The organism is Pseudomonas sp. (assembly GCF_048269965.1).
Taxonomy (GTDB): Bacteria; Pseudomonadota; Gammaproteobacteria; order Pseudomonadales; family Pseudomonadaceae; genus Aquipseudomonas.
In genome coordinates, this window is sequence record NZ_JBLWTV010000022.1 from 1 (window position 1) to 56856 (window position 56856).

Sequence of the window (56856 nt, forward strand, 5' to 3'; positions counted from 1 at the left end):
ATTCGATGAACTCCGTAAGCCTAAATGCGTTACCTATGTCTCCCGACACCCGTTACCTATGTCCCCCGGCTGAACACACTGCGCTGTACCACCTGCTTGCCGCTCTGCGCACAATCATCGGCACTGCGCGCCGACTCGGCAGCATGGGCAGCGTGACGCGCGACCTCGGCCACGGTGGCACTCATCTCGTTCATCGCGGTGGCGACCTGATCGAGATCCTCGTACTGGCGCCGCACGCCATCGCCCGCCGATTGAGCGGCACCGACCACACTGCCGACATGCTCCCCGGTACGCTCACCGCTGCGCTTGACCTCCGCCAGCAAGCCACGCACCTGCTCCTGCATGCGGTTGTAGCCCGCGAAGATGCGGCCGATCTCGTTGTCACCCTGACGACCTTCAAGGCTACGTGTGAAGTCACCGGAGCCGACTCGGGTCAGCGCCCCCTCCACTGCATTGAGGTTGTGCATCAGCGGACGCAGGCCGAACTGGCGGCCCAGCACCACCAGCGCCAGAATGCCCAGCACGCAACCGAACGCCAGCCACATCTGGCGGCGCTGGCTGCCTTCAGCATGCGCGGCCATCAAACCGACGGCCTGGTTCATCTCGCGCAGCAGCTCGACCGACTGCTGCTCGAGGGCCTTGAGATCGACTGCCACATCGCCCGCAACAACGCGCTGCAACTGAGCACGAAAGCCCTGCCAGAGGCCCCCGACCTTGTTCATCTGCGCCTGGACGCTGGGCTCGGCGATGGCGCTGATATTGCGCGCCGCGTTGCCACTCAACAGGTCGCGATGGGCGGCATCGAACTGCGCCATGGTGGCTTCCAGCGTCGCTGCAGGCAGGACACCTTCGCGCAGCAGCAGCGCCTCCTTGGTCATTTTCTGGCTGAGCATGCGCTGCGCGCCGGCGACATTGATGGTCTCCGGCGACACCGACATGCTCAGGTACAGCGCCACCGAGGCGACCACCGCAAGCAGAAACATCAGCGCATAGGAAAACAGAAACTGCTGATTCAGCGTGCGCAGGCCAATGGCGCAGAGCAGTCGATCGAAAAAGGCGGTGGCGGACATGAGAGGCTCCCTGGCAGGCGGCGGCAATCCCCGCCAAATAACCGGGAGCAAGCAAGAAAGTGGCCAACGGCCAGCCGCTCTGGAGGCTGATTATCCGCATGAAACGCACCAAAATGGCACAATGACTGACAAGTCACGCGCCTTCTCAGCGCCTCCTTCAGAGTCGGCAGCAAAGGCCGACTAGGCGGACACCACGAACAACGCCGCGATCAGCCCCATCCCGGCGAACCACACCAGCGAGCGCACCGGACCCCAGTCAGCCAGGTAGCAGATGAAATACAGCACGCGGCTGACGATGAAGGCCACGGCCAACTGGTCGAGCAGCCCCTGCTCGGCGCCACCAGCCTGATGGGCAATGATCACCGCAGCGGCGAACGCCGGGGTCACCTCGAAGCCATTGAGCTGCGCGTTGTTGGCCCGCTTGCGCCAGCCGTCCAGGGTACTCAGGAACGCGCGCGGATCCTGATTGGCGCGCGGTCCGTAGCCGGGGCCAAGGAACTTGGCAGTGGCAGTACCCAGGTAGGGCAGAAAGATGGCGATCAGCACGCACCAGTAGGCGAGGGTCATGGAGGCTCCGCATTCAGACAGTGGAAGGTGCAGCCTGCGCCAGCCCCAGACTGACGTCCATGGCTCGGCGCGAGTATGTGGGCGGCGATCCGGCCAATCCCTCAGTGGCAGATGCCAGCGACGCAGCGCACGGAGCGACGGAAAGCCTTGGGCTGCACGCCGCACGCAGCTATAATCGGCCAGCTTCAAACGACCGGCACAGCTCCGGTCGCTCCCGCCACCTGTCCGAGGGGCGCTGCAGCAGGGCAACCTGTCAGGCTCGGATGGGGCGTTAACCATACGCATCAACGGCGCCCATTCGCAGACAACGAATGGAGAGCTTTCATGAGCGCTGCTTTTAACGATTTCAAAGTCGCCGACATTTCCCTGGCCGATTGGGGCCGCAAGGAACTGATCATCGCCGAATCCGAGATGCCGGCACTGATGGGCCTGCGTCGCAAGTACGCCGCCAGCCAGCCGCTGAAAGGCGCCAAGATCCTCGGCTGCATCCACATGACCATCCAGACCGGCGTGCTGATCGAGACGCTGACCGCCCTGGGCGCCGAAGTACGCTGGTCGTCGTGCAACATCTTCTCCACCCAGGATCAGGCCGCTGCCGCCATTGCCGCCGCCGGTATCCCGGTGTTCGCCTGGAAGGGCGAAACCGAAGAAGAGTACGAATGGTGCATCGAGCAGACCATCCTCAAGGACGGCCAGCCGTGGGACGCCAACATGGTGCTGGACGACGGTGGTGACCTGACCGAGATCCTGCACAAGAAATACCCGCAGATGCTCGAGCGCATCCACGGCGTCACCGAAGAGACCACCACTGGTGTGCACCGCCTGCTCGACATGCTCAAGGCCGGCACCCTGAAGGTCCCGGCGATCAACGTCAACGACGCCGTGACCAAGAGCAAGAACGACAACAAGTACGGCTGCCGCCACAGCCTCAACGACGCCATCAAGCGCGGCACCGACCACCTGCTGTCGGGCAAGCAGGCGCTGGTCATCGGCTACGGCGACGTGGGCAAGGGCTCGGCGCAGTCGCTGCGTCAGGAAGGCATGATCGTCAAGGTTTCCGAGATCGATCCAATCTGCGCCATGCAGGCCTGCATGGACGGCTTCGAGCTGGTCTCGCCGTACAAGAACGGCCTCAACGACGGCACCGAAGCCAGCGTCGACGCCGCACTGCTGGGCAAGATCGACCTGATCGTCACCACCACCGGTAACGTCAACGTCTGTGATGCCGGCATGCTCAAGGCCCTGAAAAAGCGCGCCGTGGTGTGCAACATCGGTCACTTCGACAATGAAATCGACACCGCCTTCATGCGCAAGAACTGGGCGTGGGAAGAGGTCAAGCCGCAGGTACACAAGATCCACCGCACCGGTGCCGGTACCTTCGATCCGACCAACGACGACTACTTGATCCTGCTGGCCGAAGGCCGTCTGGTGAACCTGGGCAACGCCACGGGTCACCCGAGCCGCATCATGGACGGCTCCTTCGCCAACCAGGTGCTGGCGCAGATCTTCCTGTTCGAGCAGAAGTTCGCCGACCTGTCCGCCGAGAAGAAGGCAGAGCGCCTGACCGTCGAAGTACTGCCGAAGAAGCTCGACGAAGAAGTGGCGCTGGAAATGGTCAAGGGCTTCGGCGGCGTGGTCACCCAACTGACCAAGCAGCAGGCCGAGTACATCGGCGTGGCCGTGGAAGGCCCGTTCAAGCCGGACGCCTACCGCTACTAATGCGTAGGGTGGATAAGCCCTTGGCTTATCCACCGCCGCCCCCCGCAAGGTGGATGGAAAAACGCCATCCACCCTACGTCTCCAAGGCTAGAAACCCTATGAGCCAAGAACGCCGCTACAGCTTCGAGTTCTTCCCCACCAAGACCGAAGCCGGGCATGAAAAACTGATGGACGTGGCGCGCCAACTGGCGACCTACAACCCCGATTTCTTCTCCTGCACATACGGCGCCGGCGGCTCGACCCGCGACCGTACCCTCAACACCGTGCTGCAACTCGACGGCGAGATCAAGGTGCCCACCGCCCCGCACCTGTCCTGCGTAGGTGACAGCAAGGCCGAACTGCGCGAGCTGCTGAATCTGTACAAGAATGCCGGCATCAAGCGCATCGTTGCCCTGCGTGGCGACCTGCCATCCGGCATGGGCATGGCCAGTGGCGAGCTGCGCTACGCCAATGAGCTGGTCGAGTTCATTCGTACCGAAACCGGTGATCACTTCCATATCGAAATCGCCGCCTACCCGGAGATGCATCCGCAGGCACGCAACTTCGAGGACGATATCGCCAACTTCGTGCGCAAGGCCAAGGCCGGTGCCGACAGTGCCATCACCCAGTACTTCTTCAACGCCGACAGCTACTTCTACTTCGTCGAGCGCGTGCAGAAACTGGGCGTGGACATTCCGGTAGTGCCGGGCATCATGCCGATCACCAACTACAGCAAGCTGGCGCGCTTCTCCGACGCCTGCGGCGCTGAAATCCCACGCTGGGTACGCAAGCAGCTGGAAGCCTACGGCGACGACGCCGACAGCATTCGCGTCTTCGGCGAACAGGTCATCAGCGAGATGTGCGAACGCCTGCTACAAGGCGGCGCGCCCGGCCTGCACTTCTACAGCATGAACCTGGCTGGCCCCAGCCTGGCCATCTGGAACAATCTCAAGCTGCCGCGTTAACGGGCCGCTTGCTCACAGGCTGCCCAGCTTGGGTAGCCTGCTCGCTTCACCCTCCCGCCTTGCCGCCGAAGGATCGCCCCTCATGCTCAAACGCACCAAGATCAACGCCTCGGTCAGCCCCAAGGGCAGCCTGGAAACCCTCTCGCAGCGCGAAGTACAGCAACTGCGCGAAACCGGCTCCGGCAGCGTTTATCGCCTGTTCCGCCAGTGCGCACTGGCGATCCTCAATACCGGTTCGCACAGCGACAACGCCAAGACCATCCTCGAAGCCTACCCGGACTTCGAAGTGAAGATTCACCAGCAGGATCGCGGCATCCGCCTGGAGCTGATCAACGCGCCGGCTGACGCCTTCGTCGACGGTGAGATGATTGCCAGCACCCGCGAGATGCTGTTCAGCGCCCTGCGCGATATCGTCTATACGCAGAGCGAACTGGAGAACAAGCGCATCGACCTGGACAGCTCCGAAGGCATCACCGATTACGTCTTCCATCTGTTGCGCAACGCCCAGACCCTGCGCAGCGGTGTCGAACCGAAGATGGTGGTGTGCTGGGGCGGCCACTCGATCAGCACCGAGGAATACAAGTACACCAAGAAGGTCGGTCACGAACTCGGCCTGCGCGGCCTGGACATCTGCACCGGTTGCGGCCCGGGCGTGATGAAGGGGCCGATGAAGGGCGCCACCATCAGCCACGCCAAGCAGCGCAACCTCAAAGGCCGCTATCTGGGCCTGACCGAGCCCGGCATCATCGCTGCCGAAGCGCCGAATCCGATCGTCAACGAACTGGTGATCCTGCCGGACATCGAGAAGCGTCTGGAAGCCTTCGTCCGTGTCGGCCACGGCATCATCATTTTCCCCGGCGGTGCCGGTACTGCCGAAGAGTTCCTCTACCTGCTGGGCATCCTCACCCACCCGGACAACCAGGATCTGCCCTTTCCGGTCATCCTTACCGGCCCGAAGAGCGCCGGCCCGTACCTGCAGCAGCTGCATGATTTCATCGGCGCGACCCTCGGCGAGGCCGCGCAGCAGCGCTACCGCATGATCGTCAACGACCCGACCGAGGTCGCCCGCGAGATGGCCGTCGGCATCAAGGCCGTGCGTCAGTTCCGCCGCGAGCGCAACGACGCCTTCCACTTCAACTGGCTGCTGAAGATCGACGAAAGCTTCCAGCACCCGTTCGAGCCGACCCACGAAGCCATGGCCGGTCTCAACCTGACCCGCGAACAGCCACTGCATCACCTGGCCGCCAACCTGCGTCGTGCGTTCTCCGGCATCGTCGCGGGCAACGTCAAGGAGAACGGCATCCGCCTGATCGAGGAGCACGGCCCCTACGAGATTCGCGGTGAAACCACCATCATGCGCCCGCTGGATCGCCTGCTGCAGGCCTTCGTCGAGCAGCACCGCATGAAGCTGCCAGGTGGCAGTGCCTATGAGCCCTGCTATCGGGTCGTCGACTGAGGCTGCGCAAGACGCACTTTCAAGGCACCGGCAAAATCGCTAATCTGGCGCGATGCCATTATTCCAGCGCCAGATTATCGCCACCCTCTTGCTATGCTGTTGCGCATTCTCCGCCCGCGGTGAAACGCTGCGCCTGGTCACTGATGCCTGGGCGCCCTACGTCTACGAGGAAAACGGCCAGGCCGCCGGCCTCGACTACGAGATCACCCGCGAGGTGCTCCAGCGCCTGGGAGTAAATCTGGACCTGCAATTTCTGCCCTGGAAGCGCTGCCTGCTGGAGCTGGAACTGGGCCATGCAGACGGCATCCTGGATATTTTCCATCTGCCCGAGCGCGAGGCGGGCATGCTCTTCGTCGAAGAGCCGTTGAGTGACGTCGAACTCGTGCTGTTCTACGCACGCAACCGCCCCTACCCCTACGAGAGCCTGGAAGACCTGCGCGACCTGGTGATCGGCATCTCGCCGGGCTACTGGTACAACGACGAAACCTTCCGCAACTCGCCCTTGTTCAGTCGCGAAGAGGCGCCGACTCACGAGGCCAATCTGGGCAAGCTGATCCGCCACCGCGTCGACCTGGTCATCAATGACCGTCGCGCCGGCCTCTATCTGACGACGCAACTGGGCTTGCAACAGCAGGTCGACTACAACCGCAAGGCGGTCGGCCATGACCGCATGTACCTCGCACTGCGCCACGACCCTGCCCTGGCACACCTGGCCAAAGACTTCGCTGACGAGCTGCGCCGCTTCAAGCGCGAGCCTGCCTATGCCCAGTTGCAGCAGCGCTACGCCAGCCCTGAACGGCTCAAGCCGTGAACCAACCGACAGGCTGGTAGCTGCGCAAGGCGTCAGCTCTGTTATACTCGGGACTTCCCGCCAGGCTTGCGCCCGGATGCTAGCTCCCAGAAGCCAGCAGTACCGGACGGGATCACGCCCCCCACGCGTGATTCAAGCCAGGCTCTACACCCCCAGGGCCACGCCCTCACTTAGTACAGGATTGCTCATGTCCTTTGCCTCCCTCGGTCTCTCCGAGGCTCTAGTCCGTGCGGTCGAGTCCGCCGGCTACACCCAACCCACGCCGGTGCAACAGCGGGCCATTCCCGCCGTGTTGCAAGGTCGCGATCTCATGGTGGCGGCCCAGACGGGTACAGGTAAGACGGGCGGTTTCGCCCTGCCGATCCTCGAACGCCTGTTTCCGGGCGGTCATCCGGATCGCGAACAACGTCACGGCCCGAAACAACCGCGCGTGCTGGTGCTGACACCCACCCGCGAGCTGGCCGCCCAGGTGCATGACAGCTTCAAGGTCTATGCCCGCGATTTGAAATTCGTCAGCGCCTGCATTTTCGGCGGCGTTGGCATGAACCCACAGGTCCAGGCCCTGGCCAAGGGCGTCGACGTACTGGTGGCCTGTCCCGGTCGCCTGCTCGACCTGGCCAATCAGAAAGCCATCGACCTGTCTCACGTCGAAATCCTCGTGCTCGATGAAGCCGACCGCATGCTCGACATGGGCTTCATCCACGACGTCAAGAAGGTGCTGGCCAAACTGCCGACACAGCGCCAGAACCTGCTGTTCTCGGCGACCTTCTCCAAGGACATCACTGACCTCGCCGGCAAGCTGCTGCACAACCCCGAGCGCATCGAGGTCACGCCGCCAAACACCACGGTCGAGCGCATCGAACAGCGCGTGTTCCGCCTGGCTTCCAGCCACAAGCGCGCCCTGCTCGCCCACCTGATCACCCAGGGTGCCTGGGAACAGGTGCTGGTGTTCACCCGCACCAAGCACGGCGCCAACCGCCTGGCCGAGTACCTCGACAAGCATGGTCTGCCGGCTGCCGCGATCCATGGCAACAAGAGCCAGAATGCGCGCACCAAGGCCCTGGCCGACTTCAAGGCCAACCAGGTACGCATCCTGGTGGCCACCGATATCGCCGCACGCGGCCTGGATATCGACCAACTGCCGCACGTGGTCAACTTCGAGCTGCCCAACGTCGAGGAAGACTACGTTCACCGCATCGGCCGTACTGGCCGCGCTGGCCGTAGCGGCGAGGCCATCTCGCTGGTCGCGCCGGACGAAGAGAAGCTGCTGAAAAGCATCGAGCGCATGACCAAGCAGAAGATCCCCGACGGCGACCTGCTGGGCTTCGATGCCAGCACCGTCGAGGCCGAGCGCCCGGAAACCCGCGAACCGCGCCAGCCGCGCGGGCAGAAGCCGGCCAAGGCGCAGAACGCCCAGGGCGGCGACAAGCCCAAGGGCGAGCGCAACAACGGTGGTCGCAGAGACAAGGGCAAGGACAGCGGCAAGGAGCAGAAAGCCAAGCCGCAGCAGCAAGGTCAGGGCCAGAACCGCCGTGGTCAGCAGCCTCGCAACCAGAGTCGTGGCGCAGCTCCGGCTGTTCCACCGTTGCCTCCGGATCGCGACCCGGAAGAGTTCCTCGACGACGAAATCGATAATTTCGGCAACCGTGCCGATTACGTACCGGTGCAGAACAAGCCGCAAGGCCGCGGCCGTCGCCCAGGCGGCGGGACTGCTGGTAATGGCGCGGCTCCAGGCCAGGGCCAGAAAGCCAACAGCAACAACAGGCCGCCGCGCAGCAATGCGGGCGCCCCCCCCGGCAAGAATCGCCGTCAAGGTGGTCAGGGTGGTCAAGGCCGTAACGGCGGTGGTCGTGGCCGACCGGCGGACGGTCGTATCACCTCGCTGGATCGCGACGAGCTGCCACGCGCCGAAGCGGCCGTGCGCAACCCGCGCGAAAAGCAGCCAATCATCGTGCACAAGGGCTCGCGCCTGGATCGTTTCCCCAGCGCTGAGCAGCTCGACGAGCTGAGCAACAGCACTCGCCCACGCAGCGAGAAGCCGGCGCTGCTGACGCGTAACCGCGAAGAGTAAGCTGCCGCGCTAACGAAAACGCCGCCCATTGGGCGGCGTTTTTCATGGTGCGCTGGCGTGTCCGTTGCGTAGGGTGCGCCGTGCGCACCGATGACCCGCCTTGCCCCTTTTATTACTGACGAACACCTTCGACCGAAATGATCAGCTCGACGGTTTGCGAAGCCGGGCCGAGATCCATGGAAATGTCGAAGTCCTTCAGCGTCAGGGTGGTGGTGCCTTCGAAGCCTGCGCGGTAGCCGCCCCACGGGTCCTTGCCTTCGCCAATGAACTTGGCAGCGATCACCACCGGCTTGGTCACGCCGTTCAGGGTCAGGTTGCCGGTCACGTCGGCAGTGCCTTCGCCAGTGGACTTGACCGACGTGGATTCGAAGGTGGCAGTCGCATGCTTGCTCGCATTGAGGAAGTCGGCACTGCGGATGTGCTTGTCACGCTCGGCGTGATTGGTGTCGACGCTGGCGGTCTTCAGGGTCACGTTGACCTTGCTCGCCTCGGGGTTGGCGGCATCGAAGCTGAAGGTGCCGTCGAAGTCCTTGAAGGTGCCGTACAGCCAGCTGTAGCCCAGGTGGCTGATCTTGAAGTTGACGAAGGCGTGCTGGCCTTGCTTGTCGATGGCGTAGTCGGCCGCCATGGCCTGGCCGCCGATAAGAGCGGAGCCCAGAACCAGTGCAGCGAGGGCGTTCTTCAACATGGGGTGTTCTCCTTGCGAGGTTGTCGATCTAGATGGGCATTGGCCCGGTTGTGAGTTGCTTCAGCGCCCGAACATCCGCAGCAGGGTGCTGTCGCGGTCGATGAAATGGTGCTTGAGTGCCGCCAGGCCATGCAGACCGGCGAATATCACCAGGCCCCAGGCCAGGTATTCGTGAATGGCTCCGGCAATGTCTTCCTGTTGCGCGATACCCGTCAGGGTCGCCGGCACACTGAACAGACCAAACACCTCGATACCACGGCCATCGGCGGTGGAAATCAGGTAGCCGGAGATCATCACGCCGAACAGACCCAGATAGAGGGCGCCATGCCCCAACCTGGAGGCCAGGCGCGTGAGCCGGCCGTGACTGGCCAGGGCTGCCGGCGCCGGGCTGCACAAACGCCACAGAACCCGCAGCAGCATCACGGCGAACAGCAGGATGCCGATGCTCTTGTGCAGATCAGGCGCACTCTGGCGCCACGGATCGTAGTAGCTGAGCCCCACCATCCAGAAGCCGAGGGCGAACAGGCCGAACACGGCCAAGGCCACCAGCCAGTGCAGCACGACGCTGACCAGACCATAACGAGCAGAGGTATTGCGAAATTGCATAGAAGACTTCCCTAGTCCTGGGTGCGGGCAAGATTAACGACAAATATATCGATTTAAAGCGGAAAATCTCGCTATGAAACATCGAGAAATGCGATATTTGATTCCAGCGTCGCTTAGCCAATCAGTTTAGTTCAACGCGCTCATTGCAGAGTTCACCACCAGCAGCACGGACGGTGCATTGCACCAGACCAGCGGCAACGACCACGTCTCTGTGGTGGCTTCTGGTAGGCTGTGCCGCCGAACACTGGGAGATTTCTCATGAGCCTGAACGACCACTGGATGCAACGCGACCTCGACGTGTTGTGGCACCCCTGCACCCAGATGAAGGATCACGAGCGCCTGCCGCTGGTGGCGATTCGCAAGGCCTCTGGTGTATGGCTGGAGGACTTCGACGGCAAGCGCTACCTGGACGCGGTCAGCTCCTGGTGGGTCAACGTCTTCGGCCACGCCAACCCGCGCATCAACGCGCGCATTCGCGATCAGTTGGACAGTCTCGAGCACGTGATGCTCGCCGGCTTCACCCACCAACCGGTCATCGAGCTGTCCGAGCGCCTGGTGCAGATCACCCCGTCCGGCCTGAACAAGGTGTTTTACGCCGACAACGGTTCATCGGGCATCGAAGTGGCGCTGAAAATGAGCTTCCACTACTGGCTCAACAGCGGCCAGGCGAGCAAGAAGCGCTTCGTCACCCTGAGCAACAGCTACCACGGTGAAACGGTCGCGGCGATGTCGGTGGGCGACGTGGCGCTGTTCACCGACACCTATAAACCCCTGCTGCTCGACACCCTCAAGGTGGCCAGCCCGGACTGCTACCTGCGCCCCGAGGGCGTGAGCTGGGAGGCGCACTCACGCGCCATGTTCGCCCATATGGAACGGACGCTGGCCGAGCACCATCATGAGGTCGCAGCAGTGATAGTCGAGCCGCTGATCCAGGGGGCTGGCGGTATGCGCATGTATCACCCGGTCTACCTCAAGCTGCTGCGCGAGGCCTGCAACCGCTACGGTGTACATCTGATCCACGACGAAATCGCCGTCGGCTTCGGCCGCACCGGCACGATGTTCGCCTGCGAACAGGCTGGCATCACCCCGGATTTCCTGGTGTTGTCCAAGGCACTGACCGGTGGCTACCTGCCGATGGCCGCAGTGCTGACCACCGATGACGTCTACAGCGCGTTCTACGACGACTACGCCACCCTGCGCGCCTTCCTTCACTCGCATACCTACACCGGAAATCCGCTGGCCTGCGCCGCCGCCCTGGCGACCCTGGACATATTCCGTGATGACAATGTGATCGAGCGCAACAAGGCCCTTGCTGCGCGCATGGCCAGCGCCACCGCGCACCTGGCCGAGCACCCGCATGTTGCCGAAGTGCGCCAGACCGGCATGGCCCTGGCCATCGAGATGGTGCAGGACAAGGCCAGCAAGACAGCCTACCCCTGGCAGGAACGGCGTGGCCTGCGCGTCTACCAGCACGCACTGGAGCGGGGTGCGCTGCTGCGCCCATTGGGCAGCGTGGTGTATTTCCTGCCGCCCTACGTCATCACACCCGAGGAGATCGATTTCCTCGCCGAGGTGGCCAGCGAAGGCATCGATATCGCCACACGTTCGTCCGTCAGCGTGGCGGTGGACAATCGTTTTCCCGATCATCGCGATCCGGGTTGAGCGAGCCATTGGCGAAACCCGGTGCGCAGCACCCTAGGGCAAGGGCAGCGCTTTTGCGTAGGGTGCGCCACGCGCACCAGCGCTTTAAACTCGCCGCTTCGAACTTGCCGCCTGCAGCTACCCTTATGCGCCTATCCCGTTTCTTCATCGATGCCCCTCTCTCCCTCGGCCAACACGCGTTGCCAGAGGCCCAGGCCCATTACATCGGCCGTGTGCTGCGCCACGCGGCGGGCGACGCCGTACAGTTGTTCGACGGCAGCGGCCAGGAATACCTCGGCGAGCTGATCGAAGTGGGCAAGAAAAGCGTACGCGTCGAACTGCGCGAAGCCATCGCCGGCCTCGGCGAATCCCCTCTGCGCATTCATCTCGGCCAGGGCCTGTCGCGCGGCGAACGCATGGACTGGGCCATCCAGAAAGCCACCGAACTGGGCGCCAACGAGATCACCCCGATCATCTCGGCGCGCTGCGAGGTACGCCTGAAGGACGAACGCGCCGACAAGCGCATGGCCCATTGGCGCCAGGTGGCGATCAGTGCCTGCGAACAATGCGGCCGCTCGGTGCTGCCGGTGATCAACCCGCCACTGGAGCTTGCCGCCTGGCTGCAACGCATCGAAGCCGACCTGAAGCTGGTCCTGCACCCGCTCGCAACGTCCCTGCAAAGCCACGAAAAACCGAACAGCCTGGCCTTTCTGATCGGTCCGGAAGGCGGTTTGAGCGATACCGAAGTGGATCAGGCCAAAGGCGCAGGCTTCCATGCCGCCCGCCTGGGCCCCCGCGTTCTGCGCACGGAAACGGCTCCCGTGGTGGCGCTGAGCGTCGCCCAACAGCTCTGGGGCGACCTCCAGGCGTAAAATGTCGCCTTGGCGTAACAAAATGTGACCTCAAGAGATTGCAAGACCGACAGTCTTTGTCATGCTCTGCGCGCCGCTCGCGCGACCCGCTCACCAGCCATCCGCGCGCGGCCGAGGCCGGCGCCCCGCAGCGTCGTCCCTCTTCCAATAACAAACAACGGGCTTCGGCCCCGCCCAAAAGGCGGCCGCATGCCCAGGAGCATTGCATGAACGAACTGGTCTCGACCCTAAACGGTCTGGTCTGGAGCCCGGCGCTGATCTATCTATGTCTTGGCGTTGGTCTCTACTTCTCCCTGCGCGGCCGCTTTCTCCAGGTTCGCCACTTCAAAGAAATGATTCGCCTGATGTTCACCGGCAAGACCGATGAGCATGGCATCACCTCCTTCCAGGCCCTGACCATGACCCTCGCCGGTCGCGTCGGTACCGGCAACATCGCTGGTGTGGCTACCGCCATCACCTTCGGTGGTCCGGGTGCCGTGTTCTGGATGTGGATGGTGGCCTTCCTGGGCGCCAGCTCGGCATTCGTCGAGTCCACCCTCGGCCAGGTGTACAAGGAAAAGCTCAACGGTGAATACCGTGGCGGCCCGGCCTTCTACATCGAGCGCGGCCTGGGTCTGAAGTGGTACGCCTGGCTGTTCGCCATCGTTACCGTGTTCGCCTGCGGCCTGCTGCTGCCGGGCGTACAGGCCAACTCCATCGCCTCCAGCGTCAACACCGCCTTCGGTATCGACCCGAACGTCACCGCCGCTGTACTGGCCGTGCTGATCGGTCTGATCATCTTCGGCGGCGTCAAGCGCATCGCCCACTTCACCCAGGTGGTCGTGCCGTTCATGGCGCTGGGCTACATCCTGGTGGCGATGGTCATCATCCTGCTGAACATCGAGAAGCTGCCGGAAGTCGTCGCCCTGATCGTCAAGAGCGCATTCGGCCTCGAAGCCGGTTTCGGCGCCATCGTCGGCATGGCCATTCAGTGGGGCGTCAAGCGCGGTGTGTACTCCAACGAAGCAGGCCAGGGTACTGGTCCGCACGCTTCGTCGGCCGCCGCTGTCAGCCATCCGGCCAAGCAGGGCCTGGTTCAGGGCTTCTCGGTTTACATCGACACCCTGTTCGTCTGCTCCGCCACCGCCTTCATGCTGCTGATCACCGGTCAGTACAACGTGCAGGCCCCGGATGGCAGCGCGATGTTCACCGGTATCGCTGGCGTAGCCGCAGGTCCGGGGTACGTGCAGACCGCGATGGAGAACATGATGCCCGGCTTCGGCAACGCCTTCGTCGCCATCGCCCTGTTCTTCTTCGCCTTCACCACCATCCTCGCGTACTACTACATCGCCGAGACCAACATTGCCTACATCAACCGCAAGGTGAAGCGTCCCATCCTCACCCTGTTGCTGAAGTTCGGCATCATCGCGGCTACCGTGTACGGCACCGTGCACACTGCCACCTTCGCCTGGGACCTCGGTGATCTCGGCGTAGGCCTGATGGCCTGGCTGAACATCATCGCCATCCTGCTCATGCACAAGGTCGCCTACAAGTGCCTGAAGGACTACGAGCAGCAGTTGGACGAGGGCAAGGACCCGGTCTTCCACCCGGAGAAGCTCGGTATCAAGAATGCCGACTACTGGACCGGCAGCACCTCGGAAGAGAACCTGACTGCCGAGAAGGGCGAAGCGCAGCAACCGCAGCGCTGATAACCACTCAGCAGTAACGAAAAAGCCCCGGCCAATGCCGGGGCTTTTTCATGGGCGATGTGATCGCGCCGGGTCGGTTCAGATCAGGCCGGCATCGGCGAGCAGTTGCTCCAGTGCGGCCAGGTCAGGAATACGCACCACTTCCTCACCGATGCGCGCTGCACCCAGCTCCAGCGGCGCCAGCTCGACATCGGCGCCTTGCAGCTCGCTACCAACCTTCAGCGAGCGCGGAATACCCTGCACCAGCAGCGCGATGAACTTGACCTTGGGCCGACCGCCCAGAGCGTTGATCACCGCAACGCGGGCACCACTGGCGACATGCGCCTGGCCGCCGCTGGCGGCCTCGAAGGAGAGCAGCGGCAAGCGCAGATCACGCCAGGCGATCTGGCCGAGAAACCAGTCGGGAGTGCCTTCGGTGACCTGCGGCGCGCGATAGGGAATCAGCTCCGCCACCGCCACGTTGGGCAGCAGCAGGGTGCGGTCGGCCAGAGGCACCAGCAAGCCGGTGAGACTGGCTGCGCTGTTCTGGGTGGCGACGGCTTGGCTCATTGAAACGTCCTCAACTGCAATGTTCGGCGAGGTGATTGACCAGGGCCACGGCCAGCTCACGCGGATCGGCGCTGAAGCTGCTGTAGCCACCCTCGCGCAGGCTGTCAGGCATGCTCGGACTGGCGCAGCTGTCGGCGCGCTGGGTCCAGATCACGCCACCCTGACGTTTGACGTAGGCGGCGGCGGCGCTGCCATCACTGCCCATACCGCTGAACGCGATCACACCGCACTGGGCACCGAACTGCTGCGCCAGGTTGAGCATCATCTGATCGATGGAAGGACTGTAGGGCTCCGGCCAGCCGCGTTCGGCGATCTGCATCGCACCGTCTTCGGCAAAGCCCAGCTCGTTGCTGATCGGCACCACCACCACTTCACCGCAACGCAGCGGGTCACCCTGGCGCGCCGGATTGACATGCCACTGGCTGTGTCGACCGACCGCCTGTGGCAGCGCGGCCTCGAAGCTGGCGTCGATATGCTGGGCATAGATGAAACCGATGGGCAGGCCACCCGGCAGGGCATCGAGAAATGCCTTGACCGCCGCCGGACCACCCAGCGAGGCCGCCAGCAGCCATACCTGACGCGCCGGCTCGCCAGCTTTCAGCGGCGTGTTGGCCAGTGCTTGCGGTAGCTCCAGACGCGCCGGACGCTGCGCTTCATCGAGCAGTGCCTGCAAACTCGGCCCGACCGCCTGGGTCGGATCACCGACCAGACGCTTGAGCTTGCCGAACAGACTGCGCTCCCAACGCGGGTAGTTCTCCGAATGGCGCTCGGGGGCATGCCCCTCGCCGAACAGCACCGGGGCGCTGACGCGCTCGAGCAGGCTGTCGACCAGCGGCGAATCTTCCGACTGAGCCAGGTCCACCAACCACAGGTCGGTCTCGCAGGCTGCCAGTTGCTCCTCGTCGAGGCGCGCCGGGTCGCTGTTGAGCACTACCTGATAACCACCACCGGCCAATGCCTGCTGCAACACATGGCGCTGCAGCGAGGTGTCGGCGATGACTGCGATACGCGCGGAGGTTTTGTCTGTCATGTCCGTTTGACCCGATGGCTATCCACCAACTGAGCGATGGTGTCGAGCAGCAAGGACTCCTGATAGGGCTTGCCGAGGTACTGATTGACGCCGATGGACATGGCCCGCTCGCGGTGCTTCTCGCCGGTACGCGAGGTGATCATGATGATCGGCAGATCCTTGAGGCGCTCGTCGTGGCGCACCAGCGTGGCCACCTCGAAGCCGTCCATGCGCGGCATCTCGATGTCCAGCAGCATGATGTCGGGCTTGTGCTCCTGCAGCTGGGCGATGGCATCGACCCCATCCTTGGCGGTGACCACGTTCATGCCATTACGCTCGAGCAGACGGCTGGTGACCTTGCGCACGGTGACCGAGTCGTCCACCACCATGACCAGCGGCGGCCGGTCGGCCTCGACCTCTTCATTGGCTGCAGCCTGACGCGAAGCCAGGCGCGGCATCAGCTGATTCTGCAGATGTGCATGCAGCACACGAATGGTCGCCAGCAGATCGAGAATCACCACCACGCGGCCGTCACCGAGGATCGTTGCACCGGAGATCCCGTGGACCCCGGCGAACTGCGGGCCGAGGCTCTTGACCACGATCTCGCGCGAACCGGCCAGGCTGTCCACCTGTACCGCCACGGCGTGTTCGCTGGAACGCACCAGGATCACCGGCAGCGGCAGGCTCTGGCCCACCAGCTTGGGCTGCTGGCCATTGTTCAGCAGATCGCCCAGGTACTTCAGTTCGTAGGCCTGTCCGGCGTATTCGAAGCGCGGCGCATCCGGCGCGTAGTAGGCCTCCAGCTCGAACGGCGACACTCGCACGATCCCTTCGATGGTGTTCAGCGGGATGGCGTAGAGGTCTTCACCGGAGTACACCATCAGCGCGCGGTTGACCGACACGGTGAACGGCAGGCGAATGGTGAAGCGCGTACCCTGGCCCAGCGTCGAGTCGATGCTCATCGAACCGCCAAGCTGCTTGACCTCGGAATGCACCACGTCCATGCCGACGCCGCGACCGGAAATCTGCGTGACCTTCTCGGCAGTGGAGAAACCCGCTTCGAGGATGAACTGCAGGATTTCGTGATCGCTCAGATCGCTGTCGGCATCCATCAGCCCACGTTCGATAGCCTTGCGCCGCACAGCCTCCAGACGAATACCACCACCGTCATCGTTCAGGGTAAGCACGATGTCGCCGCCCTCACGACCGAGGTTGAGGCGAATGGTGCCGGTATCCGGCTTGCCGGCAGCGCGGCGCGCTTCGGCCAGCTCGATGCCGTGATCGACGGCGTTACGCAGCATATGCTCCAGAGGCGCGACGATGCGCTCGAGCACGGTACGGTCCATTTCACCGTCGGCGTTGCCGACGACGAACTCCACCTGCTTGCCCAGCTCGCCGGCCACCTGGCGCACGATGCGGCGCAGACGCGGCACCAGACGATCGAACGGCACCATGCGGGTGCGCATCAGACCTTCCTGCAGCTCGGTGTTGACCCGCGCCTGTTGCAACAGCAGGGTCTCGGCGTCACGGTTCTTCGCCGCCAGGGTTTCCTTCAGATCGAGCAAGTCGGAGGCAGACTCGAACAGCGCACGGGACAACTGCTGCAACTGCGAGTGGCGGTCCATCTCCAGTGGGTCGAAGTCTTCATAACCGGCGCGCTCGGCCTCGGCCTGATAGCGACTGAGGATCTGCGCCTGGGTCTCGGTATCGAGACGGCGCAGCTGGTCACGCACGCGGTCGATGGTCGCTTCCATCTCGCTCAGGGTGAAACCGACGTCGCTCACCTGTTGCTCGACACGGCCACGGAAGATCGAGGTCTCACCGGCCAGGTTGACCAGACCTTCGAGCAGCTCGGCTGGAACCTTGACCAGCTCCTGTGGCGCGCGGCGAGATGCCGCCTCCAGCGCGGCCTCCTGCGCACGCTGAACGAACGGCAGCACCTTCGGCGCCTGCAACTGGTTCGGCACGTCACTGGCAGCAATGATCGGGTTGAGCAGATTGCTCGCAGGCGCTGTCGCGGGCTCGGCCTCGACCACCACCGGCTCATCGCCGAGGCTGGCACTAAGGCGCTGGCGCAGCACGTCGAGCTCGTTCTGCAGCCCTTCGAAACCGGACTGCACGTCGAGCAGCAGACTCTCCGGCCAGGGTGCGCCCTGCTGCAACGCCTCGCTGAGGTGCTGCTCCAGGTCGTGGCTCAGATCGCCCAGGCGCTTCTGCCCGGCCAGGCGCGCGCCCCCCTTGAGGGTGTGCAGCGTGCGCAGCATGTCGTCGATGGCGCTGGCATCATCAGGTTGTTCTTCCCAACGCCCGATCGCCGCCTCCATCGCTTCGAGCAGATCATCGCCTTCTTCGAGGAAGATATCGAGGATGTCGCTGTCAGCCTCATCGGCTTCGTCGCTCTCGACCACGGCCCTGAGCTGGACCGCCGACGGCATGCTCAGTTGCTCGTCAGGATTGGCGCGAAAGCGCTTGATCGTCTCGATCAGGGCATGGCCCTGCGGCACCGCTCGCTGACCACGCACAGCGTCGAGCATCTCGGCCAAACGGTCATGGCAGGCCTGCAGCAGCGTGAACAACTCCTGGCTGGCTCGCAGGCGACCGCCACCGAGGCCTTCGTACAGGAACTCCAGCTCGTGGGCCAGATCGCCGATTTCGCGAATTTCGGCCATGCGCGCACCACCCTTGAGGGTGTGCAGGTCACGCTGCAGGGCTTCCAGCTCAAGGCTGTTGTCGACATCGCCCATCCAGCGCTGAAGAGCGGCGCCAGCACTGTCGATGATATCGAAACCTTCCTCGAGGAAGATTTCCACCAGTTCGGGATCGCGTTCTTCATGCCAGTTGGCCAGCGTCGTGCTTTGCGGCTCTGGCTCTGGCTCTGGCTCTGGCTCTGGCTCGACGATAGCCTCCGACAGAGCTGGCAGCTCGTCTTCTGGCAGCACCAGTTCGACTTCGTCGATCAGCGGCAACCCCGCCTCAGGCTCTGCCTGTGGCGCTTCGTCGAGCACGATTTCGTCTTCGACCAGCGCCAGAGGTGGCAGCTCGACGCTATCCGGCTCCAACGCTTCGATCGGCTCGACGAGATCGTCGTCCAGCACCGGTTCAACCTGAGCGACAGCGGCCGACAGGCTCTGCGGTGTACCACCCTGGCGGAACTGGCGAATGGCCTGAATCAGGTCGTCACCAGAGATCAGCGGCTGGCGGGCCTGCAACTGATCGAGCATCTGCGCCAGGCGGTCATGGCTTTGCTGCAGCAGGCTGCCCAGCGTCGGCGAATAGCTGTAACGGCGGTCGACCAGGCCCTCGTAGAGCGACTCCAGTTCGTGGCCAAGATCACCAATCGGGCGAATCGCGGCCATGCGTGCACCGCCCTTGAGGGTGTGCAGATCGCGCTGCAGAGACGACAACGGGAGGGTGTTGTCAGGCTCACCGAGCCAGCGTTCCAGTGCCTGAGCGGCACTGTCGAGAATATCCACAGCCTCTTCGAGGAAGATCTCGACCATTTCTTCATCGAGGTCGGAGTCGACAGGGGTGAAACCCAGCTCGGTCTCGGTCTGCTGCTCCAGGCCGGCGGCCTCGACGATTTCCGGCTCGACGGGCGTCTCTTGCCACTGCACCGGCTCCGCCTCGGCTTGCTCCAGCTCGGCAGTGGCCTGGTCCAGCTCGATGATTTCCAGCCCCTCGGCGCCAGGCGCCAGCAAGGCCAGGGTATGCGGATCGATGGCTTCGCTCAGCAGATCGCGCAGCGCCTGTACGCGCTCGGGTTGCGGGCTGACCTGCAAGGCAGCAGCGACCTGATCCATCATGCCGATCAGCGCTTCGTGGGCCTTTTCCGCCTCGTCGAAGAAGCGCTCGCTGACGGCCAGGCTGCCTTCCTCGACAGCGCCATAGAGATCCAGCAGGGCTTCGCAGAGTTCGTCGATCTGCGGCAGCTCGGCCATTTCTGCGCCACGACCGAGCGTGGTCAGCTCTTCCAGCAGCGCAGACAGCTCCTGACGCTCGGACGGATGCTCGCGCCATTTGCGCAGCAGGTCCTCGGCATCCAGCAAGATGTCCATGCCTTCGGCGAGGAAGATGCTGATCATCTGTGGATCGCGGCTTTCCCCGCTCTGTGCCATCCGCTCGTCTTCGGCGTTTGCGAGATGCTCTTGGTGCAGCGCCTGCACACGGGCAAGAAATGCCTCGGCGCCAGGAATAGGTGCCAGAGGCTGACTCTCGAGGTTGTCGAGACCGATACGGAACACGCCTTCGGCGCTGCTCAACAACTCGGCGGCCGCCAGATCCACCTGGATCAGATTGGTCTTGAACTCCTTGACCAGCTTCTCCAGCGGCGCAGCGATTTCTGCCACCGGCAGGATGCCGGCCATATAGGCGCTGCCCTTGAGGGTGTGCAGGGCACGCTGCAGGTCGTCGGTGACCGGCTGCGGCAGTTCCTGCGCGCAATCGGCGAGAAAGCCGACCAGGGTATCCAGATGGGTTTCCGCCTCGTTGCGGAAGATTTCCAGCAACTGCGGGTCGAGGGGCTCGCCATCGAGCGGTTGGTCGGTGACCGACTCGACCTGCTCGACGACCTCGGTAGCGTCGTCAACGCCCACGGGCTCGGCTACCTTCTGGGCGGCCGGGGCGTCAGATTTTGGGGGCGTCAGCCCCTTGGCCAGGGCATGCGCGGTGGCCGCCAGCAGATCGACATCATCGCGCTGACGCTGAGCCTTGGCGGCGAATTCATCGACCAGCGCCGGCATCAGCGCCACTACGTCGAGCACCACCTGCTGCACCGGTGCGTTTGGCTCGATGCTGCGATCAAGCACGCGATTGAGCAGGTTCTCGATGGACCAGCCCAGTTCGCCGATGATCAGCGCGCGAACCATGCGGCCGCTGCCCTTGAGTGTGTGGAAGGCTCGACGCACTTCGATCAGCGCGTCCTTGTTCTCGGTATCGGCCTGCCACTGCGGCAGGTATTCGCCGATGGTTTCCAGCACCTCGCCGACTTCTTCGATAAAGACTTCCAGCAACTCCTCATCCACCGGCTCTTCATCGGCAGGCGGCGGCAACAGGCTCGGCGGCACATCGGCGGCAGGCGGATTGATCTCCTGTACTGGCGCGGCCATCACCTCAGCCATTGACAGCGGCTTGTCTGCCAGCGGCTCCTCGAGCTGGATTGGCGGCGCGCTGGGCAGCTCGACTTCCGGTATTTCCAGATCGGCCAGTTCCAGCTCGTCCCAGTGATTCGCTTCGGCCAGTTGCTCCAGGCTCAGCTCTTCCAGCTCCAGCTCGGACTCGGGCTCGGGCTCGGGCTCGGCGTCGAACAATGGCGCAGCAATGATCTCCTCGCTCTGCGCAGAGGGCAGCTCTTCGAGCTCGCCCAGTTCGAAGGTGAAGGTCTCGGCGCTCTCGCTCACGGTCGGCAGGTCAGGCTCGACGTCGGCCAGTTCCAACTCGGCGACAGCTTCCTCAGGTACATCGACCGACTCGAAGGCCAGCGGCTCGATCTCGGCGAGGGGCTCCTCGAGCTGTTCGTCCTCGGCGCCCAGCAGTTCGATTTCCTGCAGCGGGTCAGCCAGCGGCGCCAGGCTTTCCGCCTGCGGTTCGACGCGGTCGAGAATCGACGGCTTTTCCTTGAGCGGATAACCCAGTGTTTCCAGGCTTTCCTCGGCGACGTCGAGAATCAGGTCACCCTGCGTGCCATGGTCCTCGGCCAGACGCTCGAGGTAATACTCGACGCTGGTGATGGCATCGGCCAGGGTGTCCAGGCTCTGCCAGTTGGGCACGGCCTTGCGTGCCAGCAACTGTTCCTGAATGTAGCGGTTGCAGGCGTTGAGCAGGTCGGCTGCGCGCTGCAGCGGAATCATCGCCAGGCCGCCACGGACCTGAGTCAGCAGGCCAGGTACACGCGCCAGGTGTTCGTGATTCCATTGCGAGGCGATGAACTCGATGATCGCGTCCTTGGCCTGTTCCAGACCGTTGCGCGCCTCTTTGATCACCACCTGATGAATCTGCGCCACATCGGTGGTGGGCAGATGGCTCTGCTCGTTCTTGCTGTCATCGCTCGGCCCGACCATGCCGGCCAGCGTCGCCTCGACGTAGAGCAACGCGCCAGCCACATCCATCAGCACAGCATCGCTGGGCTCGCGCTGGCCGAGGGACAGGCCGTGAATGACGTCGATCTGGTCGAGAATGACCTTGCGCGGCTGGCCAAAACCGAGCACGGCAAGGGTATCGGCGATCTGCTTGAGCGGCGCCAGCAGGGCATCCAGCTCACGGGGTTGACTGCGATCACTGCGCACGAACAGGTCAAGGCTATCCTTGACCCGCACCAACTCTTCGCAGAGCGCCGCCACCACAGAACGCATGGCATCGCGGTCGGGGCCGGCCAGACGGGCACGTTCCTCATCCACCACTTCGTTGTCAGGCAGCGCTTCGTCGAGACGATACTGTTCCTTCAGCGCGCGAATACGCGGCGACTGCGCCGGCGCCTTGGCCACGTAGAACAACAGGTTCTTGGTCAGCTCATCGGCAGCGGGCTGGTTGATGCCATCGGCACCCTGCTCGACCAGGCGCTTGAGCTCCTTGTCGACCTGACGCAGCAAGGTCCGCACCGAGGTACCGTTGACCACACTGCCGTTGGCCAGGCCTTCGACCATGCCCGAAGCAATCTGCCACAGACCGCCCAGCGGGGCGTCCTTGCACAGCGTCTCCAGGCGAGCGAAAACGCGCGCCATGTAACCGAGATTGGTCGCCAGATCCTGATTGCGAATCACGCCGACCAGGGCCATTTGCAGCATCTGCCGCAGTTTGCGCAACAGCACCGGAAGCTCGGCAGTACGCAGCCGCGCCAGGCTATCGGATGGCAGCGCCGGCAGACGTGCGGACATGTCCGGGGAAAACAGGCTGGTTTCCGACAGCAGCTTTTCGCCACGGGCGGCACGCAGGTCGTTGAGCAGCGGCAGCACGACCATGGGCAGGTCGCGGCGAGCGGTCTGGATACGGTCGAGGTAAACCGGCAGCTGCAGGATGGCCTGCATCAGCACTTCCAGGGCCTCGCCCTGGTTGGCCACGCGACCTTCCATCAGCGCCTTGGCCAATTGCTCCATTTCCTCGGCGAGCAGAGCAGCGCCGTAGAACTCGACCATCTGCAAGGTGCCGTGAACCTGGTGCACGTAGGTCAGGCAGAAGCGCATGCGCGTAGGGTCCTGCGGGTTCTCGACGAACGCCTCCAGGGCTTGCCGCGCCTGCTTCAGGGTTTCCCCGATCTCGCCTTTGACCCACTCCAGGGCGACATAATCATGCCGATCACCCATAGCCACTCCACTCATAAACTTGGCCTTATCCCTTGCGGGTAAACGCCAGAACTCGCTCGTCGGCCACCGGCACCAGTTGCGGGTGCTGCCAACCGGCTACTTCGCCCACACCCACGACCAGCAGGCCACCCGGCGCCAGGCTTTCAGCCAGGCGATTGAGGATGTCGCGGCGACGCCAGCGGCGGAAATAGATCAGCAAGTTCTGACAGAAAATCACATCCATGCCGGACATCGGCGCCTTGGCCAGTTCCAACACATTGAGCTTGGCGCAGCACACACGCGCTGCCAGGCTCGGCACTACCTTGAAGCGTCCATCGGCCTGGGCGAGAAAATAGCGCTCGCGCAGCTCGTCACTCACCTGCTCCAGGCGTCGCGCCGAGTAGCACGCCTCGCGTGCCTTGCCCAGTGCGCCCTGGCTGATATCCGTACCGGTCACCGCGAAATGCTCGGGCAACTCGCTGCCTTGAAGAACCTCCGCAGCCTGAATCGCCAGCGAATAAGGCTCCTCACCACTGGAGCAACCCACGCTCCACAACTCCCAGGGTTTGCCCAGGCCAGCCGCCAGACGCTCCTGCAGATACTGCGAGAGCACCTCGAACGAGGGCGGATGACGGAGGAAGCGGGTTTCCTGCACGGTCAGACGATCCAGCAGGTTCGACCACTCCACCGCGCCACGTGGGCCATCGGTGACCTGACGGTAGTAGCTGGCGTAATCCGTGACGCCCAGTTCGCGCATGCGCGCACTCAGGTTGGTCTGCAAAAAAGCGCGCCGCTGCTCGCTGATCACCACACCGGTACGCGCCTCGAGCAGCGTCTGCCAGTCGTGAAAATCGGCTTGCGACATATCGGCCACCGGGCGCAATGCCCAAACGCCCGCTGACTGCATACCTTCGCCCTGAGTCATGGCTGTGTAGCGAAGGCTGCCGCCAGCCTTCGCACTCCTTTATCAGGCGTCTGGCAGGGTGAAACCGGACACCGACTTGCGCATCTCACTGGCCATCTTGGCCAGGTTACCAATGCTCTTGGCGGTGGCGGTGGTACCCGAGGACGTCTGCGAGGTGATCTCCTGGATCACGTTCATGGTGTTGGAAATGTGGCCGGCCGAAGAGGCCTGCTGACGGGCGGCGTTGGAAATGTTCTGGATGAGGGCCGCGAGGGTTTTCGATACCTTCTCGATCTCTTCCAGTGCCACACCGGCGTCCTGCGCCAGGCGAGCACCGCGCACCACTTCGGAAGTCGTCTGCTCCATGGAGATAACGGCTTCGTTGGTGTCGGTCTGAATGGTTTTTACCAGCGCCTCGATCTGCTTGGTCGCCGCCGAAGAACGTTCTGCGAGGCGTTGTACCTCGTCCGCTACCACGGCGAAGCCGCGGCCCGCATCACCGGCCATGGAGGCCTGGATCGCGGCGTTCAGTGCGAGGATGTTGGTCTGGTCGGCAATGTCGTTGATCAGGCTGACGATGTCACCGATCTCCTGGGACGATTCACCGAGGCGCTTGATCCGCTTCGAGGTGTCCTGGATCTGCTCACGGATGTTATCCATGCCGGTGATGGTGTTGTGTACGACTTCGTTGCCCTTGTTGGCGATGGCTACGGAACGTTCCGCTACCGCAGAGGATTCAGAAGCGTTCGCCGATACCTGGTCAATCGACACGGCCATCTCGTTGATCGCTGCGGAGGCACCCGCAATTTCCTGCGCCTGGTGCTCGGACGCTTCGGCCAGGTGCATCGCCGTGGCCTGGGTTTCCTGGGCAGCACCGGCTACCTGAACGGCGGTCAGGTTGATGGTGGCTACCAGGTCACGCAGCTGGTCGATGGAGTAGTTGATGGAGTCGGCGATGGCACCGGTGAAGTCTTCGGTTACCGTCGCGGCCACGGTCAGGTCACCGTCTGCGAGGTCGGCGATTTCGTCGAGCAGACGCAGAATCGCCGCCTGGTTACGTTCGTTCTTCTCGGCAGTCTCGGCCAGACGACGGTTGGTCTCGCGCACCATCACCAGACCGATGAGGATGATCGAGCCCAGCGCCAAGGCGCCCAGCACGTAGCCGAACAGGGTGTTGATGGCGCGACCCGAGGCCAGGTCTTCGAAGCCGCCGGCCAGCTCGGAGGCTTTGTCCAGCAGGGTCTGCGACACGGTGAAGATGGAGTTCGCCGATTCACGCACCTGGAACAGTTCCGGCGAGGTCTCGAGAATTTCGTCCACCGAGCCGGATACGAATTCGAACAGCTCGGAAATCTCGGCCAGACGCTCGAGGGCTTCCTCGTCGGTTACCTGGCTGATTTCCATCGCTGCGTTGCCCTCGAGCATCGCCGCCAGTACACGACCGAACAGACTGGCGTCACGACCGAACATGTCGGCGGCCTGCACCGAGTCTTCGTCACCCGCCAGCACCTTGTTCACCGAACCGAGGATACGTTCGGCCAGCAGCGACTGACGCTGGGCCACGGAAACCTGGGCAGCCGGTGCACCGCTTTCCAGCAGGATGTCGACCACTTCCTCGTACTCGACCTGCAGCTGCGGGATGGTTTCCGCCAGGGTGGCGGCTACCTGGTGCAGCGACAGTACCGTCTGCTCACTGGCGAGAATGGCGTCGGTGTTTTGCCGCAGGCTGTCCCAGTCCTGCTGCACGGTAGCCATCTGTGCCTGTACCGACTCGGGCGCCGGCGGCAAACCGCTGCTGGCATCACCATCGGTCAGGTAACCCCAGCGCTGCTGGAAGTCGTTGCGCGCATCACGCAACAGACCGAAGGCTTCGGCAGTACCTGCCGCCGCTTCCGTGGCGTTCTTGGCGATACGCTGGGACAGTACGCGCAGTTCACCGGAGTGACTGATGTACTCGGTATCGTAGTTGGACTGGGTGTTGATGTAGGCGAAGTTCGCGAACAACAGCACGATGGACACGATGAGCACGACGAACAGCGACGCGATCAGCGTGCTGCTGCGTGCTCCGACCAACAAATTACCTGCATTGAATTTTTTCATTTTCTGGCCCCCGCCTGGACCGACCGCACTACGGTTCCCATGTAACGCCAAAGGGTCGGAACAACCGACCCAACCGAAAATCCGCAGGCTCTTTAAAAACTACCTGCGTTGGCAACACTGCGTTGAAAGCGACCTCGAAATGCTCATTTACAGTCGTAAATAGCGCTTTTCGACCGCTTTCGCCTTGTCTTGCCTGCATCGACTCGGGCTTCCTGCTTCACCCTACCTTCTGCATCCATGCAGTCGCTGCCTACACTTTTTTGAACGGCCTGCTAATAAGCGACATCGAGAAAGACCTGATCGATTGCCAGCGCATGAGGGCTGAACACCAACCAGGGTTGTTCCCGCTGAAAAACACCATGAATGAACGGCGCAATGCTCGCCTCCAGAGGCGGCAACTGCTCGGAAAATGCATCCACGGGAAAATGTTGCATACCGAAAACCTCGTCGACCGTAAGGCCAGCGAAGATTTCCTGGTGGTCGACCACCAGCACTCGCCGCAGCTTGCGCAGCGGCGACAGTTCATTGCCGAAGAACCCGCACAGGTCCATGATCGGCAGCAGGCGGCCACGCACGTTGGCCACCCCTTTGACCCAGCCCTTCACACCCGGCAGCAGGGTGTAGCGCGGCTCGTGCAACACCTCTCCCACTTCCCCCATCGGCGCGACGAAGAATCGCTCGCCCATGCGAAAGCCGATACCGCTCCAGCTCTGTACCGCCGCCTGTTGCGACGGCAGGCCAGCCGCCAAGACCCGGCAACGCTGATCAATCTCAAGGAGAATCTGGAAAGGAGTCTGCACGGACATGCCAGCCTTGGCCTTCTTTTTAGCTAGTAAGCGAACAGCACGGCATCAGCCGGCCAGTACCGCATTGAGAGTCTTCAGCAAGGTATCTTCGTCGATCGGCTTGGTCAGGTAATCCTTGGCGCCCTGGCGCTTGCCCCAGACCTTGTCGGTTTCCTGATCCTTGGTGGTGACGATGATCACCGGGATATGGCTGGTCTCGGCGTCCTTGGTCAGCTGACGGGTCGCCTGAAAGCCGTTGAGGCCTGGCATGACGATATCCATCAGCACCGCGTCGGGTTTTTCCTGGCGGGCCAGAGCCACGCCATCGGCGCCGTTTTCCGCCTTGAGTACCTGATGCCCATGCTTTTCCAGCATGGCGGTCAGCTTGTACATCTCGGTCGGGGAGTCATCAACAATCAGAATTCGAGCCATGGTGTTTCCCAATACAGAAGTGGCGTGCGGCGGTCAGGCCGGAACGTCAGGAGGCTTGTTCCACTGGGGTGAAGTCGGGCACGTGAGCCTTGATGGCACCGAGCAGCTCTTCCTTGCTGAAAGGCTTGGTCAGGTACTGATCGGAGCCGACGATACGCCCCTTGGCCTTGTCGAACAGACCGTCCTTGGAGGACAGCATGATCACAGGCGTGGACTTGAAAGCACTGTTGTTCTTGATCAGGGCACAGGTCTGATACCCATCGAGACGCGGCATCATGATGTCGACAAAGATAATGCTGGGATGCGTGTCGGCAATCTTGGCCAGGGCATCGAAGCCATCGACCGCAGTGATGACATCACAACCCACTTTTTTCAGCAGAGTTTCAGCGGTGCGACGAATCGTTTTCGAATCGTCGATCACCATCACTTTCAAACCCTCGGTATGCTGTTCCATGTTCGCCCTACCATCGCCTCGGTGAGTCGTTATATTCGTGTTATCAGTATGCCTGAGGCCCAGTCTTCGATGGGGCTTGACCCAATCGTCGGGCCTTTTTAGCACACTCTCCAGATGCAAGCTATAAGCCTGCCAGGGCAGCTCCGCCCTTGACCACGCGGCCCGGCCGGCGCCACCCTGACAGCCATCGTTCGGCGCGGCCAACCCGGCCTTCGCCCTTATCTCACGGAGTTTACCCCCCATGAGCCTTCGTCTCGGGATCGTCATGGATCCTATTGCCAGCATCTCCTTCAAGAAGGACAGCTCGCTGGCCATGTTGCTGGCCGCTCAAGCACGCGGCTGGTCGCTGTTCTACATGGAGCAGCAGGATCTCTATCAGGTTCGCGGCCAGGCCCGTGCCCGCCTGCGCTCTCTGGAAGTGTTCAACGACCCACAGCGCTGGTTCACCCTTGGTACGGAACAGGACACGCCGCTCGCCGAACTGGACGTGATCCTGATGCGCAAGGACCCGCCCTTCGATAACGAATTCGTCTACTCCACCTACCTGCTCGAGCAGGCGGAGCGCGACGGCGTACTGGTGGTCAATCGGCCGCAGAGTCTGCGCGACTGCAATGAAAAGTTCTTCGCCACCCAGTTTCCCCAATACACACCAGCGACTCTGGTAAGCCGGCGTCCCGACATTGTGCGCCAGTTTGCCCATGAGCACCGTGACATCATTCTCAAACCCCTTGATGGCATGGGCGGATCGCAGATATTTCGCCACCGCGAAGGCGACCCGAATCTCTCGGTGATTCTGGAAACCCTGACCCTGCACGGCCACCAGCAGATCATGGCGCAGGCCTACCTGCCAGCGATCAAGGACGGCGACAAACGCATCCTGATGATCGACGGGGAACCGGTACCCTATTGCCTGGCGCGCATTCCGGCGGCCGGAGAGACCCGCGGCAACCTGGCCGCAGGCGGCCGTGGCGAGGCGCGAGCGCTGACCGAACGTGATCGCGAAATTGCTGCGGCAGTCGGCCCTACGCTACGCGAAAAGGGACTGATCTTCGTCGGGCTCGATGTGATTGGTGATCATCTGACGGAAATAAATGTCACCAGCCCGACCTGTATCCGTGAGATAGATGCCGCGTTCGACACCCGCATCGGCGAACAGCTGATGGACTGCATTGCACGCAAACGCGGCTTAAAAGCTTGACGCAGGTGGCAGCCTGGCGCCCGCAACTTGCAGGCGCCTACTGCTACCCGGCAGACTGCGCGACATTCGAAAGCAGACCCGATACGCGATGAACGCAGCCGCCTCCCCACCGACCACCTCCTCCGCCAACGCCCGACCGGCGGACCGCCTGGGATTCACCCTGTTTCTCGCGGCAGCACTGCACGCGGCCCTGATCCTCGGCGTCGGCTTCAGCCTGGAGTCGCCGCCGGAAATCAGCAAGACGCTGGAAATCACGCTGTCCACCTTCAAGAGTGAAGAGAAGCCCAAGGAAGCGGATTTCCTGGCGCAGGACAACCAGCAGGGCAGCGGCACGCTTGAACACGCCGCAGCACCCAAGACCACCGAGCAGGCGCCCTTCCAGGACAGCGAGGTGCGCAAGGTCACACCGCCAACCACGCCACAGCAGCCTGCCACCAGGCAGGAAGCCCCCAAGGCCGCCGTCGCCACGCGCGCGCCGCAGCAGCAGAAAACCCCGGTCAAACGCGAAGAGAGCAAACCGGTTCCGCAGACCCGGCCCGCCCCCGTGTTCGACTCCGCGCAGTTGTCAGCCGAGATCGCCAGCCTGGAAGCCGAGCTGGCCCAGGAAGTTCAGCAGTACGCCAAGCGCCCGAAGATCCACCGCCTCAATGCCGCCTCGACCATGCGCGACAAGGGCGCCTGGTACAAGGACGAATGGCGCAAGAAGGTCGAACGCATCGGCAACCTCAATTACCCCGACGATGCCCGTCGCCAACGTATATACGGCAGCCTGCGCCTGCTGGTGTCGATCAACCGTGATGGCTCGCTGTACGAGGTACAGGTGCTGGAATCTTCCGGCCATGCCGTGCTCGACCAGGCCGCACAACGCATCGTGCGCCTGGCCGCGCCCTACGCGCCCTTCACCGGCGACCTGGCCGACATCGATCGCCTTGAAATCATCCGCACCTGGCGCTTCGAACGCGGTGATCGATTGTCGAGCAATTAACCCGGCAACGTCGCTTGTTGACCGTAGCCCGGATGAAATCCGGGAATTTCAGTACCGCTCCCGGATTTCATCCGGGCTACGGACTGACGGACGGGCGCACGCGCAGTAGGACGTACCGGTGCGATGGCAGCTCGGAAGCACTACACCAGGGGATTTGTGAGGCGCCGAAGAGCGGCGGACTGTTCGCTGCGCTCCTGAGTCCGCCCTACAGCTTGAAGCCCGGCGCCTTAAAGCCGAAACTAGCCATCATGAAGAAATCAGCCGCCACCTCGCTCAAGCACCACTTCCTGATTGCCATGCCGCACATGGCCGATCCGCACTTTGCACAGACCGTCACCTACCTGGTCGAACACAACGAGCAGGGCGCAATGGGCCTGGTGATCAACAAGCCGAACGGCCTGAATCTGGCTGATGTGCTCGAACAGTTGCGTCCTGACGAAGAGCCTGCGGCACTGTGCCACAGCCTGCCGATCTTCGCCGGCGGCCCGGTACAGACCGATCGCGGCTTCGTCCTGCACCCCGCCGGCCCGCAGTTCCAGGCAACCCTGGAGCTGGGCGAGCTGGGCCTCTCCACTTCGCAGGACGTATTGTTCGCCATCGCCGACGGCAGCGGCCCTGATCGCTACCTGATCACCCTCGGCTACGCCGGCTGGGATGCCGGGCAACTGGAGGCTGAACTGGCCGATAACGCCTGGCTGACCTGCCCCGCCGACAGCAGCATTCTGTTCGACCTGCCATTCGATCAACGCCTGAATGCCGCAGCCGCACGCCTGGGGATCAACCTCAGCCTGCTGACCTCGCAGGTCGGGCACGCCTGATGAGCGACAAGCCACTGCGCCTGCTGCTGGGCTTCGACTATGGCACCAAGCAGATCGGCGTCGCCGTCGGCCAGGTGATCACCGGCCAGGCGCGCGAGCTTTGCGTGCTCAAGGCGCAGAACGGCGTGCCGGACTGGAGCCGCGTCGAGGCGCTGATCAAGGAGTGGCAACCAGACGCAGTAGTCGTTGGCCTGCCGCTGAACATGGACGGCACGCCAAGCGAAATGAGCGCCCGCGCCGAGAAATTCGCCCGCCGCCTCAACGGCCGTTTCAACCTGCCGGCCTACACCCACGATGAACGCCTGACCACCTTCGAAGCCAAGGGCCAACGCCTGCGCGAAGGCCAGAGCGGCGGTTATCGCGAGCGCCCGGTCGACGCCATTGCCGCAGCCCTGCTACTGCAGGGCTGGCTAGAGGAAAACTGTCCGGGTTGAGCGACTCGGCCCGCATCAAGGAGTTTCGCCATGCTACCCAACCCCAACGATCTGCTACCGGCCATGGCCAGCGCCCTGACTCAACACCTGAATCAGCGCCAGATCAGCGAGCCGCGCTTCATCGGCATCCGCACCGGCGGCGTCTGGGTTGCCCAAGCCCTGCTGCAAGCACTGGGGCGCGATGACGCACTGGGCATTCTCGACGTGTCCTTCTACCGCGACGATTTCACCCAGAACGGCCTGCATCCTCAAGTGCAACCCTCCGAACTGCCGTTCGAGATCGAAGGCCAGCACCTGGTGCTGATCGACGACGTGCTGATGAGCGGGCGCACCATTCGCGCCGCGCTGAACGAACTGTTCGACTACGGCCGTCCGGCCAGCGTGACCCTGGTCAGCCTGCTCGACCTCAATGCCCGTGAGCTGCCGATCCGCCCTGACGTGGTCGGTGCCACCCTGTCGCTGGCCGCCAACGAGCGGGTAAAATTGTCCGGCCCCACGCCGTTGACCCTCGAACTCCAGACGCTCGACAACTGAGACCCTCCGCGATGACGCCACTCGCCGCCAAGCGCCCGCTGCAACTGAACGACCAAGGTCAGTTGCGCCACTTCCTCTCACTCGACGGCCTGCCCCGCGAGCTGTTGACCGAAATCCTCGACACCGCCGACTCCTTCCTCGAAGTCGGCGCGCGCGCGGTGAAGAAAGTCCCGCTGCTGCGCGGCAAGACCGTGTGCAACGTGTTCTTCGAGAACTCCACGCGCACCCGTACCACCTTCGAGCTGGCCGCCCAGCGCCTGTCGGCCGACGTCATCAGCCTCAACGTCTCGACCAGCTCGACCAGCAAGGGCGAGACGCTGTTCGACACCCTGCGCAACCTCGAAGCCATGGCCGCCGATATCTTCGTCGTGCGCCATGCCGACTCCGGCGCCGCGCACTTCATCGCCGAGCACGTGTGCCCGAACCTGGCGATCATCAACGGTGGCGACGGCCGTCACGCGCACCCGACCCAGGGCATGCTCGACATGCTCACCATTCGCCGGCACAAGGGCGACTTCGAGAATCTGTCGGTGGCCATCGTCGGCGACATCCTGCACTCGCGGGTGGCGCGCTCGAACATGCTGGCGCTGAAGACCCTGGGCTGCCCGGATATCCGTGTGATCGCACCGAAGACCCTGCTGCCCATCGGCCTGGAACAAAGCTACGGCGTGCGCGTGTTCAGCGATGCCAACGAAGGCCTCAAGGACGTCGACGTGGTGATCATGCTGCGCCTGCAACGCGAGCGCATGCAGGGCGGCCTGCTGCCCAGCGAGGGCGAGTTCTACCGCCTGTTCGGCCTCACCGAGCAACGTCTCAAGCTGGCCAAGCCGGATGCCCTGGTGATGCACCCGGGCCCGATCAACCGTGGCGTGGAGATCGAGTCGGCAGTGGCCGACGGCCCGCAGTCGGTGATCCTCAACCAGGTCACCTACGGTATCGCCATCCGCATGGCCGTGCTGTCGATGGCCATGAGCGGGCAGAACGCCCAACGTCAACTCAACGCCGAGGAGGCCAACTGATGCGTACCGCAATCCTCGGCGCCCGCGTGATCGACCCGGCCAGCGGTCTGGATCAGGTCACCGACCTATATATAGACGGCGGCAAGCTGGTCGCCACTGGTCAGGCGCCAGCTGGCTTCGTCAGCGACAAGCGCCTCGACGCCCAGGGTCTGATCGCGGCGCCCGGCCTGGTCGACCTGTCGGTGGCCCTGCGCGAGCCCGGCTATAGCCGCAAGGGCAGCATTGCCACGGAAACCCTGGCCGCAGCGGCCGGTGGTGTCACCAGCCTGTGCTGCCCACCCTTCACCAAGCCGGTACTGGATACCTCGGCGGTGGCCGAGCTGATCCTCGACCGTGCTCGTGAAGCCGGGCACACCAAGGTCTTCCCCATTGGCGCGCTGAGTAAAGGCCTGGCCGGCGAACAGTTGGCCGAACTGGTCGCCCTGCGCGACGCCGGCTGCGTGGCCTTCGGCAACGGCCTGGACAACTTCCGCAGCAGCCGCACCCTGCGCCGCGCACTGGAATACGCGGCCACCTTCGACCTGCAGGTAATCTTCCACTCGCAGGACGCCGATCTCGCAGAAGGCGGCCTGGCCCACGAAGGCCCGACCGCCAGCTTCCTCGGCCTGGCCGGCATCCCGGAAACCGCCGAAACCGTGGCACTGGCCCGCGACCTGCTGCTGGTGGAACAGAGCGGCGTGCGCGCACACTTCAGCCAGATCACCAGCGCCCGGGGCGCCGAGCTGATCGCCGCCGCCCAGGCCCGTGGCCTGCCGGTGACCGCCGATGTGGCGCTGTACCAGCTGATCCTCACCGACGAGGCGCTGATCGACTTCTCCAGCCTCTATCACGTGCAACCGCCGCTGCGCTCGCAGGCCGACCGTGATGGCCTGCGCGAAGCGGTGAAAGCCGGGGTCATCAGCGCCATCGCCAGCCACCACCAGCCCCACGAACGCGACGCCAAGCTGGCGCCCTTCGCCGCGACCGAGCCGGGCATCAGCAGCGTGCAGTTGCTGCTGCCGCTGGCCCTGAGTCTGGTGCAGGACGGCCTGCTCGACCTGCCAACGCTGCTGGCACGCCTGACCAATGGCCCGGCGGCCGCACTGCGGCTGCCGGCCGGCTCACTGCGCGTCGGCGGCGCTGCCGATATCGTGCTGTTCGATGCAGGAGCCTCGACCGTCGCCGGTGAGCAGTGGTACTCCAAGGGCAGCAACTGCCCCTTCCTCGGCCACTGCCTGCCCGGCGCGGTGCGCTACACGCTGGTCGACGGACATATCAGCTACCAGGGCTGAACCATCACGAGCCCGCCACCCGGCGGGCTCGCCAGCCACTATGCAGTGCCGTAGGGTGCGCCGTGCGCACCAGTCTCCGAATGCTGCGGGGCGCACGGCGCGCCCTACGCCCCAGCGACCTTCCCATCCGCGACACAGGTCGCGCTCGCCACGACATTGGACGAATGAGTGACTCGACAGTCATGATCCACGTCAGGTTAGGCAGCCGAAATTTTCCAAACGCCACCGCCCTATGACCCTGCTCGCGCCCTGAGGCGCCGGCCTGGCGTCGCGCTGGCCTTGTTCAGGAGCTTTTGATTTATGTCGCGCTTACCTGTGATCGTGGGTTTTGGGGGTTACAACGCAGCCGGGCGCAGCTCCTTCCACCATGGCTTCCGTCGCACCGTGCAGGAGTCGCTGGAACCCCAGGCTCGCCAGGAAACCCTGGCCGGGCTGGCGCAGATGATGAAGCTGGTGCGCGTGGTCGATGGCCAGTACCAGGATCAGGACGGCCAGGCGCTGAGCCTCGCCGACATCGAAAGCCGCTACGCCAAGGAAATCCTGGCCGGCACCCTGGTGCGCCGTCTCGAGAAGCAGCATCTCGACCCGGACGCTGCCCATTGGCAGAAGAACATCAGCGTGGCCCCCACCAATGGCGCCAGCCTGAGCTTCATCACCCAGCGCAAGCAACTGCCCGAGCCGCTGCCGGCCAACTGGTCACTGGAAGAACTCGAAGGCAATGAAGTGCGCGTCACCCTGCACGACAGCTGCGAATTCAAGGTCGACAGCTACCGCCCGCTGGCGGTGAAATCCGCCGGCCAGTTGCCCACCGGCTTCGAGCCGAGCGAGCTGTACAACGCACGCTTCCACCCGCGCGGCCTGGCCATGACCGTGGTCGGCGTCACCGACGCCCTGCGTTCGGTGGGCATCGACTGGCAGCGCATCGTGCAACATGTCGCACCAGACGAGATCGCCGTGTTCGCCAGCTGCATCATGAGCCAGCTCGACGAGAACGGCTTCGGTGGCATGATGCAGTCGCGCCTGAAGGGCGGCCGCGTCACCGCCAAGCAACTGGCCCTGGGCCTGAACACCATGCCGGCCGACTTCATCAACGCCTACGTGCTCGGCAGCGTCGGCACCACCGGCAGCATCACCGGCGCCTGCGCCACCTTCCTCTACAACCTGCAGAAGGGCATCGAGCAGATCGCTTCGGGCAAGGCGCGTGTGGTGATCGTCGGCAGCAGCGAGGCGCCGATCAATCAGGAGTGCATCGAGGGCTACGGCGCCATGGGCGCACTGGCCACCGAAGAAGGCCTGCGCCAGATCGAGGGCAAGCGCGAAGTGGACTTCCGCCGCGCCAGCCGCCCGTTCGGCGACAACTGCGGTTTCACCCTGGCCGAAGCCTGCCAGTTCGTGGTGCTGATGGACGACGAACTGGCCCTGGAACTGGGCGCCGACATTCATGGCGCCGTGCCGGACGTGTTCATCAACGCCGATGGTTTCAAGAAATCCATTTCCGCCCCCGGCCCGGGCAACTACCTGACCGTGGCCAAGGCCGTGGCCAGCGCCGTACAGCTGCTCGGCCTGGACGCCGTACGCAACCGCAGTTTCGTCCATGCCCACGGTTCCAGCACGCCGGCCAACCGCGTCACCGAGTCGGAGATTCTCGACCGCGTCGCGGCGGCCTTCGGCATCGAACAGTGGCCGGTCACTGCAGTGAAGGCTTTCGTCGGCCATTCCCTGGCCACCGCCAGCGGCGACCAGGTGATCGCGGCCCTCGGCGCCTTCAAGTACGGCATCCTGCCGGGCCTGAAGACCATCGACGCGGTCGCCGGCGACGTGCACCAGGCTCACCTGAGCCTGTCCACCGAAGACCGTAAAGTGGGTGAGCAGGCGCTGGACGTGGCCTTCATCAACTCCAAGGGTTTCGGCGGCAACAACGCCAGCGCCCTGGTGCTGGCTCCGCACGTCACCGAACGCATGCTGCGCAAGCGTCATGGCCAGGCCGCTTTCGACGCCTACCTGGCGCGCCGTGAAGGCACCCGTGCCGCCGCTGCCGCCTACGACAGCCAGGCGCTGCAGGGCAAGCTGGACATCATCTACAACTTCGGCAACGACATGATCGACGACCAGGCGATCTCCATCACCACCGAAGAAGTGAAGGTGCCGGGTTTCGACCAGCCGCTGGTGTTCAAGAAGGACGCGCGCTACAGCGATATGCTCGATTGAGCATGTTGCGTTGTAGGGCGGGTGCAACCCGCCAATGTCGCGGCGGGTTTCACCCGCCCTACGATTGAAGCGCCCGCGCCAGCTCGATCAGCTCGCCACGCCACGGCGCGGCGGCCGGCAAGGCCAGGAAAGAGGGGTTGAGGAAGGATTCGCGTGCCTCGTAGGTGAGCGCTGCGCCGGCCAGATCCAGCACCTCGCCCCCCGCCCCTTCCAGCACACCCTGCGCGGCGGCGGTATCCCACTGCGAGGTGGGCGCCAGGCGCGGATAGCAGTCGGCATTGCCTTCGGCCAGCAGGCAGAACTTCAGCGAACTGCCGATATTGGCCAGCGCCGGCTCACCAAAACGGGCGGCCAAACCTGCCATCAAGGATTCCTGCGCCGCGCTTGAATGACGCTTGCTGGCCACCAGGGTAAAACCCTGCGCGGGCGCCAGACGCACGCTGATCGACTGCTCCTCGCCCGGCACGTCGCTGCGCCAGGCACCGAGGCCCGCGCCGCCGTAATAGCAGCGACCATTGGCCGGAATGCCAACCACGCCAAAGACCACACGGCCACGCTCGATCAAGGCGACGTTGACCGTGAACTCTTCGGAGCCAGCGATGAATTCCTTGGTGCCATCGAGCGGATCGACCAGCCACCAGCGCGTCCAGGCGGCGCGCTCGACCAGCGGGATATCGGCGGCCTCTTCCGACAGCACCGGCACCTCCGGCGCCAGCGCCTGCAAGCCATCGAGCAGGATATGGTGCGCGGCCAGGTCGGCAGCGGTCACCGGCGAGGCATCGGCCTTCTCCGTCACCGCCACACCGCTGCGCCAGTACGGCAGGGTCGCGGCGCCAGCCGCGCGTACCAGTTCGATCACCTGAGGAATGAAAGGATGACTCACGGGCAGAACTCCCCGCGCTGGGTCAGCAGGTCGCGCACCAGGTACAGCGCCGCCAGGGCACGCCCTTCGCTGAACTGCTCGTGCTGGGCCAGACTGGACAGCTCGCGCAGGCTGATGCGGTCGACCCGCATCGGCTCGGGTTCGTCGCCGGGCAGGCGTTCTTCGTACAGATTGCGCGCCAGCACCACCTGAATCTTCTGGCTCATGTAACCGGGCGACAGGCTCAGCTCGGTGATGTACTCCAGCTCGTGCGCGCCAAAACCGGCTTCTTCCTTGAGCTCGCGATTGGCCGCCACCAACACGTCTTCACCCGGTTCGATCAGCCCCTTGGGCAGCGACAGCTGATAGTCGTCGGTGCCGCCGCAATACTCCTCGATCAGCACCGCGTGCTCGGCGTCGAGCATCGCCACCACCATCACCGCGCCATAGCCCGAGCCACTGCCGACCAGTCGCTCATAGGTGCGTTCCGTGCCGTTGGAGAAGCGCAACTGCACTTCCTCGACACGAAACAGACGGCTGCTGGCGACGATTTCGCGGGCGAGGACCGTGGGTTTTTGGCGCATGAGGCAACTCCTTGGCGGGACCGAGCGGGTTATCATACAGCGGCTTTTCGTATTATCCCTGACCGAGATTGCATCAAGGCGAAACCATCGCCTCAACCGAGACGCGCGCATGCCCGCATTACCCTGGCACCAGATCGACACCGTCCTGCTGGACATGGATGGCACCCTGCTCGATCTGCACTTCGACAATCACTTCTGGCTCACCCACCTGCCGCAGCGTTATGCCGAGCATCACGGCGTCAGCCTGGCGTTGGCCCAGGCCGAGCTGCTGCCGCTGTTTCGCCAGCATGCCGGTACGCTGAACTGGTACTGCACCGATTTCTGGAGCCGCGAGCTGAAGTTGTCGATCCGCGATCTCAAGCGCGAAGTCGCCCATCTGATCGCCCTGCGCGAGGATGCCGAGTCGTTTCTGAAAGCCCTGCGCACAGCAGGCAAGCGCGTGGTGCTGATCACCAACGCGCACCGCGATTCACTGTCGCTGAAGATGGAGCGCGTCGAGCTGGCGCCCTGGTTCGAGCGCCTGATCAGCTCCCATGACTATGGCTTCCCCAAGGAAGATCAGCAGTTCTGGTTCGCCCTGCGCCAGGACGTCGACTTCGACCCCGCGCGCAGCCTGTTCATCGACGACAGCCTGCCGATCCTGCGCAGCGCCGGGCAGTTCGGTGTCGCCCATCTGCTTGCCGTGCGCCAGCCGGACAGTCAGGCCGGCGCTAAGGACACCGAGGAATTCGCGGCGGTGGAGGATTACCGGGACTTGGTGCAGGGGCTGTAGGGTGGAAAACCGCGAAGCGTTTTCCACCTGTGGCTACCTGAGGCCGTTCCGGCGGATGTAAAAAGCGACATCCGCCCTACGGAATCCGCAGCACTTGCCCCGGATAGATCTTGTCCGGGTGACTGAGCATCGGCTTGTTGGCCTCGAATATCTTCATGTAGGCATTGGCATTGCCGTATTCGGCCTTGGCGATGGCGCTCAGCGTGTCGCCCTTGTTCACCGTGACGAAGCGCGCTGCGGGGGCCGGCGTGGTCACGTTGATCTGGTCTTCGACTTCACCGACACCGACGACGTTGCCCAGCGCCAGGAGGATCTTCTCCTTCTCTTCCTGGCTGGCCACTTCGCCACGGGCGATGACCTTGTCACCCTCGACACTGACCTCGATGTTCGGGTGACCCAGGCCAACCTTGGTAACGTGTTCCTTGAGTGACTCGGCGGCCTGCGCCTCCTGACCCACCAGCGATTCCCAGAGCTTGACCCCGGCGTCTTTGACAAAGGCAAACAGACTCATGGCGATTCCTCTCGTTCCTTGTGAATGGCCGGGCAAACCGCCCGGAGACCAAAGTCTAGTTCAGGAAACACCCTTGATTAGCATTCGCGCATTAGAATCCGGGCAAACCAGGAGCCCCCATGGATATAAAGCAGCTGAAATTTCTCGTCGCCCTCGACGAGACCCGCCACTTCGGTCAGGCCGCTGCACGCTGCCACGTGACCCAGCCGACGCTGTCCATGCGCCTGCGCCAGCTGGAAGACGAGCTGGGCCTGGAGCTGGTGCGCCGCGGACAGCGTTTCGAGGGCTTCAGCGCCGAAGGTGAGCGCATCCTGGCCTGGGCGCGCAGCCTGCTGGCAGCGCAGGATGGCCTGCTTGCCGAGGCTGCCGCCTGCCGTGGACATCTGGTGGGCACCCTACGCCTGGGCGTGGTGCCGCTGGCCAGTTTCGACCCGATGCGCCTGATCAGCCTGTTCGCCGAGCGTCACCCCGGGTTGCGCTTTCAGCTGCATGCGCTGAGCAGCGATCAGATTCTCGAGGGACTGGTACGTAATCAGCTCGACCTTGGCCTGTCCTATCTCGACCGACTCGACCGCGAGCACTTCGCCAGCCTGGAGTTGGCCGAAGCACGCATGGGCCTGCTCTACGATCAGCGTCACTTCCACTTCGTCAGCAGCAGCCTGCGCTGGGAGCAGTTGGCCAACCTGCCCCTGGGCCTGCTCTCGACCGGCATGCACTTTCGCCAGTCCATCGATCACAGCTTCCGCGCTCGCGGCCTCAGCCCGCAGGTGCGCCTGGAGGCCGATGCCGTGCACCACCTGACTCAAGCGGTCAGCGCCGGTCTGTGCTGCAGCGTCATGCCGTTGCCGGCCGATGGCGCTCCGACCGACGGTCACCTGCGCCTTCTGCCCATCGAGGGGGCTCATACCCTGGCACCTCAAGGCCTGATCATGCGTCGTAGCGCCCCTGCCTCACCGCTCGCGCAAGCCTGCTTCGAAGAGGCACGGGAGTGGCTGGCGGACGCTTGATAGATTTGCTCGATCAGAACATCAAAACCAACGATTAGACGCTCCCCGCCCATGGGCCTAGGCTTGGCTGTGTCAATCTGTCACAGAGCGCGCCTCGATGGCCAAGCCAGCCGCCCAGTCGCACATCGCCAGTGCCTACACCTACGCCGAACTCGGTGACGGTCGTGCGCAGCACGCTGCACTGGCCGAAGAATGTGCCCTGGCGATCAGCTACAACGACCTGAACCAGGCCGTGATGATGGTCTCCCCCCATCATCTGGAAGACTTTGCCGTCGGTTTCAGTCTCGGTAACGACCTGATCAAGTCCATCGACGACATCTATGACATCCAGTTACGCGGCCTCGGTGACAGCCGCGAAGCGCGCCTGCAGGTCAGCAGCAGAGCCTTCTGGGCGCTCAAGCAGCAACGCCGGCAAATGGCCGGCACCAGTGGCTGCGGCCTGTGCGGCGTGGATGCTCTGGAGCAGGCGCTGCCGGCTCTGACTGCCCTGCCCGGCGCAGCGTTGCCGCCGCTCGACCACCTGAAAGGCTTGCGCGAGCGCATCGGTGACAAGCAACAACTGGCACGCCACAGCGGCGCGCTGCATGCCGCCCTGTTCATCGACGCCAGCGGCGAGATTCGTCTGTGCCGCGAAGACATCGGTCGCCATAACGCGCTGGACAAGCTGATCGGCGCCATCGCTCGCGCGCGCATCGACACCCTTGGCGGCTTCGCCCTGGTCACCAGTCGTTGCAGCCTGGAGCTGCTGCACAAAGCGGTGCGTGCCGGCATCGGCACCCTGGTGAGCCTGTCCGCGCCCACCGCCCTGACCGTGGACTGGGCGCGGCGCCACCGCCTCAACCTGATCCACCTGCCCCATCACAGCACGCCGCGGGTCTACAGCCCCGCGCCTGACGAAGAAGAACGACCATGAGCCTGCAACCCGTCAATCCCCGTTACAAGCCCTACAGTGGCCCTGCTGCCGGCTGGGGCGCGCTGAACGCCGTCACCCGTTTCTGGCTGGACAGCAAACAGCCGTTCAAGAACCTGCGCGCGCTGCTCAAGACCAACCAGAACGGCGGCTTCGACTGCCCCGGCTGCGCCTGGGGCGATTCGCCCGAGGACGGTCACATCAAGTTCTGCGAGAACGGCGCCAAGGCGGTCAACTGGGAAGCCACCAAGCGTCGCGTCGATCCGTCCTTCTTCGCCCGCTACACGGTCAGCCAACTGCGCGAGCAGAGTGACTACTGGCTCGAGTACCAGGGCCGCCTGACCCATCCGATGCGCTACGACGCCAGCACCGATCGCTACGTGCAGACCAGCTGGGATGACGCCTTCGCTCTGATCGCGCAGCACCTCAAGGCACTGCCGAGCCCGGATCACGCCGAGTTCTACACCTCCGGCCGGGCCAGCAACGAGGCCGCCTTTCTCTATCAGCTGTTCGTGCGCGCCTATGGCACCAACAACTTCCCCGACTGCTCGAACATGTGCCACGAGGCCAGCGGCGTCGCCCTCGGCCAGAGCGTGGGAATCGGCAAGGGCAGCGTGACCTTCGCCGATTTCGAGCATGCCGACGCCATCTTCGTGCTCGGCCAGAACCCCGGCACCAACCACCCGCGCATGCTCGAGCCGCTGCGCGAAGCGGTCAAACGCGGCGCCCAGGTGGTCTGTTTCAACCCGCTCAAGGAGCGTGGCCTGGAGCGCTTCCAGCATCCGCAGCACGCGCTGGAGATGCTCACCAACGGCTCCGAGCCACTGAATACCGCGTTCTTCCGTCCGGCGCTGGGCGGCGACATGGCCGCCCTGCGCGGCATCGCCAAGTTCCTCCTGCAGTGGGAGCGCGAGGCGCAGGCCAAGGGCGAACCGGCGGTGTTCGACCATGCCTTCATCGCCGAGCACACCGACGGCGTCGAGGCCTATCTGCAGTTGCTCGACGATTGCAGCTGGGAGGCGCTGCAGGCTCAGTCCGGCCTCAGCCTGCAGGAAATCGAACAGGCCGCGCGCATGTACCGCCGCGCCGAGCGCGTGATCATCTGCTGGGCCATGGGCATCACCCAGCACCACCACTCGGTGGCCACCATCCAGGAAATCGTCAACCTGCAACTGCTGCGCGGCAATCTCGGCCGCCCCGGCGCCGGCCTGTGCCCGGTGCGCGGCCACAGCAACGTGCAGGGCGACCGCACCATGGGCATCAACGACCGCCCGCCGGTGACGCTGCTCGATGCCCTGGAAAACCGCTTCCAGTTCAAGGTGCCACGCGAGAACGGCCACAACACCGTCGAGGCGATCAACGCCATGATCGACGGCCAGGCCAAGGTGTTCATCGGTCTCGGTGGCAACTTCGCCCAGGCCACGCCGGACAGCCCGCGCACGCACAAGGCGCTGCAGAGCTGCGACCTCACCGTGCAGATCAGCACCAAGCTCAACCGCAGCCACCTCACCGTCGGCGGTGACGCGCTGATCCTGCCGTGCCTGGGCCGTACCGACATCGACCATCAGGCCGGTGGCCCGCAGGCGGTGACGGTGGAAGACTCGTTCAGCATGATCCACGCCTCCTACGGCCAGCTCGAACCGCTTGCCGGCAGCGAGATGCGTTCGGAGCCGGCCATCGTCGCCGGGATCGCCAAGGCCACCCTGGGCAACCACCCGGTGGACTGGGACGCGCTGATCGCCGACTACGACCGTATCCGCGAACTGATCGCCGACACCATTCCCGGCTTCCACGACTTCAACCAGCGCGTCGCTCACCCCGGTGGTTTCTACCTCGGCAACTCGGCCGGCGCACGGCAGTGGAAAACCGCTTCCGGCAAGGCCAACTTCAAGGCCAATGCCCTGCTCACCGATCTGCTGCCGCCACAGGTGCGCGAGAGCGGTGAAACACCGGATCTGATCCTGCAGACCCTGCGCTCGCACGACCAGTACAACACCACGGTGTATGGCCTCGACGACCGCTACCGGGGCGTGCGCGGGCAGCGTGACGTGCTCTTCGCCAACGAGGCGGACATCCTCCGCCTGGGCTTCAAGCCCGGCCAGAAGGTGGACATCCGTTCGCTGTGGAACGATGGCATCGAACGCCGCGTCAGCGGTTTCACCCTGCTCGCCTTCGACATTCCGGCCGGCCAGGCCGCTGCCTACTTCCCCGAAGCCAACCCGCTGGTGCCGCTGGAAAGCGCCGGCGTCGGCAGCAGCACACCGACCAGCAAGTTCGTCGCCATCCGCCTGCAGGCGGCCAGCGGCGGCAACCTGCTGGGCAGCAGCGCAGCGAGCTGACAGGCGGCCAGGAACCTCCTGCGCAGATCACCGGTCAATGGCGTAACGCTCGCCATTGACCGGCGAATCCTGTGATCGAGGTGTCCATGAAGTCTCTGCAATTCTTCTTTCTTTCCCTTGGCCTGAGCAGCGGCGGCTTTGCCTTTGCCGGCAATACCGAAGCCGGTTTGGGTGGTGCCCTGGGTGGCGCCGTGGGGGCGATGGTTGGCCAGCAGGTCGGTGGCAACACAGGCGCGGCAGTCGGCGCCGGTCTCGGCGGCGCAGCCGGTAGTATGGTCGGTGCCGACCGTCGCAGCCGTACCGAAGCCGCCATTGGCGGCGCACTGGGCGCTGCCGGCGGCAACGTCGTTGGTCAGCAGGTCGGTGGCAACACCGGCGGCGTGGTCGGTGCTGCAGTCGGCGGCGGCGCCGGTGGCGCACTGGGCAACTACATGGGCAATGCCAGCTACGACGATGATCGTCGTGGCAAGCATCACCGCCACTACCATGGCAAGAAACACAAGAAGCACCACAAGCACTGGCGCCGTCACTGACGGATGCCGAGCACCCAGGGTTCATGGCGACGACCGAAGGCGACTTCGATCTGTGCCTTGAACCCTGTTTGTTCGTAGCTACGCTCCCAGCCACTCGCCAGCTCGCGATAGGCATGGGGAACGCTCAGGCGGTCGTTCTGCAGGCGAATGGTCGCGCCATAACCGGCCTCGGCACCCTGGCGATAGGGCTCGATACGTCCGGCCAGTAATACCTGGCGCTGCCGATCCGGCCAGCGCTGGCGCAGCACCTGCGCATCCACTCCCGCATCCACCAGCATCAGACGACTGGCCTGCTGCTCGACGAACTGCAGGCGGCGCTGGCGATCATCGCGCTCCTGCCGCAACACCTCACTCTCGGGTTTGGCCTGCAACTCATGCTCAGCAGCGACCAATGCCTGACGAGCCTGCTCCACCTGACTGCGGTAAAGCGCCCCATCCAGCTCCAGCACCAACCAGACTTCGCGTGCCGGCTGCCGATTCAAGGCGTACTCATCGCTGGCAGAGAACCCCAGCTCGCGCAGCTTGGCCTCATCCAACCAGGGCAACTGCCAGCCATCACCGGGGCGCTGCCAGCTCAGTTGCAGACGCAGCACGCCATCGTCCTCATCGCGCAACCAGCCAACGTAGACGCGTTGTAGCTCGCGCTCGCTGAGCAGCAACTGCGCCTCGGGCTCACCGCTGCGGTTGTACCAGACGCCACCCAGGGCAACGGCATTGCTCAACAGCACCACGCCGAGAGCAAGCCACGCTGACCGCTTCATTGCGCACCTCCCGGCGCGCTGCGCCGCCAGCGCTGCAACACCACCAGCAGCAGCACGGCGATCAGCCCGAGCAAGAGGAAGAACAGGTAGCGCGGCAGCAACTGCCACCACCAGTCGAACAGCTTGGCGAAAAGCATGATCAACGCGAAGACCAGACCGGTATTGACCACGTCACCCCAGCCACGGCGAATGCCCAACCACACCGTCAACCCGGCGAGGACGAAGCCGAGCGTCTGGTAGAACGCCTCGATCCAGCCCGTCGGCCAATCAAGGTAGCTGCCGCCGCCCCAGTAGGAGAGCACCAGCACCGGGCCGAGCAGGTAGAGCAGCCCGACCGCTCGGTAGCAGGCGGCGAAACCCGCATAGTGCCGCTGATCGAACCATTGCGGCACCAGCAGCAGCGCCGCCAGTGGCATGAACAACTCCGGTCGCTCGCCCAGCGACCACCAGTGCCAACCCGCCCAATCACCCAGACGAGCCGCGACGAACAGACCAAAACACAGCAGCGCCACCACCAGCAGCAGCCGCTGGCGGCACTGGTAGGCCAGTAACAGCGCCAGCGCCGCCCAGGGCAAAAGGGCCTTGTCCGACGGGGTGATATTGAAGATCTGCCCGAGCATCGACAGGTTCAGCACGAAGCAGGCGAACGCCAGCACGGCGGCCAGCTTGGCGTAGTAGCCCGAGGTATCGCGCGCCTGTAGCCAGAAGCACAGCAGCAGACCGCCGAGGCTGCTGCCGAGGAGGATGGCGACCTGCGCGGCAGCATCGAACAGCCCCCAGAACTGGTAGAACAGAAAGAACAGCCCGGCCGCCAGGGCCAGCGCGCCGAACAGCGAGGCCAGGCGCATGCCCAGCGACAGCTGGCGAGCGCGGGCATCGGCGTCGATATCCAGGGTCTGACGAAAATGCGCCAGCAACTGGCGATGATGGCTGGCGACGGCCTGTTCCTGCACCTCGCTCAGCTGCAACACCTGCTCCTGGCGCAGCTCGGCCAGCTCCTCGCGGAAGGCGGCAATGCGCATGGCGCGCTGCTGCGCCTGCTCACGCTCAAGATCGGACATGGGCACTCCCTGGCGGATAATTGCCCACAGCCTAGCAGGCCGGGGCAGCAGCTGCGCACGGCGCGCCCTACCCAGTGACCACACCCAAAGTGGCGTGCGCTGTGTGCGGCGCGTTCAGTCCACCCGCAATGCCGCCATCGCCGCGCGCAAGGTTTCGGGTATCGCGACGGGACGATTGCTCGCACGGTCGACGAATACATGGACGAAACGCCCGGCGGCGCAGGCCTGCTCCTCACCGGTCTTGAAGATCGCCAGCTCGTACTGCACCGAACTGTTGCCCAGCTTGCCGACGCGCAGCCCCACTTCGATGGCATCAGGGAAAGCGATGGAGGCGAAGTAGTCGCAGCTGGAGCTGACCACGAAGCCGACCACCGCGCCGTCGTGGATGTCCAGACCGCCCTCGGCGATCAGGTAGGCGTTCACCGCGCTGTCGAAGTAGCTGTAGTAGGTCACGTTGTTGACGTGGCCGTAGAGGTCGTTGTCGTGCCAGCGCGTGGTGATCGGCTGGAAGTGGCGGTAGTCGCCGCGCAGGTGCTGGGGTTGGTTCATCGATGATCCTTGGGTTGGAATCGCGGCTAAAGCCCCTCCCACAAAGCTTGCGGATCTATGGGAGGGGCTTTAGCCGCGACCTGAATCAGTAAGCAGCCTGATAAATGGCCAGGGCCTGCTGCTCGTTCATCTCGCGCGGATTGTTCACCAGCAGACGCTGCTGCAGCATGGCGTCCGCCGCCAGCGTGGGCAACATCGCCTCGCTCACGCCGGCATCACGCAGGCGCGTCGGCAGGCCGCTGCGCTGGCTGAAGCCGGCCAGCGCTTCGATCAGTTGTTCGGCCTGCGCCGCCGCGCTGCCAGCACGCAGACGCCCACCCAGCACCAACGGCGCCAGCTCGGCGTACAGCGGCGCGGCCACCGGTGCGTTGAAGGCCAGCACCTGCGGCAGCACCAGGGCGTTGGACAGCCCATGGGGAATATGGAAATGCCCGCCCAGCGGGTAGGCCAGGGCATGCACCGCTGCCACCGGGGCGTTGGCGAACGCCTGCCCGGCCAGGCAGGCGCCGAGCAGCATGGCCTGGCGGGCGTCGCGGTTGCTGCCGTTGCTCACCACCTCGTCGAGATTGGCTGCCAGCAGGCGCAGCGCTTCGCGTGCCAGCAGGTCGGAAAGCGGATTTTTCTTCAGCGCGCTGGTGTAGGCCTCGATGGCATGCACCATGGCATCGATCCCGGTGGCAGCGGTCACCGCCGCCGGCAGGCCGAGGGTCAGATCGGCGTCGAGCAGGGCCAGATCCGGCAGCAGCAGGGGCGAGACCACACCCATCTTGGTGGTCTCGCCGGTGGTAACGATGGCGATTGGCGTCACCTCGGAGCCAGTGCCGGCCGTGGTCGGCACCTGGATCAGCGGCAGGCGCCGACCGCGCGCGTTACCCACACCGTAGATCTCGCTCAGCGCCTGGGCGCAGTCTGGATGCGCCAGCAGAGCCACCAGCTTGGCCACGTCCATCGAGCTGCCACCACCGAAGCCGACCACCAACTCCGCCTGCAGCTCACGGGCCTGAGCCACGGCAGCCAGCACCACGACCTCGGGCGGGTCGGCCAGCACCTGGTCGAACACCTGCACACTCATGCCGGCACCAGCGAAGCCCGGCAGCAGCGGTTCGAGCAGACCCAGGCGGGTGATGCCGGGATCGGTGACGATCAGCACGCGCCGGGCGCCGCGCTCACGGCAGAGTTCGGCCAGACGCGGGCTGGCGCCGGATTCGCAGAGTATCTGCGCGGTGGTGGCGAAGCTGAATGGGTGCATGGGGTGCTCCTCTTGTTGTCTGATTTCTTTCGGTGCGCGCGGCGCACCCTAGGTAACGCGCCAAAACCCGTAGGGTGCGCCGCGCGCAGCAATGGCCTGCGCTAGAACGCGAAACAGTCCTCGGCCATGGCCATCAAACAATCCGCCCCGCCCAGCAAGGCTTCGCGGTGCGCGCTGGCGCGCGGCAGCACGCGGCGCAGATAGAAATCGGCGCTGTGCAGCTTGGCCTGGTAGAAAGCCGCCTCGCCGCTGTCCGCTTCCAACGCATCCTGAGCCCGCGCCGCAGCCTGCAGCCAGAAACCGGCGAGCAGCACATAGGCCGAGTACTGGAGGAAATCCACCGAAGTGGCGCCGATCTCCTGCGGATCGCGCTGACACGCAGCGATCACCGCACTGCTCAGCTCACGCCATTCGCCAAGGCGTGCCTGTACCACGGCCGCCATCTGCGCCAATGCCGGGCGACTGGCCTGCATGTCGCACAGTTGGCTGAACTCGGCCTGCAGCGCGGACAACTCCGCACCACCGTCGCCCAGCAATTTACGACGGATATAGTCCAGCGCCTGGATGCCGTTGGTGCCTTCGTAAAGCTGGGTGATGCGGCTGTCGCGCATCAGTTGCTCCATGCCCCACTCGCGGATGAAGCCATGCCCGCCGTAGACCTGCACGCCATGGCTGGCCACTTCCTGGCCCATGTCGGTGAAGAACGCCTTGACGATGGGAATCAGCAGCGCCGCGCGCTTGCCGGCGGCCTTGCGTGCCTCGGCCGTGTCGGCGCCGTGTTCCAGATCCAGCTGGCGCGCGGTATAGGCAGCGAGCATGCGACTGCCTTCGACCAGGGTCTTCTGGGTCAGCAGCATGCGCCGCACGTCGGGATGATTGATGATCGCATCGGCCGCCTTGTCCGGCGCCTGCACACCCGCCAGGCCACGCGACTGCAGGCGCTCGCGGGCGTAGCGCAGCGCACCCTGGAAGGCCGCCTCGCCAATGCCCAGCCCCTGCAGGCCGACCTGAAAGCGCGCGTCGTTCATCATGGTGAACATGCAGGCCAGGCCCTGGTTGGCTTCGCCCACCAACCAGCCGGTGGCGCCGTCGAAGTTCATCACGCAGGTGGAGGCGCCCTTGATGCCCATCTTGTGCTCGATGGCACCGCACGACAGGCTGTTGCGTTCACCCGGTGTGCCGTCGGCGGCAGCGATAAATTTCGGCACCAGCAGCAATGAAATGCCCTTCACGCCAGCAGGCGCATCCGGCAGGCGTGCCAGCACCAGATGGATGATGTTTTCGGAGATGTCCTGCTCGCCGCCGCTGATAAAGATCTTGCTGCCGCTGACGCGGTAGCTACCGTCGGCCTGCGGCTCGGCGCGGGTACGCAGCAGCGCCAGGTCGGTGCCGGCCTGCGGCTCGGTCAGGCACATGGTGCCGGTCCACTGGCCGCTGACCAGCTTGCCCAGGTACTGCTGCTTCAGCGTTTCGCTGCCGTGCTTGTGCAGCGCCAGCACGGCGCCCTCGGTCAGCCCGGAGTAAACGCGAAAGGACAGCGAGGCGCCCATCAGCATTTCGTGGAAGGCAAAGGCCACCAGTTGCGCAAAGCCCTGGCCGCCGTACTCCACCGGCCCGGTCATGCTCGCCCAGCCGTTGTCCACGTACTGCCGGTAGGCCTCGGCAAAGCCCTTGGGCGTGCTGACGCGGCCGTTTTCCAGGTGGCAGCCCTCCTCATCGCTGTTGCGATTGAGCGGTGCGACCTCGCCCTCGGCGAAGGCGGCAGCCTCCTCCAGCACGCCGTCGATCAACTCGCGATCCAGGCCGTTGCCCAGACGTTCGCAGTGGCCGGCAGCGTCGAACAGCTCGTGCAGCACGAAACGCATATCGCGCAATGGCGCCTGATAGCTCATACCTCTCCCTCCTGTACGTCGCCGAAGCGCTTGTTGTCGCCGGCCAGCCGCTGGATCAGCGCCGCCGGTTGCCAGTGCGCGCCGAAGCGCTCGGCCAGCTGCAACAGACGCTGATGAATGGCCGTGACACCTTCACCGTCGGCCCAGCTCATCGGGCCGCCGCGCTCGGCGGGAAAGCCGTAGCCGTTGAGGTAGACCAGATCGATGTCGCGGCTATTGGCGGCAATGCTCTCCTCGAGAATCTTCGCCCCTTCGTTGACCAGTGCCAGTAGGCAGCGCTCGAGAATCTCCTCGTCACCGATGTCACGGCGGGTGAAGCCCAGGCGCTCCGATTGCATCTGCACCAGCCCGTCGACGACCGGGTCATGCTCGGCCTGGCGACTTCCCGGCGCGTAGCGGTAATAGCCCTTGCCGCTCTTCTGGCCAAAGCGCCCCAACTCGCACAGGCGGTTATCCACCTGCACCGCCGGATCGTCCTGGCCCTGGCCGGACAGTTCACGGGCGCGCCATTCGAGGTCGATGCCGACCACGTCGTACATGCGGAACGGCCCCATGGCGAAACCGAAGCCCTGCAGCGCCGTATCCACCTGATGCGGCCAGGCGCCTTCGAGCAGCAGCATGCGCGCCTCGCGCACGTAGGTGTGCAGCATGCGGTTGCCGATGAAGCCGTGGCAGTTACCGGCCACCACTGCCACCTTGCCCATGCGCTCGCCCAACTCCCGGGCGGCCTGTAACACGGCGGGCGCAGTCCTGCCGCCACGGACGATTTCCAGCAGTTTCATGATGTGCGCCGGGCTGAAGAAGTGCAGACCCAGGACCGATTCCGGTCGCGTGGTGACCGCAGCGATAGCGTCGACATCCAGCGCCGAGGTGTTGCTGGCGAGGATGGCGCCAGGCTTCAGCACCGCGTCCAGCTCGCGGAAGATGCGCTGCTTGAGTTCGAGGTTCTCGTACACCGCCTCGATCACCAGGTCGGCGTCGGCCAGGGCCGCATAGCCGTCCACTGCCTCGACGCGCACTCGTCGTGCCGCGGCTTCGGCCGAATCGATACGGCCCTTGGCGACGTTGTGCGCCCAGGTCTGCTCGGCCATCTCCAGGCCCTGCTCGACCATCTGCGGGTTGTTGTCCAGCCACAGCACACGCAGGCCGGCATTGGCCAGACTGATGACGATGCCACGGCCCATGGTGCCGGCGCCGATCACGGCGGCACAGCGAAGCGGCGAGACGACTTGAGTCATTGCTGTTCCTCTAGAGAACCAATAGAAAAGCTTGGGTCACGATAAGCAAGCCGCTACTATTTTTGAAATTTAGTCTTGTGATACGACGTATTCAGCAGATGAATTTCAGCAACTTCGACCTCAACCTGCTGCGCGTACTGGACGCCCTGCTGCGCGAACAGAACGTCTCGCGCGCCGCCGAACGCCTGTCCCTGAGCCAGCCGGCGGTGAGCAATGCGCTCAATCGCCTGCGTGAACTGCTCGGCGATCCGCTGCTGGTGCGCGCGGGCCGGCGCATGCAGCCGACACCGCGGGCGCTGGCGCTGGAGGCGCCGATCCGCAGCGCCCTGCGTCAGCTGGAACAGAGCCTGAGCGCTGGCGAGGCCTTCGAGCCGGGTGAAAGCCGCCAGCGCTTTCGCATTGCCGTTACCGACTACGTCGAGCTGGTATGCATGCCACGCCTGCTCGACCGTCTGAGCCAGAAAGCACCGGGCATCGGCATCGACATTCGCCACCTCAGCCCGAGCCTGCCGACGGAGGCGCTGGACAAGGGCGAGCTGGACCTGGTGCTGGGCCGTTTCGACGAGATACCCGCACGTTTCGCCCGCCGCCACTGGATGAGCGAGACGCTCAAGCTGGCGGTGCGCCGCGAGCACCCGTTGCTGCGCCAAGGCCATCTGGATCTGGAGACCTTCCTGCGCCTGCGTCACCTCTGGGTACACGGCGGGCAGACCCGCGGCATGGTCGATCAGTGGTTGGGGGAACAGGGGCTGTCGCGGCAGATCCTCTACACCACGCCGAACTACCTGCAGGCGGCGCATATCGTCGCCGGCAGCGAACTGGCAGCGGTGCTGCCCACCGCACTGGCCCGCCATTTCGCCACGCTGCTGCCGCTGCAACTGTTCGATCTGCCCTTCACCCTCGGGCCCTTCCACCTCGAAGTCGTCAGCCTGACGCAGCGCCAGCGCGACGCCGCGCTGCAGTGGCTGATCGAGGAAATCGTCGCAGTGGCCACCCCCTAGGGTGTCGCGGGGCCGACACAGGCCGTGCACACCGGCCACTCTTCGATCTACGGTGGTGCAGCACAGCCTACCTCTCGACTTGGCGATCGGCGCGGCCACCCAGGTACCAACCGAGCACACCCCATAGCGCGGCGCAAAGCGCACCGACCATGGCCACCAGCCAGGCCCCGTGGCCAAGCATGTCCAGCCCTGCCTTGGCCCAGCCACTGAGGGCATCGCCGCCGCGATAGACCACGGTATCGATGAAATTCTTCGCCTTGTACTTGCTCTCGGCATCGAGCGGGGCGAAGAGCATTTCCCGCCCCGGCCGGACGAAGGCGTATTCACCGATGCGCCGAACGATCATCAGCCCCGCCAGCATGGCGAAGGTCGGCGCCAGCGCCAGGCCGACAAAGCCCAGACAGACCAGCGCCGGCACCAGCGACAGCAGCACGCGTACGCCGAGCTTCTGCGCCACCCTGCCGGTGATGAATACCTGAGTCGCCAGGGCACCGGCCTGCACGACGAAATCGATCACGCCGAACACCCGCACCTGCGCGGCACGATCCGGGAACAGCTCGGCCACCAGGCGCGCCTGCTCGAAGTAGAGGAAGGTGCTCACCGAAGTGAGTAGCAGAATGAACACGCCGATACCCAGCAGGTAACGCGAACCGAGCATACGCGTCAGCCCGCTGAACGGATTGCCCGGCACCGGCCTGCGCGGGCTCTCGCTGGGTACCGCCCCAGCTCGTCCGGCACCCTGGCGCTCGCGCCAGCCCATCAGGTAACGCTTGAGCACCATGGCTGCACCGAGCAGCACCGCGGCCATCAGCATCAACCCGGGCTCGCCGATAGCGCCGATCAACAAGGCGCTCAGCAGCGGCCCGCACAGCCCGCCAACGCTGGCGCCCGCGGCAATGAAGGCGAACAGCCGCCGCGCCTGGGCGCCATCGAACACATCGGCCATCAGGCTCCAGGCCACCGAGACAACGAACAGGTTGTAGACCGAGATCCATACGTAGAACACCCGCGCCAGCCACACGCTGCCGTGATCGACGCGAAACAGCAGGACGAAGACCAGCAGATTGAGGCAGAAAAAGCCGTACACCCAGTCGATGAAGTGAATGCGCGGGACTTTCGAATTGAGCCAGGCGAACAGCGGCACCGCCAGCAGCATCACCACGAAGGTGGCGGTGAACAGCCACTGCAGGTTGTTCACCCCGCCGGTGATGCCCATCGCCTCACGGATGGGCCGCAGCATGAAGTAGCCGGCGAACAGGCAGAAGAACAGGGTGAAGCCAGCCAGAACGGCCGCCAGCTCCTCACCTTCTGCATTGATCGCCCGCGCCAGGCGCCGGGTCAGCGCCTGCATCTCAGGCGAACAACTCGATGATGCGCTGGCGCTGCGCCGCGTCAGGCAGGCGGCCCTGACCGGCGAGGATGTTGTCGGCCATGTAACGCGGGTTGGAGGTGGCCGGAATCACCGCCGTCACCGCCGGATTGGCGAGAATGAACTTGAGCATCAGTTGGGCCCAGGAGGTGACATCCAGCTCCACCGCAGCCCAGTCGGGAAGGTTCTTTCCCTTGACCCGATCGAACAGTGCCGCGCGCTGGAAGGGCCGATTGATCAGTACCGCGATGCCCTTGTCGGCGCAGAAGGGCAACAGCTCGCGCTCGGCGTTGCGCTCGCCGATGGAGTAGTTGAACTGGACGAAATCCACCGGCTCCCGGCGCAACACCTCGAGCAGGCGTTCATGGGCGGAATCGAGATAATGCGTCACGCCGATGTAGCGTACCCGGCCCTGTTCCTTCAGCTCGCGCAGCAGACCCAGTTGAGTGCTGGTGTCCTGCAGGTTGTGCACCTGCATCAGGTCGATGGTGTCGGTCTTGAGCGCTGCGAAGCTGGCCTCGACCTGCCGCTCACCTGCCGCGCGCCCGGAGGAGGACACCTTGCTGGCCAGGAACAGCTTCTTGCGCATGTCGCCCTCTGCAGCCAACGCACCACACACGGCCTCGGCTCGCCCGTAACTGGGCGCGGTATCCACCAGACTGGCGCCACCGTTGACCAGCGCCTGCAGCACCTCGCGCAAGGGCTGTAGCGCCTCATCGGTCATCGCCACATCGTGGGTGCGCGACGTACCCAGACCGATCACCGGCAGCAGTTCACCACTGCTGGGAATCGCCCGACTCAGCAAGGTGCCGGAAGCGAAGGCGGATGATGGCAACCAGGGCATCAGGGCGGCCAATGCCGCCAGGCTGGCGCTACCGTGCAGGAATCGACGACGACTGGGCATGGCGTGGCTCCTCTGACAGTGACCGGTTGGTTATAGGCACTGACCACGCTCAGACCAAGAGGTTACAGCCGCTGCTGTCAGGTATCGGGGTAACGGAACAGGCCGGTGAAACACCTGCAGCCCGGCTATGACGGGAGAGAGAGGGGAAATGCAGCAGGCTGCGGACGCAATATCCGGTAACCAAAAACGCCGCTGCGCCAGGCGGGATAACGGCGCAGCGGTCGGGAAACGGTTGTCAGGCCGCGCGCGTGGCGGACTCGCTGATCAGCATGCCGTGGGACACCAGATAGCAGCGGCTGCCGTTGCGTAGCGTCATGGGGCTGCGACTGGCGATGACCCAGCCTTTGCTCAATAACTGCTCGATATGGGCCCGCAGTGCGGGCAGGTGGCGCTGTTCCTTCATGGCCGACTCCTCAGGTGATGGGTGACGCTGCAACCACTGGCTCATCCGTGACACATATCGCAAAATGGTAGTGGCGCAATGCCAGGAAAGAAAGCGGCGCGATTGTGCAACTTTTTGTAGGACATTCGCTATAGCCAGCGCTGGATCAGGGCTGCGCCAACACGCCTTGCTGCTCGCCCTGAGGGGCGGAAAACACCAGATGATCGTCCTCGAGATTGCCGTAACGCAGCTGCGCCAGATCGAAGAGATAGTTCTGATGCAACTTCCAGGGCACCCGATCACCCTGCGCCGGCAGCAGGTGTGAAGCCCGCTCGATATAGCCCGACTGCAGATCGAGAAACGGCTCCGGCCGCGCCAGACCGTCGGTGTCGCGCGGGGTTACCTGACGCATGCCGATGGCGTCCATGTGGCGGATCAGGCGGCAGAAGTACTCGCTGGAAAGATCGGCCTTGAGCGTCCAGCTGGCATTGGTGTAGCCCATCACCACCGCCAGATTGGGCAGATCACGCAGCATGATGCCGCGATAGCCCATGCTTTTCGGTGCCTCGAAGGGCGTGCCATCGATACTCACGGCGATGCCACCGAACAACTGCAACTGCAGACCGGTGGCGCTGACGATCACGTCGGCAGCCAGCTCCTCGCCGCTTTTCAGGCGGATGCCCTGAGCGGTGAAGCGCTCGATCTCGTCGGTCACCACCTGCGCCTTGCCCTGGCGCAGCACGCGGAACAGATCACCGTCGGGCACCGCACAGACGCGCTGGTCCCAGGGCTTGTAGCGGGGGCTGAAATGGCGCAGATCGACCCGTTCACCCAGTTGCCGCCGCACCAGCCCCAGCAGGACCCGCCGCACCAGGTTCGGAAAGCGCCTGGCCAGTTTGTAGAACACCAGCTGCAGGGTCACGTTGCGCCCGCGCGCCAGGCGATATACCCAGGTTTCCGGCAATACCCGCCGCAGTGCGTTGGACAGCGCATCGCGCTGCGGCAGGTTGATCACGTAGCTGGGCGAACGCTGCAGCATGGTGACCTGCGCCGCGCGCTCGGCCAGTGCCGGTACCAGGGTCACGGCGGTGGCGCCGCTGCCGATCACCAGGATGCGCTTGCCGCTGTAATCGAAGCCCTCGGGCCACAGCTGCGGATGAATGAACGTGCCCCGGTAATCCTCGCGTCCAACGAACTCGGGGGTGTAGCCGGCCTCATAGCGGTAGTAGCCGGTGCACATCATCAGGAACTGGCAGCTCAGACGCAGCGGTTCGTCCTCGTCGCCGCGCTGCACCAGCAACTGCCAGGTGGCGCTGGCACTGCACCAATCCGCGTTGAGCACCTTGTGCCGATAGCGAATCAGCCCATCGACGCCATGTTCACCTGCGGTTTCCTCGATGTAGCGGCGGATCGAAGGGCCGTCGGCAATGGCCTGCGGGTCGCTCCAGGGCTTGAAGTTGTAGCCGAGGGTGTACATGTCCGAGTCGGAGCGGATACCCGGATAACGAAACAGATCCCAGGTACCACCGAGTGCTTCTCGGCCTTCGAGAATGGCCAAGCGCTTGCCCGCGCAATGGCGCTGCAGATGGCAGGCGGCGCCGACACCGGAAAGGCCGGCACCGATGATCAGGACATCAAGATGTTCCACGGACATGGCGCACGCTCACGCAACTCGGGCAATGAGCATCACCTTAGTCCATGCGCTCGTCATTCGATCGTTAGTGTGGCCGAACGGCTCGCCCACCGTGCTTCCGACACAGTCTGGCCAATGCGACTGGCTTGCCGGGCCCCGGCAGCGCTAAGCTGTCGCCATGACCACGCCATACCTGACCCCGCTCCAGACCAGCAGCACGGATGCCGCCAACGGACTGCGCATCGGTGGCGACTGGACGCTGGCCCATTACAGCCGACTCGAACCTCAGGTCCTGGCCCTGCGCGAACGCCTGCACGGCCAGGAACGCATCGACCTCGACGAACTCGCCGCGCTGGATACCGCCGGCGCTGCGCTGCTGGTGGAACTGCTGGGTAGCGAACGCCTGCGCCAACTGGCGCAACAGGACACCCTGAGCACCGAGCGCCGCGCCCTGTTGCTGGCAGTGGCAGACGCCATGGCAGGCACTGCGCCGGTGCAGGAACACGCCACGCCTTCGGCACTGCGCGAGGTACTCGGGCATATCGGCGAAGTGGTCGAAAGCCTGTGGTGCCAGGGCCGTGCGCTGCTCGGGTTCATGGGCCTGACCCTGACCAGCATGCTGGCGATACTGATACGCCCGGCACGTTGGCGCCTGACCTCACTGGCGGTCCATCTGGAGCAATGCGGGCTTAACGCCGTGCCCATCGTCGCGCTGCTGACCTTCCTGGTCGGCGCCGTGGTGGCCTTTCTCGGCGCCACCATCCTCGCCGACTTCGGTGCCAGCATCTACACGGTTAACCTAGTCGCGTTCTCCTTCCTGCGCGAATTCGGTGTGCTGCTCACCGCCATTCTCATGGCCGGGCGCACCGCCAGCGCCTTCACCGCACAGATAGGTTCGATGAAGGCCAACGAGGAAATCGACGCCATCCGCACCCTCGGCCTGAGCCCGGTCGAACTGCTGGTGCTGCCGCGGGTGTTCGCCATGCTCATCGCCCTGCCGATCCTGACCTTCATCGCCATGCTCAGCGGCATGCTCGGCGGCGCGCTGGTCTGTGCACTGAGCCTGGATATCTCGCCGACCATGTACCTGTCGATCCTGCAGGACAGCGACTTGCTGCAGCACTTGCTCGTCGGCCTGCTCAAGGCCCCGATCTTCGCGTTCCTGATCGCCCTGATCGGCTGCCTGGAAGGC

General features: G+C 64.2%; 48 protein-coding genes and 1 riboswitch (1 of these 49 only partly in view). Of the genes, 23 read left to right on the forward strand and 25 right to left on the reverse strand.

Features of this window, described 5'->3' with window-relative positions; genetic code table 11:
• Positions 1-56: 56 nt before the first annotated feature.
• Together ACN0X6_RS20570 and ACN0X6_RS20575 are read right to left on the reverse strand one after the other, a co-directional pair.
• A complete protein-coding gene (locus tag ACN0X6_RS20570) occupies positions 57-1070 on the reverse strand; it encodes a methyl-accepting chemotaxis protein (RefSeq protein ID WP_417706834.1) in 1014 nt (337 codons plus the stop codon).
• Between the two features lie 180 nt (positions 1071-1250).
• A complete protein-coding gene (locus ACN0X6_RS20575; RefSeq protein ID WP_417706836.1) occupies positions 1251-1637 on the reverse strand; it encodes an MAPEG family protein in 387 nt (128 codons plus the stop codon).
• Between the two features lie 221 nt (positions 1638-1858).
• Positions 1859-1940: riboswitch (S-adenosyl-L-homocysteine riboswitch) on the forward strand.
• A 21-nt stretch (positions 1941-1961) separates the two neighbouring features.
• Between ACN0X6_RS20575 and ahcY the strand changes: the two genes are divergently transcribed.
• The 5 genes from ahcY to ACN0X6_RS20600 all read left to right on the forward strand — a co-directional run bounded on the left by ahcY (position 1962) and on the right by ACN0X6_RS20600 (position 8638).
• On the forward strand, positions 1962-3356 hold the full coding sequence (ahcY, locus tag ACN0X6_RS20580; RefSeq protein WP_417706838.1) for an adenosylhomocysteinase: 1395 nt from the start codon (positions 1962-1964) through the stop codon (positions 3354-3356).
• Between the two features lie 98 nt (positions 3357-3454).
• Complete coding sequence (metF, locus tag ACN0X6_RS20585) at positions 3455-4300, forward strand: methylenetetrahydrofolate reductase [NAD(P)H] (protein ID WP_196475483.1); 846 nt, start codon at positions 3455-3457, stop codon at positions 4298-4300.
• Positions 4301-4382: 82 nt separating this feature from the next.
• Positions 4383-5756 carry a nucleotide 5'-monophosphate nucleosidase PpnN gene (gene ppnN, locus ACN0X6_RS20590; RefSeq protein WP_417706840.1) on the forward strand — a complete coding sequence of 458 codons (1374 nt, stop codon included), beginning with the start codon at positions 4383-4385 and terminating at the stop codon, positions 5754-5756.
• 52 nt (positions 5757-5808) lie between these two features.
• Positions 5809-6567, forward strand: a complete 759-nt coding sequence (locus tag ACN0X6_RS20595) for a substrate-binding periplasmic protein (protein WP_417706842.1) — start codon at positions 5809-5811, stop codon at positions 6565-6567.
• Between the two features lie 187 nt (positions 6568-6754).
• Positions 6755-8638, forward strand: coding sequence for a DEAD/DEAH box helicase (locus tag ACN0X6_RS20600; RefSeq protein ID WP_417706844.1), 1884 nt, complete (start codon positions 6755-6757; stop codon positions 8636-8638).
• Between the two features lie 112 nt (positions 8639-8750).
• Here ACN0X6_RS20600 and ACN0X6_RS20605 read toward each other — a convergent pair whose 3' ends face one another.
• Both ACN0X6_RS20605 and ACN0X6_RS20610 read right to left on the reverse strand, forming a co-directional pair.
• On the reverse strand, positions 8751-9326 hold the full coding sequence (locus tag ACN0X6_RS20605) for a YceI family protein (protein WP_417706846.1): 576 nt from the start codon (positions 9324-9326) through the stop codon (positions 8751-8753).
• A 60-nt stretch (positions 9327-9386) separates the two neighbouring features.
• Positions 9387-9932, reverse strand: coding sequence for a cytochrome b (locus ACN0X6_RS20610; protein WP_417706848.1), 546 nt, complete (start codon positions 9930-9932; stop codon positions 9387-9389).
• 258 nt (positions 9933-10190) lie between these two features.
• On the opposite strand from ACN0X6_RS20610, the gene ACN0X6_RS20615 reads away from it, so the two are divergent.
• The 3 genes from ACN0X6_RS20615 to ACN0X6_RS20625 all read left to right on the forward strand — a co-directional run bounded on the left by ACN0X6_RS20615 (position 10191) and on the right by ACN0X6_RS20625 (position 14133).
• A complete protein-coding gene (locus tag ACN0X6_RS20615) occupies positions 10191-11594 on the forward strand; it encodes an adenosylmethionine--8-amino-7-oxononanoate transaminase (RefSeq protein ID WP_417706850.1) in 1404 nt (467 codons plus the stop codon).
• A 125-nt stretch (positions 11595-11719) separates the two neighbouring features.
• The gene (locus ACN0X6_RS20620; protein WP_417706852.1) at positions 11720-12445 is read left to right on the forward strand and encodes a 16S rRNA (uracil(1498)-N(3))-methyltransferase; all 726 of its coding nucleotides are present in this window, start codon (positions 11720-11722) and stop codon (positions 12443-12445) included.
• Positions 12446-12651: 206 nt separating this feature from the next.
• Positions 12652-14133: an alanine/glycine:cation symporter family protein gene (locus tag ACN0X6_RS20625; RefSeq protein ID WP_417706854.1), complete on the forward strand. Its 1482-nt coding sequence runs from the start codon at positions 12652-12654 to the stop codon at positions 14131-14133.
• A 78-nt stretch (positions 14134-14211) separates the two neighbouring features.
• Here ACN0X6_RS20625 and ACN0X6_RS20630 read toward each other — a convergent pair whose 3' ends face one another.
• From ACN0X6_RS20630 to pilG, 8 genes are all read right to left on the reverse strand, one after another.
• Positions 14212-14682, reverse strand: a complete 471-nt coding sequence (locus ACN0X6_RS20630) for a chemotaxis protein CheW (protein ID WP_417706856.1) — start codon at positions 14680-14682, stop codon at positions 14212-14214.
• Positions 14683-14692: 10 nt separating this feature from the next.
• Positions 14693-15712 (reverse strand): chemotaxis protein CheB, encoded by a 1020-nt coding sequence (locus ACN0X6_RS20635; protein ID WP_417706857.1) that lies wholly within the window; start codon positions 15710-15712, stop codon positions 14693-14695.
• Complete coding sequence (locus tag ACN0X6_RS20640) at positions 15709-22986, reverse strand: Hpt domain-containing protein (RefSeq protein ID WP_417706859.1); 7278 nt, start codon at positions 22984-22986, stop codon at positions 15709-15711. The genes ACN0X6_RS20635 and ACN0X6_RS20640 overlap by 4 nt, the downstream gene beginning before the upstream one ends.
• 25 nt (positions 22987-23011) lie before the next feature.
• Positions 23012-23872 (reverse strand): protein-glutamate O-methyltransferase, encoded by an 861-nt coding sequence (locus tag ACN0X6_RS20645; protein ID WP_417706861.1) that lies wholly within the window; start codon positions 23870-23872, stop codon positions 23012-23014.
• Positions 23873-23932: 60 nt separating this feature from the next.
• Positions 23933-25969 carry a methyl-accepting chemotaxis protein gene (locus ACN0X6_RS20650; protein WP_192980359.1) on the reverse strand — a complete coding sequence of 679 codons (2037 nt, stop codon included), beginning with the start codon at positions 25967-25969 and terminating at the stop codon, positions 23933-23935.
• A gap of 272 nt (positions 25970-26241) precedes the next feature.
• Positions 26242-26775: a chemotaxis protein CheW gene (locus tag ACN0X6_RS20655; RefSeq protein ID WP_160018990.1), complete on the reverse strand. Its 534-nt coding sequence runs from the start codon at positions 26773-26775 to the stop codon at positions 26242-26244.
• A gap of 45 nt (positions 26776-26820) precedes the next feature.
• On the reverse strand, positions 26821-27186 hold the full coding sequence (pilH, locus tag ACN0X6_RS20660; RefSeq protein WP_003458790.1) for a twitching motility response regulator PilH: 366 nt from the start codon (positions 27184-27186) through the stop codon (positions 26821-26823).
• A gap of 46 nt (positions 27187-27232) precedes the next feature.
• Entirely contained in the window at positions 27233-27640 is a 408-nt protein-coding gene (pilG, locus tag ACN0X6_RS20665; protein ID WP_017678433.1) for a twitching motility response regulator PilG, read from the reverse strand.
• Between the two features lie 241 nt (positions 27641-27881).
• Here pilG and gshB point away from each other — a divergent pair, with 241 nt between their 5' ends.
• The 8 genes from gshB (at position 27882) to ACN0X6_RS20705 (ending at position 36107) form a co-directional block, all read left to right on the forward strand.
• Positions 27882-28838, forward strand: coding sequence for a glutathione synthase (gene gshB / locus ACN0X6_RS20670; protein WP_417706864.1), 957 nt, complete (start codon positions 27882-27884; stop codon positions 28836-28838).
• Between the two features lie 88 nt (positions 28839-28926).
• Positions 28927-29823 carry a TonB family protein gene (locus ACN0X6_RS20675; RefSeq protein ID WP_417706865.1) on the forward strand — a complete coding sequence of 299 codons (897 nt, stop codon included), beginning with the start codon at positions 28927-28929 and terminating at the stop codon, positions 29821-29823.
• Between the two features lie 248 nt (positions 29824-30071).
• Positions 30072-30641 (forward strand): YqgE/AlgH family protein, encoded by a 570-nt coding sequence (locus ACN0X6_RS20680; protein ID WP_417706867.1) that lies wholly within the window; start codon positions 30072-30074, stop codon positions 30639-30641.
• Positions 30638-31075 (forward strand): Holliday junction resolvase RuvX, encoded by a 438-nt coding sequence (ruvX, locus tag ACN0X6_RS20685; protein ID WP_090430074.1) that lies wholly within the window; start codon positions 30638-30640, stop codon positions 31073-31075. Before ACN0X6_RS20680 ends, ruvX begins: the two co-directional genes overlap by 4 nt.
• Before the next feature lie 30 nt (positions 31076-31105).
• Positions 31106-31609 (forward strand): bifunctional pyr operon transcriptional regulator/uracil phosphoribosyltransferase PyrR, encoded by a 504-nt coding sequence (gene pyrR / locus ACN0X6_RS20690; protein ID WP_037003769.1) that lies wholly within the window; start codon positions 31106-31108, stop codon positions 31607-31609.
• 11 nt (positions 31610-31620) lie between these two features.
• Entirely contained in the window at positions 31621-32628 is a 1008-nt protein-coding gene (locus ACN0X6_RS20695; protein ID WP_017678427.1) for an aspartate carbamoyltransferase catalytic subunit, read from the forward strand.
• A complete protein-coding gene (locus ACN0X6_RS20700) occupies positions 32628-33899 on the forward strand; it encodes a dihydroorotase (protein ID WP_417706869.1) in 1272 nt (423 codons plus the stop codon). The genes ACN0X6_RS20695 and ACN0X6_RS20700 overlap by 1 nt, the downstream gene beginning before the upstream one ends.
• A gap of 300 nt (positions 33900-34199) precedes the next feature.
• Complete coding sequence (locus tag ACN0X6_RS20705) at positions 34200-36107, forward strand: beta-ketoacyl synthase (protein ID WP_417706871.1); 1908 nt, start codon at positions 34200-34202, stop codon at positions 36105-36107.
• Between the two features lie 58 nt (positions 36108-36165).
• On the opposite strand, the gene cysQ is transcribed toward ACN0X6_RS20705, so the two are convergent.
• Both cysQ and nudE read right to left on the reverse strand, forming a co-directional pair.
• Positions 36166-36990 (reverse strand): 3'(2'),5'-bisphosphate nucleotidase CysQ, encoded by an 825-nt coding sequence (cysQ, locus tag ACN0X6_RS20710; protein WP_417706872.1) that lies wholly within the window; start codon positions 36988-36990, stop codon positions 36166-36168.
• Positions 36987-37553 (reverse strand): ADP compounds hydrolase NudE, encoded by a 567-nt coding sequence (gene nudE, locus ACN0X6_RS20715; protein ID WP_417706874.1) that lies wholly within the window; start codon positions 37551-37553, stop codon positions 36987-36989. Before nudE ends, cysQ begins: the two co-directional genes overlap by 4 nt.
• Before the next feature lie 109 nt (positions 37554-37662).
• On the opposite strand from nudE, the gene yrfG reads away from it, so the two are divergent.
• Positions 37663-38325, forward strand: a complete 663-nt coding sequence (gene yrfG / locus ACN0X6_RS20720) for a GMP/IMP nucleotidase (protein WP_417706875.1) — start codon at positions 37663-37665, stop codon at positions 38323-38325.
• A 76-nt stretch (positions 38326-38401) separates the two neighbouring features.
• On the opposite strand, the gene lysM is transcribed toward yrfG, so the two are convergent.
• Positions 38402-38836 carry a peptidoglycan-binding protein LysM gene (lysM, locus tag ACN0X6_RS20725; protein ID WP_417706877.1) on the reverse strand — a complete coding sequence of 145 codons (435 nt, stop codon included), beginning with the start codon at positions 38834-38836 and terminating at the stop codon, positions 38402-38404.
• 119 nt (positions 38837-38955) lie between these two features.
• Here lysM and ACN0X6_RS20730 point away from each other — a divergent pair, with 119 nt between their 5' ends.
• From ACN0X6_RS20730 to ACN0X6_RS20745, 4 genes are all read left to right on the forward strand, one after another.
• A complete protein-coding gene (locus ACN0X6_RS20730) occupies positions 38956-39843 on the forward strand; it encodes a LysR family transcriptional regulator (protein ID WP_417706878.1) in 888 nt (295 codons plus the stop codon).
• A gap of 97 nt (positions 39844-39940) precedes the next feature.
• On the forward strand, positions 39941-40756 hold the full coding sequence (gene fdhD / locus ACN0X6_RS20735; RefSeq protein WP_417706880.1) for a formate dehydrogenase accessory sulfurtransferase FdhD: 816 nt from the start codon (positions 39941-39943) through the stop codon (positions 40754-40756).
• Positions 40753-43092 carry an FdhF/YdeP family oxidoreductase gene (locus ACN0X6_RS20740; protein WP_417706882.1) on the forward strand — a complete coding sequence of 780 codons (2340 nt, stop codon included), beginning with the start codon at positions 40753-40755 and terminating at the stop codon, positions 43090-43092. Before fdhD ends, ACN0X6_RS20740 begins: the two co-directional genes overlap by 4 nt.
• Before the next feature lie 86 nt (positions 43093-43178).
• Positions 43179-43625 (forward strand): glycine zipper domain-containing protein, encoded by a 447-nt coding sequence (locus ACN0X6_RS20745; protein ID WP_417706883.1) that lies wholly within the window; start codon positions 43179-43181, stop codon positions 43623-43625.
• Here the strand turns inward: ACN0X6_RS20745 and ACN0X6_RS20750 are convergent.
• The 6 genes from ACN0X6_RS20750 to ACN0X6_RS20775 form a co-directional block, all read right to left on the reverse strand.
• The gene (locus ACN0X6_RS20750; RefSeq protein WP_417706884.1) at positions 43619-44386 is read right to left on the reverse strand and encodes a DUF4824 family protein; all 768 of its coding nucleotides are present in this window, start codon (positions 44384-44386) and stop codon (positions 43619-43621) included. The two genes, ACN0X6_RS20745 and ACN0X6_RS20750, sit on opposite strands and share 7 nt — an antisense overlap.
• Positions 44383-45447: a DUF2157 domain-containing protein gene (locus ACN0X6_RS20755; protein WP_417706886.1), complete on the reverse strand. Its 1065-nt coding sequence runs from the start codon at positions 45445-45447 to the stop codon at positions 44383-44385. The genes ACN0X6_RS20750 and ACN0X6_RS20755 overlap by 4 nt, the downstream gene beginning before the upstream one ends.
• 114 nt (positions 45448-45561) lie before the next feature.
• Positions 45562-45996: an acyl-CoA thioesterase gene (locus ACN0X6_RS20760; RefSeq protein ID WP_417706887.1), complete on the reverse strand. Its 435-nt coding sequence runs from the start codon at positions 45994-45996 to the stop codon at positions 45562-45564.
• Between the two features lie 85 nt (positions 45997-46081).
• Positions 46082-47245 carry an iron-containing alcohol dehydrogenase gene (locus ACN0X6_RS20765; RefSeq protein ID WP_417706889.1) on the reverse strand — a complete coding sequence of 388 codons (1164 nt, stop codon included), beginning with the start codon at positions 47243-47245 and terminating at the stop codon, positions 46082-46084.
• Between the two features lie 101 nt (positions 47246-47346).
• Complete coding sequence (locus ACN0X6_RS20770; RefSeq protein ID WP_417706890.1) at positions 47347-49137, reverse strand: acyl-CoA dehydrogenase C-terminal domain-containing protein; 1791 nt, start codon at positions 49135-49137, stop codon at positions 47347-47349.
• On the reverse strand, positions 49134-50375 hold the full coding sequence (locus ACN0X6_RS20775; RefSeq protein WP_417706892.1) for a 3-hydroxyacyl-CoA dehydrogenase NAD-binding domain-containing protein: 1242 nt from the start codon (positions 50373-50375) through the stop codon (positions 49134-49136). Before ACN0X6_RS20775 ends, ACN0X6_RS20770 begins: the two co-directional genes overlap by 4 nt.
• Before the next feature lie 98 nt (positions 50376-50473).
• Between ACN0X6_RS20775 and ACN0X6_RS20780 the strand changes: the two genes are divergently transcribed.
• Complete coding sequence (locus ACN0X6_RS20780; protein WP_417706893.1) at positions 50474-51376, forward strand: LysR family transcriptional regulator; 903 nt, start codon at positions 50474-50476, stop codon at positions 51374-51376.
• 67 nt (positions 51377-51443) lie between these two features.
• Here the strand turns inward: ACN0X6_RS20780 and ACN0X6_RS20785 are convergent, their stop codons facing one another.
• From ACN0X6_RS20785 to ACN0X6_RS20800, 4 genes are all read right to left on the reverse strand, one after another.
• Complete coding sequence (locus tag ACN0X6_RS20785; protein ID WP_417706895.1) at positions 51444-52727, reverse strand: NTP/NDP exchange transporter; 1284 nt, start codon at positions 52725-52727, stop codon at positions 51444-51446.
• A gap of 1 nt (position 52728) precedes the next feature.
• Positions 52729-53649 carry an aldo/keto reductase gene (locus ACN0X6_RS20790; protein WP_417706897.1) on the reverse strand — a complete coding sequence of 307 codons (921 nt, stop codon included), beginning with the start codon at positions 53647-53649 and terminating at the stop codon, positions 52729-52731.
• Between the two features lie 235 nt (positions 53650-53884).
• Positions 53885-54052 carry a hypothetical protein gene (locus ACN0X6_RS20795; RefSeq protein ID WP_021487710.1) on the reverse strand — a complete coding sequence of 56 codons (168 nt, stop codon included), beginning with the start codon at positions 54050-54052 and terminating at the stop codon, positions 53885-53887.
• 145 nt (positions 54053-54197) lie between these two features.
• A complete protein-coding gene (locus ACN0X6_RS20800) occupies positions 54198-55685 on the reverse strand; it encodes a flavin-containing monooxygenase (protein ID WP_417706899.1) in 1488 nt (495 codons plus the stop codon).
• 157 nt (positions 55686-55842) lie between these two features.
• Here ACN0X6_RS20800 and ACN0X6_RS20805 point away from each other — a divergent pair, with 157 nt between their 5' ends.
• On the forward strand, positions 55843-56856 hold the 5' portion of the coding sequence (locus tag ACN0X6_RS20805; RefSeq protein WP_417706901.1) for an MlaE family lipid ABC transporter permease subunit. The gene runs 126 nt beyond the window's last position; 1014 of the gene's 1140 nt are visible here — the first part of the coding sequence; the start codon lies at positions 55843-55845; the stop codon falls past the right edge of the window.

What these genes read in the sequence shown, in the direction of transcription:
- ACN0X6_RS20800 (WP_417706899.1), bottom strand. Translation starts at nt 55,685, where the DNA reads ATGTCCGTGGAACATCTTGATGTCCTGATCATCGGTGCCGGCCTTTCC.
- ACN0X6_RS20790 (WP_417706897.1), bottom strand. Translation starts at nt 53,649, where the DNA reads ATGCCCAGTCGTCGTCGATTCCTGCACGGTAGCGCCAGCCTGGCGGCA.
- ACN0X6_RS20650 (WP_192980359.1), bottom strand. Translation starts at nt 25,969, where the DNA reads ATGAAAAAATTCAATGCAGGTAATTTGTTGGTCGGAGCACGCAGCAGC.
- nudE (WP_417706874.1), bottom strand. Translation starts at nt 37,553, where the DNA reads ATGCGCCAAAAACCCACGGTCCTCGCCCGCGAAATCGTCGCCAGCAGC.
- ACN0X6_RS20595 (WP_417706842.1), top strand. Translation starts at nt 5,809, where the DNA reads ATGCCATTATTCCAGCGCCAGATTATCGCCACCCTCTTGCTATGCTGT.
- gshB (WP_417706864.1), top strand. Translation starts at nt 27,882, where the DNA reads ATGAGCCTTCGTCTCGGGATCGTCATGGATCCTATTGCCAGCATCTCC.
- ACN0X6_RS20775 (WP_417706892.1), bottom strand. Translation starts at nt 50,375, where the DNA reads ATGACTCAAGTCGTCTCGCCGCTTCGCTGTGCCGCCGTGATCGGCGCC.
- ahcY (WP_417706838.1), top strand. Translation starts at nt 1,962, where the DNA reads ATGAGCGCTGCTTTTAACGATTTCAAAGTCGCCGACATTTCCCTGGCC.
- ACN0X6_RS20755 (WP_417706886.1), bottom strand. Translation starts at nt 45,447, where the DNA reads ATGTCCGATCTTGAGCGTGAGCAGGCGCAGCAGCGCGCCATGCGCATT.
- ACN0X6_RS20750 (WP_417706884.1), bottom strand. Translation starts at nt 44,386, where the DNA reads ATGAAGCGGTCAGCGTGGCTTGCTCTCGGCGTGGTGCTGTTGAGCAAT.
- ACN0X6_RS20610 (WP_417706848.1), bottom strand. Translation starts at nt 9,932, where the DNA reads ATGCAATTTCGCAATACCTCTGCTCGTTATGGTCTGGTCAGCGTCGTG.
- ACN0X6_RS20640 (WP_417706859.1), bottom strand. Translation starts at nt 22,986, where the DNA reads ATGGGTGATCGGCATGATTATGTCGCCCTGGAGTGGGTCAAAGGCGAG.
- ACN0X6_RS20630 (WP_417706856.1), bottom strand. Translation starts at nt 14,682, where the DNA reads ATGAGCCAAGCCGTCGCCACCCAGAACAGCGCAGCCAGTCTCACCGGC.
- ACN0X6_RS20675 (WP_417706865.1), top strand. Translation starts at nt 28,927, where the DNA reads ATGAACGCAGCCGCCTCCCCACCGACCACCTCCTCCGCCAACGCCCGA.
- ACN0X6_RS20695 (WP_017678427.1), top strand. Translation starts at nt 31,621, where the DNA reads ATGACGCCACTCGCCGCCAAGCGCCCGCTGCAACTGAACGACCAAGGT.
- metF (WP_196475483.1), top strand. Translation starts at nt 3,455, where the DNA reads ATGAGCCAAGAACGCCGCTACAGCTTCGAGTTCTTCCCCACCAAGACC.
- ACN0X6_RS20760 (WP_417706887.1), bottom strand. Translation starts at nt 45,996, where the DNA reads ATGAACCAACCCCAGCACCTGCGCGGCGACTACCGCCACTTCCAGCCG.
- fdhD (WP_417706880.1), top strand. Translation starts at nt 39,941, where the DNA reads ATGGCCAAGCCAGCCGCCCAGTCGCACATCGCCAGTGCCTACACCTAC.
- ACN0X6_RS20625 (WP_417706854.1), top strand. Translation starts at nt 12,652, where the DNA reads ATGAACGAACTGGTCTCGACCCTAAACGGTCTGGTCTGGAGCCCGGCG.
- pyrR (WP_037003769.1), top strand. Translation starts at nt 31,106, where the DNA reads ATGCTACCCAACCCCAACGATCTGCTACCGGCCATGGCCAGCGCCCTG.
- ACN0X6_RS20570 (WP_417706834.1), bottom strand. Translation starts at nt 1,070, where the DNA reads ATGTCCGCCACCGCCTTTTTCGATCGACTGCTCTGCGCCATTGGCCTG.
- ACN0X6_RS20655 (WP_160018990.1), bottom strand. Translation starts at nt 26,775, where the DNA reads ATGTCCGTGCAGACTCCTTTCCAGATTCTCCTTGAGATTGATCAGCGT.
- pilG (WP_017678433.1), bottom strand. Translation starts at nt 27,640, where the DNA reads ATGGAACAGCATACCGAGGGTTTGAAAGTGATGGTGATCGACGATTCG.
- ACN0X6_RS20605 (WP_417706846.1), bottom strand. Translation starts at nt 9,326, where the DNA reads ATGTTGAAGAACGCCCTCGCTGCACTGGTTCTGGGCTCCGCTCTTATC.
- ACN0X6_RS20740 (WP_417706882.1), top strand. Translation starts at nt 40,753, where the DNA reads ATGAGCCTGCAACCCGTCAATCCCCGTTACAAGCCCTACAGTGGCCCT.
- yrfG (WP_417706875.1), top strand. Translation starts at nt 37,663, where the DNA reads ATGCCCGCATTACCCTGGCACCAGATCGACACCGTCCTGCTGGACATG.
- lysM (WP_417706877.1), bottom strand. Translation starts at nt 38,836, where the DNA reads ATGAGTCTGTTTGCCTTTGTCAAAGACGCCGGGGTCAAGCTCTGGGAA.
- ACN0X6_RS20785 (WP_417706895.1), bottom strand. Translation starts at nt 52,727, where the DNA reads ATGCAGGCGCTGACCCGGCGCCTGGCGCGGGCGATCAATGCAGAAGGT.
- ACN0X6_RS20745 (WP_417706883.1), top strand. Translation starts at nt 43,179, where the DNA reads ATGAAGTCTCTGCAATTCTTCTTTCTTTCCCTTGGCCTGAGCAGCGGC.
- ACN0X6_RS20700 (WP_417706869.1), top strand. Translation starts at nt 32,628, where the DNA reads ATGCGTACCGCAATCCTCGGCGCCCGCGTGATCGACCCGGCCAGCGGT.
- ACN0X6_RS20680 (WP_417706867.1), top strand. Translation starts at nt 30,072, where the DNA reads ATGAAGAAATCAGCCGCCACCTCGCTCAAGCACCACTTCCTGATTGCC.
- ACN0X6_RS20705 (WP_417706871.1), top strand. Translation starts at nt 34,200, where the DNA reads ATGTCGCGCTTACCTGTGATCGTGGGTTTTGGGGGTTACAACGCAGCC.
- ACN0X6_RS20620 (WP_417706852.1), top strand. Translation starts at nt 11,720, where the DNA reads ATGCGCCTATCCCGTTTCTTCATCGATGCCCCTCTCTCCCTCGGCCAA.
- ACN0X6_RS20600 (WP_417706844.1), top strand. Translation starts at nt 6,755, where the DNA reads ATGTCCTTTGCCTCCCTCGGTCTCTCCGAGGCTCTAGTCCGTGCGGTC.
- ACN0X6_RS20635 (WP_417706857.1), bottom strand. Translation starts at nt 15,712, where the DNA reads ATGACAGACAAAACCTCCGCGCGTATCGCAGTCATCGCCGACACCTCG.
- pilH (WP_003458790.1), bottom strand. Translation starts at nt 27,186, where the DNA reads ATGGCTCGAATTCTGATTGTTGATGACTCCCCGACCGAGATGTACAAG.
- ACN0X6_RS20575 (WP_417706836.1), bottom strand. Translation starts at nt 1,637, where the DNA reads ATGACCCTCGCCTACTGGTGCGTGCTGATCGCCATCTTTCTGCCCTAC.
- ACN0X6_RS20795 (WP_021487710.1), bottom strand. Translation starts at nt 54,052, where the DNA reads ATGAAGGAACAGCGCCACCTGCCCGCACTGCGGGCCCATATCGAGCAG.
- ppnN (WP_417706840.1), top strand. Translation starts at nt 4,383, where the DNA reads ATGCTCAAACGCACCAAGATCAACGCCTCGGTCAGCCCCAAGGGCAGC.
- ACN0X6_RS20765 (WP_417706889.1), bottom strand. Translation starts at nt 47,245, where the DNA reads ATGCACCCATTCAGCTTCGCCACCACCGCGCAGATACTCTGCGAATCC.
- ACN0X6_RS20780 (WP_417706893.1), top strand. Translation starts at nt 50,474, where the DNA reads ATGAATTTCAGCAACTTCGACCTCAACCTGCTGCGCGTACTGGACGCC.
- ACN0X6_RS20730 (WP_417706878.1), top strand. Translation starts at nt 38,956, where the DNA reads ATGGATATAAAGCAGCTGAAATTTCTCGTCGCCCTCGACGAGACCCGC.
- ACN0X6_RS20615 (WP_417706850.1), top strand. Translation starts at nt 10,191, where the DNA reads ATGAGCCTGAACGACCACTGGATGCAACGCGACCTCGACGTGTTGTGG.
- ACN0X6_RS20770 (WP_417706890.1), bottom strand. Translation starts at nt 49,137, where the DNA reads ATGAGCTATCAGGCGCCATTGCGCGATATGCGTTTCGTGCTGCACGAG.
- ACN0X6_RS20645 (WP_417706861.1), bottom strand. Translation starts at nt 23,872, where the DNA reads ATGCAGTCAGCGGGCGTTTGGGCATTGCGCCCGGTGGCCGATATGTCG.